This is a genomic window from Mycobacterium sp. 155 (assembly GCF_000373905.1).
Taxonomy (GTDB): domain Bacteria; phylum Actinomycetota; class Actinomycetes; order Mycobacteriales; family Mycobacteriaceae; genus Mycobacterium.
The window spans coordinates 1265641-1323311 of record NZ_KB892705.1; the positions used below are offsets into that span (position 1 = coordinate 1265641).

Below are 57671 nucleotides of genomic sequence, written 5' to 3' on the forward strand. Positions count from 1 at the left end.
GGACTACGGTTTCCACGCGCCGACCATGAGCTTCCCGGTGGCCGGCACGCTGATGGTGGAGCCCACCGAAAGCGAGAGCCTGGCCGAGGTGGACGCGTTCTGTGACGCGATGATCGCCATCCGCGCGGAGATCGACCGGGTCGGGTCGGGTGAGTGGTCGGTGGACGACAACCCGCTGCGGGGCGCACCGCACACGGCCGAATGTCTGATGGTGGCTGACTGGAAGCACCCCTACACCCGGGAACAGGCCGCCTATCCGCTGGGAAAGGGTTTTCGGCCGAAGGTCTGGCCTCCGGTGCGCCGGATCGACGGCGCTTACGGCGACCGCAATCTCATGTGCTCGTGCCCGCCGATCGAGGCACTCGCCTAGCGGCTACCGCGCCGTAGTGCGCTGCCAGTCGACGGTGTTGCCGCGGCCGACGTAGCTGAGTTGGATGCTGGTGTCGGTGATCTCCAGCGGCAAGTAGACCAGGTCGAGATTGCCGGTGTCGGCAATCCAGTGCAGCCACAGCACACAGGAATTCGGTGCCGAGGACGGCTTGCTGCTCTTGGCCGGCGTGGTGTCCCATGGCGTGAACTGCCAGGTGCCGAACTCCTTCTGACTGCCGGAATCCGATTCCAACGACCCGTGCTGGGACAGCGTAGTGACGGTCGGGTCACCCACCTCCTGCCAGGAACCGATGAACTGCTCGACCTTGAATTCCGAACCAGGACACTGCTCATCGGGAGACACCTCGGGCCGCACGGTGGTGGTGGCGACAGCTGTCGCGTCAGGTTCGGACTGCACCACCACCGTGCGGGGCGCCGTCGGCACCACCTCGGTGGTCGCGGAGACTGCCGGTTCCGACTGCGGTGACGTCGACGAGGCGCATGCGGCGATGCCGGCGGCGAGGCCTGGAACAGCGCACAACACAGCAAGTTTCGAATAGATGCTCATACCCCCGGTCAATCGTCGCTAGCGAGAGTCGCGATGCACTTTTTCGCGGGTCAGCTCAGCATGGTGGCCACAGCGGCGACCAGTTCAGGGGAAGCCGAATCGGTCAGATGTTGATATTTGCCACCGGTGGTCCGGGCGACAGCTTCCCAGGTGGCTCGGTCGGTGTCGCCACCGAAGTCGATCACGTTGACTGCAACCGGGTGGGCCGGGTCGAATGCGCCGCGGATGTAGTCCTGCAGGCCCTGCCCGCCGAGACTCTGGTCGGTGTGCGGGCCCGTGGTGATCACCAGGATCGAATTATCCTTGCCATCAAGGAAGTTCGATGTCGCATTGGTGTAGATCAGGCGCAGCGTCGTGAACGAGACCGCACCGCCACCCGATGCCGTCTGCTCGTCGAGAGTCGAGCTGAGTGCCTGCGAGCGCGGCTCGCCACCAACCTGATCGGACAACGGGCCCCTCGACACCGCGGACCGCCCCTCGGCGCCGTCGAACGTCCACAGCCCGACTTCGGAGGTCGACGGAAGTGCATTGAGCCGGGAGTCAAGGGCCGCAGCCACATTCGCCAGCCGGGATTTACCGCCCTCCTGGGTGGGCATCGACTGGTCCAGCATGATCGTCACCGCCTGGCTCTTCGACGGCGTGGCCATCGAGTTGGCGAGTGTGACGCGCATCGTGTCGTCTCCGACCGACAGCGGTGCGTTCACCGGTGCGAACTGGGTCACGTCACTCGACGGTGCCGTGGCGCCTTCGGCGCGGAAACCGGCTTTGGCGAACTCGTCGAGCTGTTCGGGTTTACGCATGAAACGGGCGAATTCGCTGGCGGCGGTGACTTGTTCCTGCGACAACCAGTCGCCGTCCAGCAGCACGGTGGGGTAGTCGGCCAGCGCGGTAGGGCCGGGAGGTAGCCAACCGGCGAGATCGCTCTTGGCGTCGCTAAGCGATGCGGCACGCTGGAACAGTTGTTGCTCGGTGGTGGCCACCGCGTGCACCGGCGCACTGGCCGGGTCCGAAGCATTGAGCAGCGCGTCGAATGCCGTTCCCAACTCGCCGTTGTCGAGTTTCGGTTGTCCGCCGATGAGTGTGTTTACGGCGTCGAGACCGGCGCTCGCAGGTGACCCCGACGGTGCCGCCGCGGCGGCCACCGCCTCACCGGCCAGGTATGCGGTGTCACCGTTATTGCGCGTGGGCAGGGCCAGTTTCAGCGGGCCCCAGCCGTTCAGTTTCAGGTCGGCCAGGGCGGTCGGATTGCTCTGCAGGTCCGGCAGCGTCGACCAGTTCTGCTGTGCCAGTGCATCTTTGAGCTGTGGCGGCACTGCGAGCAGTACGGGTGAGGTGACCAGGGAGCGGCTGTCACTGACGGTTTTGGCGCCCGCGGTGGCCTCCAGTCGCGCTTCGGACACACCGCTCGCCGGGATCCACAGCGCCGGCCGATCACCGAGATCGCCGGGCCACGCATTGGCGAAACCGTTGAGCACCTGGTCGGATTCGGCAGATTTCACCTGCACCTTGACACAGTGATCACCGATCGGGTTCGCCGAGTCGTTGTACTTGCCGGCCAGTGTCTGGACGGTCGGCGAGATGGTGGGATCGGCGATGACAGCCACCGCGAGGTCGCCGTCTACGCAGCGCGCCGCGGCGGCTTCCTTGCGGCTGGACAGCGCATCGCCGAAGAAGCGCCACAGGATGACCACGGCGACCACCGCGACGATACCGACGAGCGCCACGATCACCCCGACACTGACACCGCGCCTTCCGGTTGTGACGGCGCGGTGGCTGCCTGTCCATTCCCCACCGTCCCAGTCGCCACCGTGTTGGCGGCCACCTGGCTGACGCGGGCCGACCGCGCTGAACTGTGCTGTCGGCGCGCCACGATCGACGTAGTCCTCGTCGTAGTCCTCGTAGCCAGTGTCGTCGTGCTCGGAATCCTCGTCCGGATCCTCGTAGTCGTCCGACTCGTGACCAGGATCGTCGTGATCATCCGGGTCGTGGCCGGCCGAGTCATACCGACCCGACTGGTGCTCGGGTTCGTCGGCCGAGTCGTCGGGGCCGGGAATGCTGTGTCTGCCCATTCCTAACCCCTGTACTCGTCGCGTCGACCCAACGTCCGGTTCCGCCGCCGAAGTCTAGTCACTGCGCAGCGGTACTAGCTTTGAGCTCGCGGCGGCGGCGGTGCAGGATCGGTTCGGTGTAACCGTTGGGTTGCGCCGCGCCCGACAGGATCAGCTCCTGGGCGGCCTGGAATGCGATGCTGGCGTCCGGATCCGTCGCCATCGGCAGGTAGTCGGGATCGCCCGCGTTCTGCTCGTCGACCACTGCTGCCATCCGGCGCAGGCTGGTTTTGACGTCGTCGGGGGTGATCACGCCATGGCGCAGCCAATTGGCCAGCAGCTGGCTGGAAATCCGCAGGGTGGCCCGGTCCTCCATGAGGGCGACGTTGTGGATGTCAGGCACCTTCGAGCAACCGACACCGGCGTCGATCCAGCGGACCACATAGCCGAGGATCGACTGACAGTTGTTGTCGACCTCCTCGTGGATCTCCGTGGACGACCAGGTCAGCGATGAGTCGGCCAGCGGTATGGTCAGCAGGTCATCGATCGATGCGCGCTCGCGGCCGGCCAGTGCCTTCTGCACCTCGAACACATCGACGGCGTGGTAGTGCATAGCGTGCAGCGTCGCGGCGGTCGGCGACGGCACCCACGCGGTGGTCGCGCCGGCCTGCGGCTGGCCTATCTTCTGCTCGACCATGTCGGCCATCAGCTCGGTCATGGCCCACATGCCCTTGCCGATCTGCGCTTTGCCCGACAATCCGGCGGCAAGGCCCACGTCGACGTTGTTGTCTTCGTAGGCCTTGATCCACGGCTGCGACTTCATCGCACCCTTGCGGATCATCGGGCCGGCCTCCATCGAGGTGTGGATCTCGTCGCCGGTGCGATCGAGGAAGCCGGTGTTGATGAACACCACCCGGTCGGCAGCCGCCTTGATACACGCCTTGAGATTCACCGTGGTGCGGCGCTCCTCGTCCATGATGCCGACTTTGAGCGTGGCCTCGGGCAGACCCAGCACGTCTTCGACCCGGCTGAACAGCTCGCACGTGAACGCGACCTCGTCGGGGCCGTGCATCTTGGGCTTCACGATGTAGACCGAGCCGGTGCGGCTGTTCTGCAGCGGTCCATTGACAACTGGGCCGTCACCGTCCGCCTTCAATCCGTGCATGGCGATCAGGCCGGTGAACAGCGCGTCCTGGATACCCTCGAACACTTCGGCGCCTTCGGCGCCGTCATTGTCGAAGACGATGGCGTCGTTGGTCATCAGGTGCCCGACGTTGCGGACGAACAGCAGGCTGCGACCGGGCAGGGTCAACTCGCCCTCGCCGTCCGGGGTGGTGAACGTGCGGTCCTCGTTGAGGATCCGCGTGAACGTCTTGCGGCCCTCCGGAGTCGATTTAGTGACCTCTTCGGTCAGGTCGCCCTTGTTCAGGCCAAGCCAGTTGCGATAACCGAGCACCTTGTCGTCGGCGTCGACGGCGGCCACGGAGTCCTCGAAGTCCATGATCGTGGTGATCGCGGATTCCAGCACGACGTCCTTGATGCCGGCGGCGTCAGCGGCGCCCACGGGGGAGTCGGGGTCGATGAGGATCTCGATGTGCAGCCCGTGGTGCTTCAGCAGTACAGACCACTGGTGCTCGCCGAGCTTGCCCGTGTAGCCGACGAACTCCTCGGGTGTTGCGAGCCCGGCCGACAGGCCGTCGCCGTATTCGACCAGCAGCTGGCCCTCGTCGATCTTGAGCCCGGTGGCGTCGCTCCACGAGCCGGCGGCCAGCGGCACCACTTCATCGAGGAACGTGCGCGCGTAGGCGATCACCTTGTCGCCGCGGATCCGGTTGTAACCGGATCCCTTCTCGGCGCCATCGGTCTCAGGGATGACGTCGGTGCCGTAGAGCGCGTCATACAGCGAGCCCCAGCGGGCGTTGGCGGCGTTGAGCGCAAACCGCGCATTGAGGATCGGCACCACCAGCTGCGGGCCCGCGGTGGTGGTGATTTCGTCGTCCACTCCGGTGGTGGTGATGCTGAAATCAGCAGGCTCCGATTGCAGATAGCCGATATCGATAAGGAACTGCTTGTAGGCCTGTACCTCGAAGGGCTCGATGACGTGGGCGCGGTGGTACTTGTCGATCTGCGCCTGCAGACCGTCACGACGGGCCAGCAGCTGTTCGTTCTTCGGAGTGAGGTCGGCGACCACCTTGTCCACACCTGACCAGAAGGCGTCCGGATCAACACCGGTGCCGGGCAACGCCTCATTGGTGATGAAGTCGTGTAGCACCTTGGCGACCCGTAGGTTGCCCACCTTCACGCGATCGGTCATCAGTTCTCAGTCCTTGTCCCGGGATAGCGGCAATCTATCCATCGTAACGGTCAGTATCTGCGGTGATGACGGGCGCGGCGCCGCCCGGGGGCTCATCGCGCGCCGGTCTCCCTTGGTTTGGGACGGCTACTGGGCGACGGGCTGAATGGACGACATGACGCAGGCAGGGCTGGGCGCCTCGCCTTGCCAGTAATGGACTACCAGGGTGTTTGCCGGCAACGACACGGCCAGATCGTTCAGGGAGCGGGGCGCGAAGGCCTGGCTTTTTGCGTGGCCGTACCAGTTCGGGTCATCGGGTGCGATCGGGACCTTCGCCTGATCAAGGGTGTCGTCCCACTGTTTGATGACGGCCGGTGGGTTGTCCCCGAAGCCCTCCGATCTCTGGTAGGCATCCAGCGGACCGGTCAGCGTTATCGGTGCGCCACCGCCGACCGGGGAGCCGGTGATGGTGCCATCCGTGCTGTCCGCTGTCACCGAGACCAGCCTGACGGTGGCAGGCGCGCATCCCGGAGCGGAGTGAGCCGGGGCGATGCCGACAGTGCCGGCCGTACCCAGCAACAGCGCCGTCACTGCGGTCACGGTCGTTGTGCGCATCGGTGCCCTCCCTGACTCGAGGTGAGCGGCGAATCTGCGCTCAAGCATGCTTAGTTATCGCAGCTGACGCCGCGACGTTTCGGTAGTCGACGGCGGACTCGGTGTGCAGCGCGTCCATCAGCAGGTCACAGTGGTCGATCAGCCTGGCCCGCAACGGTGCGGCTCGCTCGGCGATATCCTGCTGGGCGCGGACGTATTCAGCACGGCCGGCTGGGGTTTCGATGGCGATCGGTGCAAAACCGAAGTCGCGCAGGTCGTAGGGGCTGGCCCGCATATCCACCGCCCGCGCGTCGGCAGCGAGTTCGAGCGCATCCATCACCAGCTCGGCGGCCAGCAGCGGGCCCAGCTTGTAGGCCCACTTGTAGCAGTCCATGGCCGCGTGAATACAGCCGGGCTGCTCGGTGCTGATCTGCGTTTCGCGGGTCAGCCGCTGGTCGTTGCGGGCGACGGCCGGTTCGGTGAAGAACCGGAAAGCGTCGAAGTGGCTGCAGCGCAGCGGCATCGAGTCGACCACCGCGTCGGTTCCGGCAGCACCGAGCCGCAGCGGCACCTGGCCGTGCCGCTTCTCGTGTGCGCGGTACACCATCGCCCACTCGTGCAGGCCGAAACAGTTCAGCCGCGCCGGCCGGCTCGTGGTCGCGCGTAGCAGCCGCGCGACGAACCGCACGGTCTCGGCGCGGGACTGCAGATGCTCGCGGGTGACACCGACACCGCCGGGAAGGCTGCCGTATCCGCTGGCCCCGAGATAACGCCGGGCTGTCAGCCCGTCCAGCACCACGCCGAATCCCGGATGCCAGCGGCGCAGCTGGCGCGGCCGCAGGCTGTAGTAGGTGAACAGGAAGTCCCACACCGGATGGGCCTGGCCCTGTTCCCGGCGGCGCAGGTGCGGGGTCAGGAAACCGTCGACCCGGTCGCGGTGACGACGTTCCCGGTCGGTCCAGTCCTGCTCGTCGAGCACCGATTCAGACACGGTGGGTTCCGTCGCGCACGGTACCGACGAGATCCTCTACGAGGTCTTCCAGCGCGACCATCGCCGTGACGGCGCCGCCGGCCGCATCATCGGTGACGAGGGCCAGGTGGCTGTTGCTGCGCCGCAGCCGCGACAGCGCGTCGGGCAGCGGTAGGGAGGCGGGCACTTGTGGCAGTGGCCGCACCATGGATACGTCGAGCACGGCGTCGGGGTCGTTGACCTCCGGAAGAACATCCTTGATGTGCAGGTAGCCGATGAATTCCCCGAACGAATCGGCCACCGGGAAACGGGAGTAGCCGGTCTCGGTGAGTGCCTGCTCGACGGCGCCGACCGTCGGTCCCGAGCCTGGGGCGGCGACGCGAATGGCATGCATCTCCTGCAGCGGCATCGCGACGTCGGACACTTTCCGGGTCCGGGTCTGCAGCGCCCGGGTCAGGCGGAGGTGCTCCTCGGCATCCAGCAGGCCCTCCGACAGGGATTCAGCAATCATCTCCGACAGTTCGGAGGTAGAGACTGCGGATTCCAGCTCGTCGCGAGTCTCGACCCGGAACAGCTGAAGTGTGGCGTTGGCGCACCAGTTGTAGAACGCGATGAACGGCCGGGCTGCGCGGATGTAGACCAGATAGGTCGGGATCAGCAGCATGGCCGCTGATTCAGGGCCGGCGATCGCGATGTTCTTCGGCACCATCTCGCCCAGCAGCACATGCAGCGTCACGACGATCGCCAGCGACACCACGAACGAGACCGTGTGCAGCACAGTGTCGGACACCCCGACCAGCTCGAATGGTTTGGACAGCAGATGGGCGACCGCGGGTTCGCCCACGCGGCCCAGCAGGATCGAACACACCGTGATGCCCAGCTGTGAGCCCGCCAGCATCAGCGACAGGTTCTCGCCCGCCCGGATCACGGTCACCGCACTGCGTTTGCCCTGCTCGGCCAGCGCCTGCAACCGGTCCCGGCGGGCCGAGATGAGGGAGAATTCCGAAGCCACGAAGAACGCGTTGGCGGCCAGCAGCAACATCGTGAGCAGCACGCCGAAGACATCACCCACGATTTTCGTCCCCCTGTTCAGAGCGCCGGCCCAGTGCGGTCAGCTCGAGCAGGTCGATGCGACGGCCGTCCATGCGGACCACTGTCGCCAGCCAACGCGCCGGCTCGTCGGTCGGGTGGTCCGGGTCGAACGCGGCCAGCTCGACGGCTTCGCCGGTCTCCGGAATGTGGCCGAGCTCCTGCAGCAAGAGACCGCCGATTGTCTCGTACTCACCCTCGGGGGCACGGAACCCAGTCTCAGCCGCGACCTCGTCGATGCGTAGCAGACCCGAGACCTGCCAGCCGCGGCCCGCCGGCACTACATCCGGCGTCGCGTCGTCGTGCTCGTCACGCACATCGCCGACGATCTCTTCGATCAGGTCCTCGACGGTCACCATGCCCGCGGTGCCGCCGTACTCGTCGACGACCAGCGCGGTCTGAAGTCCGTTGGCGCGTATCTGGGCCATCACCGCGTCGCCGTCGAGCGTCGAGGGAACCCTTGCGACGGGCAGGGCCAGCGCGGCCAGCCGGATCCGGGCGCGTTCGTCCCGCGGGACAGTGAAGATCTGTTTGATGTGCACGACGCCGATGGTCTCGTCGAGGTCGCCTTCGACGATCGGAAAGCGTGAGTAGCCGGTGCGTATAGCGAGCTCCAGCAGGTCGGCGACCGTTTCGTGGGCCTCCAGTGCTTCGATCTTGGACCGCGGCGTCATGAGTTCCTCGGCGGTGCGCTCGCCGAACCGCAACGACCGATCCACCAGCAGCGCTGTGGTCGGGTCGAGGGAGCCGCTGCGGGCCGAATTGCGCACCAGCGACATCAGTTCCTGGGCGGAACGCGCCGATCGGAGTTCCTCCGCGGGTTCGATGCCCAGCCGGCGCAGGATCCAGTTCGCGGTGCCGTTGGTCACGCGGATGACAGGAGTGAACACCGTCGAGAACAGCACCTGGAACGGCGCCGCGGCGCGGGCCGTCGGAACAGGGCGGGCCACCGCGAGATTCTTCGGAACCAGCTCGCCGAACACCATCGACAGCGAGGTCGCGATCAGTATGGCGAAGAACAGCGACAGGCCACCGGCGATGTTGGCAGGGATTCCCAGCGCGTCCAGCCCGGGCCGGACCAGCCGTCCGACGACGGGTTCCGCGAGATAACCGGTAGCCAGCGTGGTGATCGAGATGCCGACCTGGGCGCCGGAAAGCTGGAAAGACAGGGTCCGGTGGGCGCGCCGAACCAGCTGGTCGCGGCGGTCACCGCTGCGGGCGTTGGCCTCGACGGTGCTGCGTTCCAGGGCGGTCAGCGCGAACTCGGCGGCGACGAACACGGCAGTGCCCACGGTCAGCAGCACGATCGCCAGGATCGAGAGCAGCGAATAGACCAGCTCGGGGCTCATCGGGTGCTCGCCAGGGGAGCGCCGGGCAATGAGCCCGGCCGACTAGTAGAGGGGTCGCCTGTGTCGGCGTCCGACGATGTCTGCTGTTCCGCGGAGAAGGCCGGTTCAGAACCGGAGGCCTCAGCGGGCGCCTGCGGCACGTGAACCCTTTCGGTCGGTTGGCGCAGCGAGATCTGGCCAGCAGTGAATGCGATAGGCGTCCATCTTATCGCGGCTGCCGATGGTCGGCTGCGTCACCAGCCACTGGGTAGCGGGTGGCCTTCGGCGAATCCGGCCGCCGACTGCACCCCCAGCACCACCTTCTCGTGTAGTTCGGGCAGGGTCGCGGCACCGACATAGGTGCAGGTGCTACGCACCCCGGAGGTGATGTGGTCGAGCAGGTCTTCAACACCACCCCGCGCCGCGTCCAACGACATCCGCGAGGTCGAGATGCCCTCCTCGAAGAGTGCCTTGCGGGCCTGGTCGAACGGGCTGTCGGCGGCGGTGCGTGCCGCCACCGCACGTTTGGAGGCCATGCCGTAGCTCTCCTTGTACGGCCGGTCGTCGCGGTCGCGCAGCAGATCACCGGGCGATTCGTAGGTGCCGGCGAACCACGAACCGATCATCACGTTCGACGCGCCGGCGGCCAGCGCAAGCGCCACGTCGCGTGGGTGGCGCACCCCGCCATCGGCCCACACGTACCCGCCGAGTTGTCTTGCCGCAGTAGCACATTCGACAACCGCGGAGAACTGAGGCCGGCCCACCCCGGTCATCATCCGGGTGGTGCACATGGCGCCGGGGCCGACCCCGACCTTGACGATCGTGGCGCCGGCCTCGATCAGGTCGCGGGTGCCCTCGGCGGAGACCACGTTGCCCGCCGCCAGTGGTACGCCGAGATCCAGCGACGCCACCGCCTTGATGGCGTCGAGCATCTTGAGCTGGTGCCCGTGTGCGGTGTCGATGACCAGCAGATCGGCGCCCGCCTCGACCAACGCGCGGGCCTTGCCGGCGACATCACCGTTGATGCCGACGGCCGCGGCCACCCGCAGCCGACCGGCGTCGTCGACCGCGGGTGTGTAGATGCCGGCCCGGATCGCGCCGGTGCGGGTCAGCACCCCGGCCAGGGTGCCGTCGGTCGCGGTGAGCACCGCGACATCGACCGGGGCGTGCTCGAGGAGGTCGAACACCTGCCGCGGATCGGTGCCGACCGGTGCGGTGACGAAGTCGGACAGCCCGACGTCGCGGACCCGGGCGAACCGGTCGACCCCGATACAGCTGGCCTCGGTGACCAAGCCGATCGGCCGGCCCGCCCCGGTTGTATTGCTCCTCGCGTCCGCCCCGGTTGTATTGCTCCTCGCGTCCGCGGCGACCACCACCGCCGCGCCATGAGCCCGCTTGTGGAGCAGCGCCATGGCGTCGGAGACGGAATCGTCCGGACCGAGCACAACCGGGGTGTCGGCGACCAGATCCCGGCTCTTGACGAACTCGACGGTGTCGGCCACCGCGGTGATCGGCAGGTCCTGCGGTAGCACCACGATGCCGCCTCTGCGCGCGATCGTCTCGGCCATCCGGCGACCGGCCACCGCCGTCATGTTCGCCACCACCACCGGAATGGTGGTGCCGGACCCGTCGACCGTGGACAGATCGACATCGAAGCGGGACGCCACGTCCGACCGTCCCGGCACGATGAACACATCGTTATAGGTCAGGTCGTACGGCGGGGTGTGTCCGCCAAGAAACCTCACGGCATCGAATCTACTCAGGCCTGGACTTCGCTGCGGTCCCCGCTCCACAGGGTGTGGAACTTCTGGTCCGGCTCGGCATCGGTGCGCCCGTAGGTGTGCGCGCCGAAGAAGTCCCGCAGGCCCTGGGTCAGCGCCGCAGGCAGCCGTTCGGTGCGCAGCGCATCGTAGTAGGACAGTGCCGACGAGAAGCCCGGGATCGGGATGCCGAGGGCGGTCGCCGTGATCACGACGCGGCGCCAGCTGTCGATCGCGGCCTCGACCGCGTCGCGGAAGTACGGGGCGGCCAACAGCGTGGCCAGCTCGGAGTCGGCGTCGTATGCCTCTTTGATGCGGTTGAGGAACTTGGCCCGAATGATGCAGCCGCCGCGCCAGATGGTGGCCAGGTCACCGGGGGTGACGTTCCAGTCGTACTCGGTGCTACCGGCCTGGATCTGGTTGAACCCCTGGGCGTAGGCGACGATCTTCGAGGCGTACAGGGCCTGGCGGACGTCCTCGATGAATTGCTTGCTGTCCGTTGGCCGGTCGCCGAGCTCTCCGGCGGCGAGCCCGACCGTGGCTTTGCGCTGCGACACCGAGCCGGACAGTGCCCGGGCGAACACGGCTTCGGCGATGCCGGTGACCGGTACACCGAGGTCGAGCGCGGACTTGACGGTCCAGCGTCCGGTACCCTTCTGCTCGGCCTCGTCGACGACGACGTCGACGAGCGGCTTGCCGGTCTTGGCGTCGACCTGGCGCAGTACCTCGGCGGTGATCTCGACCAGGTAGCTGTCCAGCTCGCCCTTGTTCCATTCGGCGAACACGTCGGCGATCTGGGCGGCAGTCAGGCCGAGCCCGTCGCGCAGCAGCTGGTAGGCCTCGCCGATGAGCTGCATGTCGGAGTACTCGATGCCGTTGTGCACCATCTTCACGAAATGCCCGGCACCGTCGGGACCGATGTGGGTGCAGCAGGGCACGCCGTCAACGTGGGCCGAGATCTCTTCCAGCAGCGGCCCGAGCGATTTGTACGACTCGGCGGGACCGCCCGGCATGATCGACGGGCCATTGAGCGCGCCCTCCTCGCCACCGGAGATGCCTGCACCCACGAAGTGCAGCCCACGCTCGCGGATCGCCTTCTCACGGCGGATCGTGTCGGTGTAGAGCGCATTGCCGCCGTCGATGATGATGTCGCCGGGCTCCATGGCGTCGGCGAGCTCGTTGATCACCGCATCGGTCGGGTCGCCGGCCTTGACCATGATCAGCACGCGCCGCGGCTTCTCCAATGCGTCGAGGAATTCGGCGATGGTCTCGCTGCGGACGAACTTGCCCTCGGATCCATGTTCGGCCAGCAGGGCGTCGGTCTTGGCCACCGAGCGGTTGTGCAGGGCGACGGTGTAGCCGTGCCGCGCGAAGTTGCGGGCGATGTTCGAGCCCATCACTGCCAGGCCTGTCACCCCGATTTGTGCCGTACCGGTCGTACCCGTGTTCGTCATGCAGCAGCCTTTCGTTGTTTTGTTGTTGCAAAACGTAATTCTGTCTGCGGTGCGATCCCGGATAGCAGTCTTAACCGGTGAACAGCCGGCGCAGTTCGGTCAACCAGGGTACAGCCACCGCGACGGTGGGTATGACGAGGACGGCGACCGCAGTCAGGTATGCGGTCACGGCGAGTGGCACGCTGTTGGGTTTTCCGCCGAGCCGACGCACGCGGATCACCGTCGTCGGTCCGCCCGCAGCCAGCGCCCCCGAAGGGGTGCTGCCCGAGGCGCACACTACCAGGGCGCGCGCCAGCGGCGTGGGCCCGGCTGCGCGCACCGCAGCATCGTCGGCTAGGAGTTCGATCAGCAGCCGGACCGCGTCGAGTGCGCTGCCACTACGGACGAACCGGGGGAATGCGGCGTGCACCGCGGTGAACATCTCCAGCACCAGATCGTGGCGGGCCCGTAAGTGTGCTCGCTCATGGGTGATGATGGCGGCGATCTCACTGTCGCACAGCGTGGTCAAAGTGCCCTCGCTGACCACCACGCGACTGCGCACGCCTGGCAGACAGTAGGCCAGCGGCTGGGGGACATCGAGGATGCGAAGGCCGGCGCGCTCGAGCGGGAGCGACGCACCGGCAGAGGTGCAGAGATGCGGTGGTAGCCCGTCGCGCGATTTGCCGAGCAGGTCGACCATCATGCGGTGGTACGCGCGCCTGCGTCGGGTGGCGATGGCAACCCGCAGCACGGCGAGGCACAGTCGGGCGCCGATGAACAGGGTGACGGTGAACACCACGACGTAGGTCAGCCAGAGCGGCCAGCCCAGTGCGTCAATCTCCCCGGTCACGGTGGCCGTCGGACGTCCGTCGGGGCCGGGCACGAACAGCCTGCTGGCGATGGCGATTCCGGCCGAGAATGCCGACAGCACGGCAGCCAGCGCGATGGACTGCCACAACACGATCGCCGCGCGTGGTGCGCGCAGTGGCCAGGACGCTCGCGCCAGCATCGCGGGCACTGGTCCAACCAGAGCCAGCGCGACGAGGGTGAAGGCCAGCGCGGACACGCCGTAAGTCTCCCTCAGGAGATGCCGGAATTGCCAGCAGGTGGAGGGATTCGGTCCTCGCTCTCCAGCTCGGCGAGGGCGCGGCGTAGGGCTTCGGCTTCGTCTGCGCCGACACGTTCGACGAAATTAACGAGTGCGGCTTGACGGCTACCGGAGTCCGCGGCCTGATCAAGGGCATCGACCATGAGACCGGCGACCAGCTCATCGCGGCCGTGGGTGGGCGCATAGCGATGCGCCCGATCGTCACGATGCTGCACAACGAGGTTCTTCTTGGCGAGTCGTTGCAGTACGGTCATGATCGTGGTGTAGGCCAAGTCGCGGCGGGCGGCCAGCGCCTCGTGGACTTGGCGAACCGTTTGGGGTTCGGGTGCAGACCACAGGTGGTCCATAACCTCGCGCTCCAGCTCCCCGAGGCGCGTCAGTTTGGCCATGTTCCGTTCACTCTCCTGAGCAGTAAAACCAGGGTACTACGGGGTTACTACCGCGTGTCGTATCGATTCTTCGGTGGCCTGCGTATGGCGGTTTTCGGGCGGTTAGCCCAAGGTCAGCGCACGTTCTGTGAGGCCTGTGAAACCAGTCACAGGTACTGGCCCATGGTCACCAAATAGATATAGTAAGGCTAACCTAACTCATTTGGGAGCCTTGGGAGGTGTCATGACGGTCGTGGTCGAAGACCCGCTGATCGCGGGTATGGCCATCAGGCGGACGCTGCCGCTGCATCAATCCAGTCGACGCTTGCGTGAGCTGTATCCGGAGTGTCCGCGGGTTTACGGCGTGGCCGTGATGCGGGACTTGTCGCGGCGGCGGTGGTGGCCTCTGGCCGAGGCTCTCACGGCCGATCGGCTGCAGCGCATGTTCGACGCGGCCATTGCCGAAACGGACAACCGTGCGGCTGTGACGCAACAATTGGCGGCAACGTTGGCACACGTGGTCGTCGGCCGGGTGGTACCGCTTCTGGTGTTGGAGGGCCGGGCCTGGGACACGGGGCTGGAGAACCTCTGGGTGCACGTCGACTCGGAGGGGGCCATCGACTGGGTCGGAGTGGTCGACCCGATCCTTCGGGCGCTGCCCGACGACGCCTACTTCAGCGGCCGGCAGGCCCGTATTGCCGACTCGGCACGCGACGGCATCGTGGCGCTGCCCAACGAGGCCGCGCTGACCACCTGGGTGGCGCATCGCAGTCACCGCGCACTGGAACCGCTGTTCGATCGACTGATCGAGATCAGTGGCGCTGCCATATCGGGTGTGGCCATGTGGCACATGGTCGGAGCTGCGGTCGTCGGCGCCGCTACGCAGGTGCCGCTGCTGGCGGGATCCAGTGAGCTCGTCAGCATGCGGAGGGGTCAAGCAGTGCTGGATGCGCTGGCAGGGTTCGGGTTGCCGGTTCGTGGCGCCGGGCGGGCGGGGAAGGTCTTGCTTAATTAGGGCAGGCTTGCCTATTATTTAGTGACAAGCTAACGGACCGTGCCGGAGTCCTGAGGGCTGCAGAGACCCCCGGTCCGCTCGAAGGGCGGGTCCCGCGTGTAGCGCGGGACCCGCCCGCTCCTTTGCGGCGGTTCACCGTGTAGACACGAGGACTGTGACCACAAGCGTGCCCGAGGATCTGGTTAGAGGATTCGACAACGAGATCGGACTGAAGTTCGTCGACCTCAGTCCTGACGGCGGTCAGGCACAGCTGAACATCACCGAGAAGCTGTTGCAGCCGTGGGGAATCACGCACGGCGGCGTCTATTGCACGATCATCGAGAGCCTTGCCAGCGTGTCTGCCCACATCTGGCTGTCCGAACACGGCGGCGGGACGGTGGTGGGCGTCAACAACAACACCGACTTCTTGCGCGCGATCGGATCCGGCACCGTCACGGCGGTTTCCACGCCGATCCACAGAGGCCGCCGCCAACAGCTCTGGCTGGTCACCATCACCGACGAGAACCACAAGCCGGTCGCGCGCGGCCAGGTACGGCTGCAGAACCTTCCGCCCGAGTAGTCCGCGCACGGTGTACAGAGACAGCCAGGCCACCTGGCGAGGTGACCGGCTGTCTACCGGCTCGATGCTAGGAGGCTGCCTTCTCGGTCTCTTTGGCCGACGCGGCGATTTCCTCGAGTTCCTCGATCCTGGTTCTGGCGTAGGCCTGCTGCTCGGTGATGGTGAGCTGCCCGCGCTGGCGGCTCAGGAACGTCACCGCCCAGGACATCAGGGTCGCGACCTTCGTCTTGAAGCCCACGAGGTAGATCAGGTGTAGACCTAGCCAGGCCAGCCAGGCGAAGAACCCGCTGAACTCGAGCTTGCCGATCTTGGCGACGGCGTTCCACTTCGAGACCGTGGCCATCGAGCCCTTGTCGAAGTATTTGAACGGCGTCCGGATCTTCGGGCTGGTGCCGTCGACCTCGCGCTTGATCAACTTGGCTGCGTAACGCCCACCCTGGATCGCGCCCTGTGCCATACCCGGTACGCCGTCCACCGCCGCCATGTCGCCGACGACGAAAACATTGGGGTACCCCGGGATGGTCAGATCGGGCAACACCTTGACCCGTCCGGCCCGGTCCAGCTCCACGCCGCACTGGGCGGCCAGATCCTCACCGAGCGGGCTGGCTGAAACCCCGGCCGACCACACCTTGCAGGCCGAGTCGATTCGGCGGAGGCTGCCGTCTTTGTCCTTGATGGTGATGCCGTTTCGATCGACATCGGTGACCATGGCGTTGAGCTGGATCTCGACGCCCATCTTCTCCAAACGGGCTTTGGCCCGCTGGCCGAGCTTCTCACCCATGGGCGGCAGCACGGCGGGCGCAGCGTCGAGCAGGATGACGTGCGCCTCGGTGGGGTCGATGAGACGGAAACTGCCCTTGAGTGTCTGGTCGGCGAGTTCCTGGATCTGGCCGGCCATCTCGACACCGGTGGGGCCGGCGCCGACGACGATGAACGTGAGCAATTTCTTGCGCCGCTCGGGGTCGCTCGACCGCTCGGCCTGCTCGAACGCGCCGAGGATGCGCCCACGCAACTCAAGGGCGTCATCGATGGACTTCATCCCGGGTGCGAACTCGGCGAAATGGTCGTTGCCGAAGTAGGACTGTCCGGCGCCCGCGGCGATGATCAGGCTGTCGTACGGCGTTGTATAGGTGTGCCCGAGCAGCATCGAGTCGACGGTCTGCTTCTCCAGGTCGATATGGGTCACGTCACCCAGCAGAACCTGCACGTTGTGCTGCTTGCGCAGGATCAGGCGGGTGGGCGGGGCGATCTCACCTTCCGAGATGATGCCGGTGGCCACCTGGTACAGCAGCGGCTGGAACAGGTGGTGAGTCGTGCGCGCGATCAATTTGATGTCGACGTCGGCATGCCTGAGGGCCTGCGCGGCGTTCAAACCACCAAAACCCGACCCGATGATAACGACCTTATGCCGATCCGATGCCGTAGCTACGGGATCGCTCATTCACTGCTCCTCGCCGACGTTTGGCTTTCAATAGAATCAATCAATACAACCGACAGGGTAGTCCGCAGCCTTCCCATCAGCTCGGTGAGATAGCTCATGGCACCGACTGTTTACCCTGATGTCGACGGTTCGAATGCTTCGCCGACGCTGGTATTTCAGGCGAAGCCCGCAAGGGCGCCCCGACCGACGTGCATCGTCTGGCCGGTGATGTGGCGGGCGGCCGGTGTGGTCAGGAACACCGCGAGCCGCGCGATCTCGTCGGCCACCGATTGCGGGGTGCTGCTCAAGCCGTCGTAGCCGGGATTCGAGCCGCGGCCCGGAGCGACGGCGTTGATCGTGATCCCGCGGGCGCCGAAATGACCCGCCTGACCGGCGGTCCAGTCGGCCAGCGCGGACCTGATAGCGGCCTCCGCGCTGCCCTCGCGAGGGGTCTCGGCGACGATGTTGACGATGGTGCCGCCCGAACGCAGGTGATCGCCGATGATTTGGATCGTCAGCGCCGCCGACACCACCGTGGCATCGAGCGCTTCGCGCCACGCGGCAGCGTGGTCAGCCAAGGTGAAGGTGCGCGGATCCTTGGCGTCCCAACGGGGTGCCGGGACATTGACCAGGGTGTCGATGTGGTGCGGGAACTGCGGTCCGGCTTCTTCGAGGCTGGCCGGGTCGGTGGCGTCGAAGACGATCGACTCGACTTCGAGTTCCTTGGCGGCGACCTCCAGGTCGTCACGGCGACTGCCGGCGATTATCACGTTGTGGCCGGCGTCCTTGAACCCCGTCGCGATTACGCGACCAAGCTCGGTATCGCCACCGGTGACCAGCACCTCCGCCATGATGTACCTCCATGTACCTGGGGATCGCCGCCCGGGCGGGGACGATCACCCGTCGATGTTACTGGAGGGTAGCAATCTGGCGAAACCTGACGCGCGTCTATCCGGCGGTGGGTTCCCCTATGGTTTGTGCCATGACGCGGACCATTGCGGGTTCGGCCCGGTCGTGAACACAAGTCCCGGCCTGCCGCGGTGGATCTATCTGCCGGCCGCGCTCGGAGCCGCCTTCGTGGTACTGCCACTGCTGGCGGTGCTCGTGAAGGTGGACTGGACCCGGTTCTGGACGCTGATCGCCAGCGATTCGTCCACGGCAGCGTTGCTGCTCAGCCTCAAGACCGCGACCGCCAGCACGCTGCTGTGTGTGCTGTTCGGCGTCCCACTCGGGCTGGTACTGGCGCGCAGCGAGGGCCGGGTCGTGCGGCTGACCCGTCCACTGATCCTGCTGCCGTTGGTGTTGCCGCCGGTGGTCGGCGGAATCGCGCTGCTGTATGCGTTCGGTCGGCTCGGCATCATCGGCCGCTACCTGGAGGCTGGCGGCGTGCATATCGCCTTCACCACGACGGCTGTGGTGCTGGCGCAGACCTTTGTCTCGCTGCCGTTCCTGGTGATCTCGTTGGAAGGAGCGGCGCGTACCGCGGGAGCCGAGTTCGAGGTGGTGGCCGCGACCCTCGGGGCGCGGCCCAGCACGGTCTGGTGGCGGGTGACGCTGCCTCTGCTGGCACCTGGCCTGTTGTCGGGTGCGGTGCTCGCGTTTGCCCGGGCGTTGGGGGAGTTCGGTGCCACTCTGACGTTCGCAGGTTCGCGTCAGGGGGTGACCAGGACCTTGCCATTGGAGATCTACCTGCAGCGGGAGAGCGATGCCGATGCTGCCGTGGCGTTGTCCGTGGTGTTGGTCGTGGTGGCCGCGGTCGTGGTGGTCGGGCTGGGTGGCCGCAGGTTGCGCTCGGGGGCATGGGCATGACGGGGCTGGCCGCACGTGCGGTGGTCGCCCGCCGGGGGCTCGACCTCGAGATGACGGTGCCACCCGGTGAGGTACTGGCGGTGCTCGGCCCCAATGGCGCGGGTAAGTCGACGACGTTGCACGTCATCGCCGGTCTGGTCGAGCCCGACGCGGGTTGCGTCCAGATCGGCGATCGGGTGGTCACCGACACCGACACCGGTATCCACGTGCCGACCCATGCGCGTCGGGTCGGGTTGATGCTGCAGAACCCGCTGTTGTTCCCACATCTGAGCGTCGGTGCGAACGTGGCGTTCGGTCCGCGCAGTCGGCATCGGATGGGCAGGGCAGCCGCGCGTGCTTGCGCTCTGCGTTGGTTGACCGAGGTCGACGCCGGTGATCTGGCCGACCGCACACCACGTCAATTGTCCGGCGGCCAGGCGCAGCGGGTGGCGTTGGCCCGCGCATTGGCCGCTGAGCCCGATGTATTGCTGCTGGACGAGCCGATGGCAGGGCTCGATGTAGCGGTGGCTGGTGCGATGCGCAAGGTGTTGCGTCGGGTTCTGACCGTGGACGGACGGTGTGCGGTGCTGATCACCCACGACCTGCTCGACGTGTTGACGCTCGCCGACCGGGTGGTGGTGATCGAGGCCGGCCATATCGTCGAGAGTGGTTCTGCGGCAGCGGTGTTGGCGGTGCCGAAAAGCCGTTTTGCGGCACATTTCGCCGGCGTCAACCTCGTCGCAGGCGTCGCGGCCGGTGCAGGTGACCTGACGACGGCATGGGGTGCGAGCTGGCACGGCACACCGACCGGGGATGTGGTGCCGGGTCGCCCGGCGGTCGCGGTGTTTGCGCCGTCGGCGGTGGCGGTGTACCGCGACGAGCCGCACGGCAGCCCCCGTAATACCGTCGCGGTCACCGTCGCCGAGCTGGACAGCCGTGGGCCAGGGATCCGGGTGCGCGCTGATGAGCAGCCTGACGGGGCACCCGGGCTGGCCGCCGACGTCACTGCGGAATCGGCCGCCGAGCTCCGGCTGACGCCGGGGGAGCGGGTCTACTTCACAGTCAAGGCGCAGGAGATTGCGGTCCATTCCGCGCCGTAACGGTACTTGCTGCACAGGCGATAACCGGTGAGATCGAGGCCTGCTCAGGCCCCGCCGCGGGTCCGGCGTGGCGCCTGCGGCCTTGCCATGTCAGCAATGCGGTAACTATGTGCTGACAAGCGTATTAATGATGTGTAGCAATCGTCGGATTAAACACTTTGAGAGCAACGCACACTTGCGTCACGGCGGTAACACGGTAGTTTCTTCCCCATGGACGAGTCGGACGCGATGTCTCCTCGACGCAGGGGTCTGTCGAAAAAGCTGGCACTGGCCGCGGTGACCGGTGCGACCGCGGTGGCTGTGGCGCTGCCAGCAGTGGCGCAAGCCGATCCTGAGCCGCCGCCTCCGCCCCCCGGCAACACGTCCCAGCCCGCGGCTCCCGCCGACCCCAACGCGCCGCCTGCCGCGCCTGCTGCGCCTGCGGACCCTGGTGCACCCGCCGCCCCGGCCGCTGCGCCTCCGGCACCCGGCGCGCCGGAACCGGCACCCGCCGATCCGAACGCGCCTCCTGCGCCGGCGGCACCCGCGCCGGAGCCAGGCCGCGTGGACAACGCGGCGGGCGGTTTCAGCTATGTCGTTCCGCAGGGCTGGAAGGTCTCCGACGCCACCCAGTTGTCCTACGGGCAAGCCCTGCTGACGAAGATTCCGCCGGAGGGCACGCCGGAGCCGCCCAACGACACCAGCGTGCTGCTCGGCCGGCTCGACCTCAAACTGTTCGCCGGTGCCGAAGCCGATAACGACAAGGCCGCGGTCCGGTTGGCGTCGGACATGGGTGAGTTCTTCATGCCGTTCCCGGGGACACGTGTCAACCAGGAGACCGTTCCGCTCGATGCGAACGGATTGGCTGGCGCCGCTTCGTATTACGAGGTGAAATTCACCGACGCCAACAAGCCCAACGGCCAGATCTGGGCCGGGGTGGTCGGCAATCCCACACCCGCGGGCGCGCCGCGTGGCCAGCGCACCCCGGAACGGTGGTTCGTAGTCTGGCTCGGGTCGGCCGATCACCCGGTAGACAAGGACGCCGCGGTGGCCCTGGCCAATTCGATCCGGCCGTGGACGCCGCCCGCCGCGCCGCCGCCGGACCCGAATGCCCCGGCCGCGCCGCCTGCTGACCCGAACGCCCCGGCTGCGCCGCCTGCTGACCCGAACGCCCCGGCTGCGCCGCCTGCTGACCCGGCCGCGCCGCCGCCACCGAACGCTCCGCCGGCGCATCCTGCGGTCGGTGTACCGGTTCCGGTCACCAACGCCCCGCCGGAGATGATGCCGCCGTCCTGACGGGCGGTCTGGGGCCTACGGACCGACATACGGCACGTTGCCGGCCAGGTTGTTGATGTTCATGAGGTAGCAGTTGGTGCCGCCGAAGCCCATCGCTCCTGCTGTCACACACCGCTGGAACGTGCCGTCCTGCCCGACTGGCCCGTCACAGGTCGTACCGCCGCCCCACGGCGTCCATCCGCCCTGGCAGCCGGCAGCGGCCGGGGACGCCGTCGTCAGTGCGATACCGCTTGTCGCCAGTACGGTGACTGCCAGCCCAATGAGAGCCTTCATCGTCCTCTCCTCGTGGAGCCCGCGGGTTGCGTTTGCTGGCGCCGCAGTGTGACAGGTGGTGCGAATGTGATGAAAGTGGCTGGTGTGAGATAGCTGGTAAAGCAGCCGAACATCCAGTACCGCGAGGGTGGGTGGTTGATCCGAATCGCTTACCCGGAATATCTGTGCTGTACATTGCGACCTCCGTGCCCCTGAGGCGTCGCATCCGCGTGGCGCCGCACCTGATCCACGGCGAGTTGCCAGATAAAACAAAGGATAGCTGCGCAACGACACGCCGACAATGTGATAACGATTTGCTCGACCGCATATCGATGCCGGGGCAAATAGTCCTGGTAGACCGGCCATCGTCGGCCGATCGTGCTCAATTCGTCAGATGAATTGTTATTTTCGGTTGGTACACCTGAGAGAGGCCCCGCGGGCCCCGCTGGGCTGAGCCAGCGACAGGCAGGAGAAACTGCAATGGATGTAATGGCGGCGACTGAGTTCCTCGCCCGCTCCACGACGCTGACCAGTGTTGGCTGGATCGGCTATGTAATCATCGGCGCGCTTGCCGGTTGGATCGCAGGCAAGATCGTCAAGGGTGGCGGCTCAGGCATTCTGATGAACGTCGTCATCGGGATCATTGGAGCGTTGATCGGCGGCTTCTTGCTGAGCTTCTTCCTCAACACCGCCGCGGGTGGTTGGTGGTTCACCCTGTTCACGGCAATCCTCGGGTCGGTGATCCTGCTCTGGATCGTCGGGTTGGTCCGCAAACGCAGCTGACAGCTCTCCCGATGACCAGTGGGAGCATGGCCGCGTGGCAGGTCGCCAATCCCGGCCCGGTGAGCACGAACCCGCTGCAGCGGGTGACGGTTCCGATTCCGGAGCCGTCACCCGGTGAGCTATTGGTGGCGGTGCGCGCCTGTGGCGTGTGCCGCACCGATCTGCATGTCGCCGAGGGTGACCTGCCTGTGCACCGGCCGCGGGTGATCCCCGGGCACGAGATCGTCGCTGAGGTGGTCGAGGTCGGCCCGGACACCGACGGTGGTTTTGTCCCGGGCGATCTTGTGGGCGTCGCCTGGTTGCGGCATACCTGCGGACAGTGTGCTTACTGCCGTCGCGGCAGAGAGAATCTGTGCCCGCAGTCGCGGTACACAGGATGGGACGCCGACGGCGGATACGCCGAATTCGCCACCGCGCCGGCATCTTTTGTTCACCGGCTGCCCGAGGGCTACTCCGATGCCGAACTGGCACCGCTGCTGTGCGCCGGCATCATCGGATACCGCGCGCTGCGGAGAACGGACCTGCCGCCGGGTGGCCGGCTGGGCATCTACGGTTTCGGCGGCAGTGCACACTTGACCGCCCAGGTGGCAATGGCTGAGGGTGCCACGGTCCATGTGATGACGCGCGGCGAGGAGGCACGTGAGCTGGCGCTGGCGCTGGGTGTGGCGTCGGTGCAGGGCAGCGCCGACCCGCCGCCCGAGCCACTCGACGCCGCGATCCTGTTCGCGCCGGTGGGGGAGTTGGTCCTGCCGGCGATGGAGGGATTGGACCGCGGCGGGATCCTGTCGATCGCCGGCATCCACCTCACGGACATCCCGGTGCTGAACTACCAGCGGCACCTGTTCCAAGAGCGCGAGATCCGGTCGGTGACCGCCAACACCCGCGACGACGCCCGAGAATTTCTGGCCTTCGTCGGCGCCCACCGAGTCGAGGTCACCACGCCCCGATATCCGATGAACCGTGCCGCCGACGCGCTTGCCGATCTGGCCGCCGGGCGGATCGCCGGGGCGGCGGTGCTGCTGCCCTGACGAATCTAGGCCGACAGATGCCAGACCAGCGCCGCGGCCAGCGCACCGAGCCCGTTCAACGACCAGTGCAGAGCGATCGGCGCCAGCAGGCTGCCGCTGCGTCGACGCAACCAGGTGAACACGAACCCGGCAAACCCGGTTGCCACCACCGCCATGACGACTCCGGCCACCATGCCGAAGATTCCGCCGCCCAACAAGCGGGTGAATCCCACATTGCCGCTGGTCAACCCCAGCGAGCTGGCGATGTGCCAGAGACCGAACAGCAGCGAACCACCCGCGGCGACACCGCGGAAACCCCAGGCCCGGTCGAGCGCGCCGTGCAGGACGCCGCGGAAGGCCAACTCCTCGGGAATCACCGTTTGCAACGGGATGATCACCATCGAGGCGATCAATGCGCCCGAAATGGTCGCGTAGTGGTTGTTCATGAACATCGGCCGCGTCCATGGCAGTAGCGCGCCGACGGCGATAACCGTCAACACCACGGCGACCGCCGCCAACGCGTAACCGGCACCCGAACGCCAGTGCTCGCGGCTAAGACCCAGCTCGGCCCAACCCAGACCGCGTGCCCGCACAAGGACTAGCAATCCGAGTGCCGCCGCGGGCACGGTCGCGACACTGGCCCACGGTGTGGTGAAGTGCGCAATCACATTCGTCAGCGTCAGCACCACGATCACGACCCCGATATCGGCGTAGATACGGAAGTGGTGCAACGCCGACAGCTGGCCCACCAGGGGATGCTCTGCTACCGCGGCGTGGTCAGACATAACTTGCCCAGTATACCGGCGTGGCGCAATAGCCCAGGTCACATCCGTTGCCAGGTCCACTCCGAGATCGCCGGATCGTCCTCACCGTGTTCACGCGTGTAGCTGCGCGCAGCCAACCGGGCATCGACCATCTCCTGCCGCAGGCCCGCGGCGCGAGCCGACAAACCCTCGACCCGGTCGATGACGTCCATAACCAGGTGGAACCTATCCAGGTCGTTGAGCATGACCATGTCGAACGGCGTCGTGGTAGTGCCCCGCTCCTTGAATCCACGCACATGGAGCTGGTCATGGTTGGCGTGTCGGTAGGCCAACCGGTGGATCAGCCACGGGTAGCCGTGGTAGGCGAAGATAACGGGCCTGTCGGTGGTGAAGACCGAATCGAATTCGCGCTCGGACATTCCGTGCGGATGCTCAGATTCAGGTTGCAGCCGCATGATGTCGACGACGTTGACCACGCGGACCTTCAGTTCGGGCAGGCGGCGGCGCAGGATGTCGGCCGCGGCCAGGATTTCGAGCGTCGGGATGTCACCGGCACAGGCCAGCACCACATCGGGTTCTTCGGAACCAGTACTGGCCCATTCCCAGATCCCCAATCCCCGGGTGCAGTGTGCGATGGCCTCGTCCATCGTCAGATAGTTCAGCGCCGGTTGCTTCCCGGCGACGACGACGTTGACGTAATCACGGCTGCGCAGGCAGTGGTCGGCGACCGAGAGCAGGGTGTTGGCATCCGGCGGCAGGTACACCCGCACTACCTCGGGCCGTTTGTTGGCCACATGATCGATGAATCCGGGGTCCTGGTGCGACGCGCCGTTGTGGTCCTGGCGCCAGACATGCGAGGTCAGCAAGTAATTCAGCGACGCGATCGGCCGCCGCCACGGCAGGTGCGAACTGCTGAACAGCCATTTGGCGTGCTGGTTGAGCATCGAGTCGACGATGTGCACGAACGCCTCGTAGCAGTTGAAGAGGCCGTGGCGGCCGGTCAGCAGGTAGCCCTCCAGCCAGCCCTGACACAGGTGTTCGGAGAGCACCTCCATAACCCGGCCGTCGGGCGCCAGATGGTCGTCGCCGGGTTCGATCTCGGCCAGCCAGGCCCGGTCAGTCGATTCGAACACCGATGCCAACCGGTTGGACGCGGTTTCGTCGGGGCCCATCAACCGGAACCGGTCGGGGTTGCGGGTGATCACGTCGCGCAGGAAGCCGCCGAGTACGCGGGTCGCCTCCGCGGTCTCGGTTCCAGGTCGGTCCACAGCGACGGCATAGTCGGTGAAGTCGGGCAGGTCGAGGTCACGCAACAGCAGCCCGCCGTTGGCATGCGGGTTCGCACTCATCCGCCGATTGCCGGTGGGTGCGGCGGCCCGCAGCTCCTCTCGCAATGCGCCGGTCTCGTCGAACAGCTCCTCGGGACGGTAGCTGCGCAGCCACTCGTCAAGTTGTGCGAGGTGCGCGGGGTTGGTGCGGGTTTCCGACAGGGGCACCTGGTGCGAGCGCCAGGTGCCCTCTACCTGCTTGCCGTCGACCTCCCTCGGGCCGGTCCAGCCTTTCGGCGTGCGCAGGACGATCATCGGCCACAACGGCCGGCCGGGTTCGCCGTCGAGCCGCGCCGCGCGCTGGATCGCGGCGATCTGGTCGAACGCGTCATCGAACGCCGCAGCCAACTGCTGATGGACATCTGCCGGGTCGTCGCCGGCGACCGTGATCGGCCGATAGCCGTACCCATACAGCAACGAGTCGAGTTCCTCGGCGGGAATGCGCGCAAGCACAGTGGGATTCGCGATCTTGTAACCGTTGAGATGCAGGATCGGCAGCACCGCGCCGTCGGTGACCGGGTTGAGGAATTTGTTCGAATGCCAACTCGCCGCCAGCGGTCCGGTCTCGGCTTCACCGTCGCCGATCACGCAAGCCACCACCAGGTCAGGGTTGTCGAAAGCCGCGCCGTACGCGTGCACCAGCGCATAGCCCAGCTCGCCACCCTCGTGGATGGAACCCGGTGTCTCGGCCGCGACATGACTGGGAATGCCGCCGGGAAAAGAAAACTGCCGGAACAGCTTCTGCAGTCCGTCGGTGTCCTCGCCGATTCCGGTGTAGACCTCGCTGTAGGTACGTTCCAGGTAGGCGTTGGCCACCAGTCCCGGGCCGCCGTGTCCTGGCCCGGTGATGTAGATCACATCGGAATCGCGCTCGCGGATGATGCGGTTGAGGTGGGCATAGATGAGGTTCAGTCCCGGGGTGGTGCCCCAGTGGCCGAGCAGGCGGGGTTTGACGTGCTCGGCGACCAGCGGTTCCCGTAGCAGCGGATTGTCCAGCAGGTAGATCTGCCCGACCGACAGGTAATTGGCGGCGCGCCAGTAAGAATCGATAAGCGTCAGTTCGTCATCGGACAGCGTCGAGGTGAGTGCCTGTGCAGTCATCTGTCCCATCATGGTGGTGCCCGGTAAACAACGGGTAAGAATTATTGACGCCGACGGCAGCGATATCGCGAAAAAATAGTGCTCACCGGCCGAACGGAGACAGTCAGATGAACACCACCACCACCGGGGCGCCCGCCACCATGCGGGCCAGTGTGATGACCGGCGTAGGCACACTGAACATCGAAGACCGGCCCGTGCCGGCACCCGCGCCGCATGAGGTGCTGGTCGAGGTCGCTGCTGTCGGCGTGTGCGGCTCTGACGTGCACTACTACCGGCACGGGCGCATCGGAGACTTCGTCGTCGAGGAACCGATGATCCTCGGGCATGAACTGTCCGGGAGGATCATCGTCGTGGGCGATGGCGTCGACCCCGACCGGGTCGGTCAGCGGGTCGCTGTCGAGCCGCAGCACCCGTGCCGGCGCTGCAAGCAGTGCCTGGCCGGTCGGTACAACCTGTGCCCGGAGATGAAGTTCTACGCCACCCCGCCCGTCGACGGTGCGTTCTGCCGATATGTCACCATCGACGACGACATGGCGCACGCTGTACCGGATTCCGTGTCCGACGAGGCCGCGGCGCTGCTCGAGCCGCTCTCGGTCGCCATCGCCACGATGCGCAAGGCGCGCGTGGTTCCTGGTTCGTCGGTCCTGATCGCCGGGGCCGGGCCAATCGGCGTGATCTGTGCGCAGACCGCGCGCGCGTTCGGCGCGGCCCGCATTGTGGTCACCGATCCGGTGGCCGCACGGCGCGAGCGGGCGCTGCAGTTCGGCGCCACCGAGGTGCTCGATCCTATGGTCGTCGATGTCACCGCGATCGATCCTGTCGACGCGTTTGTCGATGCCAGCGGTGCACCGGTGGCCGTCGTGAGCGGCATCAAGGCCGTGGGCCCAGCCGGTCACGTCGTGCTGGTCGGCATGGGCGCTGACGAGTACGCGCTGCCGGTCAGCCACATCCAGAACCTGGAGATCAACGTCACCGGCGTGTTCCGCTACACCGACACCTGGCCCGCCGCAATACATCTGGCGGCCAGCGGTGCCGTCGACCTCGATGCGATGGTCACCGGCCGCTACGACCTCGAACACGTCGGCGAGGCCCTCGACGGTGACAGCGACCCCGCCAGCCTCAAGTCCATTGTCCGCCCGCAGTGAGTGACCGGCCGCGCCGCCCTGGTGACCGGTGGTAGGGCCGGCCCCCAAATGCCTACCTGGGAGCCAGCTTTCGCTGGGCGAGGGCCAACACTTCCTCGGTGGTCGGCGGGCTCGCGGGATGATGCGACAAGGACCACGGCGTCTTGATCTTGTGGAACGCTTCGCCTTCTGCCGCGACATAGAAAGTGCCGGCCCGCAGCCTGCTGATATCGGGCACCTCGCCGCCCTTGACCCGGGCGAACTCGACGGCGGTTGCGATCTGGGCCGGTGAGTTGAGGAAGCCGTAGACCTGTGTGGCGGCGTTGCTGGGAATCCCGGTGTTGATGCCCTTGGGCATCTGGGTGGCGTAGAGCAGCCCCAGTCCGTACTTGCGGGCCTGTGAGGACAGGGCCAGCGTGCTGCGAAGGCTGACGGTGGAGCGTCCCGAGGGCGCGAAGTTCTGCGCCTCGTCCATCACCAGCAGGCCCCCCAGCGGGCGGTCACCGGCGGGATGCCGCTTGATCCACGAGAACAGGGCCATCTGTAGCTGATTGACGAATGCCTGCTTCTGTTGGTCGCTGATCAGGCCGATCATGCTGATCACCGATACCCGCGCCCGATAGCCGTGCGACGGGGTCAACAACACTCCAGGGTCGGCGGATTCGCCCGCACCGCCGAACATATTGTCGTTGATCATCGCGACGCGCAGATTCGTCGCCAACTCCGCGGCCCGTTCCCGGGCGCCGGTCAGTGTGCTGGCTTCGTCAGGGAGGTCAGCCAGGACCCCGATGAACTCTTTCAAATCGCTGCCGGAGCGGCGTCCGTACCACTGCAGTGCCTCCTTGAGCACCGCTTGAGCGTGGGCGATCTTCGACTTGCTCCCGGTGATCAGTGCTCTGGGTTCCAGGGCGGCGACAGCGGATTCGACTGCTTCGTTGAACTCGTCGGGAGTGTCGACGACGCTGCCGAAATCGGGCAGTGGCTGAAAAGCCAACGGACGCCCGCTCATCCGGTTCGGTGTCCACACCACCACCTCGGTGTTGTCGAGATAGTCGTGGGCCCGCGGGGTGTCCTGCGGGTTCCAGCCCGGCGGGGTTTCCGGCCACGCCACCCCGAGCCGGGACAGGTCGTTGTTCACGTCGAGGACGATCGACGACACACCGCGCAGCGCGCATTCCTCCACGATGCGCCGCAGCAGCACCGTTTTGCCCGATCCGGAACCCGCGAAGATCGCGACATGTTTGCGCAGTGCGACAAGGTCGACAGTACGAATGACCCCGCCGATGTCGTCGACGCCGAGCGGGATGGCGGTGAGAGCGATAGGTGCCTCGAAAACCGGTGCGGTTGTGGGCTCGTCGACCGCCACGTGTTCGCCCGACTCGGGTATCGGTGGTGGTGTGTCGCCGGCCTCGTCGCCGAGCGCCTCCCGCAGCAACGCGACACCGTGCGCGGGCCTGCGGGACGCAAGCCAGGCGGGCAGATGCGGGGGATTCTCATTGATCAGGTCGCGCAGTGCGGCCATGGTGCGCACGTCGTCGTCGGACATGCGCAGGGTGCGTCCGCCCGCCGCCTCGAGTTCGGCGATCATCTCCACCATCTTCTTGCCGCTCGGCCACGCCGTATTGCGCAGGAAAAACAGCTGGCGACGCTTCGCGTCGGCGCCGAATCCTGTTGCACTCCAAGCATTTCGAATGCGACTCTGAGCTGCGACGGCGTTTGGAGCCGCGATCGCGCGAAACGCCCAGTGCCGTTCATCGTCGGTGGTGGAGTCCAGGCTCTGCCGCAGCCTGGCGTGCAGCACGGCCTTGGCGCCGGGCCCGGGGTCGACCCGGAACTCTTGCTCGCCGCCGTCGCGTTCGACGATCCAGGCGCTCAGCGCTGCCCCGAGCAGCTCGGGCACCGTGGTGTCTTCGCCCTCGGGGTCGAAGGCAGCGACGGTGACCGCCCGCCGGCGGTAATCGGCGAACCGTGCGTCCAGCGTCGCGGTTTCGTCGTCGGTCAGCACGGGCTCCGGCGGCGCTTCGTGATGCGATGACACCTGCGGGTCGGCGGTCAGGGCACGTAGCTCCTCGACGGCCCCACCGGCCAGGCACCCCCGGATGTGCGCATCGGCCCGCTTGAGTAATTGCCGCGGAGTGTAGGCAGGGGCGTCGGCGAAGGCCTCGGGCAGAATCGGCCAGCTCGGGTAGGGCGGGGCAAACCCGACAGTGGCGTAGTCGGAGGCGAACCGCCGTTCCAGGATGGCCCGACCGACCTCCGGGGTGGGCAGGCCTTGCAGCGGCGAGGTTTCCCGGAACCGGTCCTGCACCGTCGAGGTGGCGTGGCGGCGAATGCTCTCCCAGGCGGTCGGCAGGCAGGCCACGACGCCGACAGTGCGGCGCATCGTCTGCCTGATCGACATCAACCCGTGGGCGACGTGCTCGATGTCGCGGTTGTCGGTACGTTCGTTTGCCGATTCCGTACGTTCCGTGGATTGCGCCAGCAAGGTGTCGATCTGGTCGACCGCCAGTACCGAGGGGCCCGCCAATGCCACCACCCTGGAGATGTCGCGCACGACTTCCTGGGGGGTGCCCGCCGGAGCCGGCAGCCCCCACGTGGCTCGCTCACCGGCAGGGCTGTCGGTCCCGTTGAGATAGGCGTCGCCGATGTCCTGGAGGCCGAAGTCGTTCGAGCCGGACAGCACCAGGGCACGGACCATGTGCCGGCACTGCCTCATGGTTTCCCGGTCTACCTTGCTCAACGCGGTGATGAACCCGTCGAGCGTTTCGGGTGACACGTCGTCCTCACCGGCGATTGCGCGGCGGTCTGCCCGTGACACGTGCGCCAGCGACGCTAACGCCCACAGCAGATCCTTGAGCTGAGTCTCGCGGGTGCCGGGGCGTCCGAGGCTCTCCAGCATGCCTGCTCGGGCCGACTGCCAGAAGCTGGTGGCATCGAGAAGTTCGACGATGAAGAAGAAGCCGCCGCCGGTCTGCACCCGTTCCCGCACCTGACCGAGCATGTGCGTCTTACCCGAGCCGGCCGGACCGCGCAGTGCCACCCCGAGCGGGCTGACGTCGGGGTGGCGGACGGCGTCGGTGAACGCCGCCATCACCTCGCCGAGCGGGCCCTCGTTCAAGCCGGACACGTGCAGCGCGCCCTGGGGTCGCCATAGGTCGTCGGTGGTCGGTGCCCAGGTCAGACGCAGCGCACCGAGCGCTTCGCGGTGTACCGGATCCATCACTGCTCGATCGCGATGAGGTGCTTGTCCTGATCACCGATCGCCACCGCGGCCGATCTGTCATCGCCGGTGAGTACCTTCTGGTTCTCCTCGGGGATCAGGTGGACGCCGGGCAGGCGATACATGTGCCGCAGTGCGGCGTCCAGCTCCATCGGGGCGAGCTGGGGGATCTCGGCACGTAGGCGTACCAGCGCAACCCACCCCCCGGGTCGCTGTGCCAGGCGGGCGTACGCTTCGCGCACCAACTGTTCGGCATCGGCGACCGGTGACGATGCGGGGGCATCTTGCGGCCCGGTGGCCGGCGGTGCGGCGAAGACTTCCGACAGCGGCACGTCGGACCCCGAGAGGTAACGGGCCAGGCCGCGCAGCACGGTGTAGAGCGCCTTACCCTGGCCGGAGGACGACGCCGGAGCGTCACTGCCGATGATGCGGCGACACGTGGCCCAGCCGTCGTCGGTCAGTTCGTGCACCCAGCTCCGCCCAGACCGGCTGGATTCCACCAGACCCTTCTCGTTGAGCTTCACCCTGCTGTCCTTGTCAAGCCTGGGGCCCAGCTTCTCGAGCTCAGGGTTGGGCACCGCCCGGCATTCGGCCATGAGCACCAGCAGCACCGCCTGCTGGACCCCGGTCAGCTCATCCCGATTGGTCTTCACTGCGTATTCCCTTCAGCTCGTCTGACCGCCAGCATCCGTTCGATCATGCCAACCACCCGTGACACATCCGCGGCTACCTCGTCGTTGGTGAACCGCAACACCGTGAAGCCGTCCAGTACCAAGGTGTTGTCGCGCCACCGGTCGGCGGCGTACTTCAGTGCGCCACGATGGTCCGGTCCGTCGATCTCGACAACGCACCGTGCCTGTGGCCACAGTAGGTCGACGCGGATGGGCCGAGCCAGCGAATGCGGCTGATAGACCTGGTTCCAGGTGCGTTCGGCCGCCCAGCCGCACCGCGCCAAGGCCTTTTCGAGGGCCTGCTCGGCGGCGCTGGCGGGGTGTGGGAGCCCGAGCAACGGCGGAAACTCGACGCGGTCGTCGGCATCGGCGGTCACTGGGCGGCACCCGCCGGGCAGCGTGACGGTGGGGAAGCGGTCCACCGATGCCATGGCGCCGGCGAGAAGCCACACTCCAAAGCCCCCGTGAGTGGTAAGCCACTTCAGTGCTGTCGCACAGGACGCCTCATCGACGTCCTCGTCGGCCGACGCGTCGATCAGTACGGCGACATCGTCCGTGCCATATGCGGCGCACAGTGCGCGTCGCAGTCCCCGCGCCTGTAGTTCCGGGTCGTGGCGCTCGCGCATGGGCCGGCCCAGCAGCGCAGCCTCGGCCAGGTCGGCGAGGAAAGGACCGAAATGTTCGCTGGCGGCGGCGTGCCTGCGCGCCAGCGCGCGGACCACCCGACAGTCGAGGTCACTGGTGTGCAACATGTCAGCATCGGGAAGCCAGGACGGAAATAGCTGGCACGCAACGGTTTCCAGATGGTCGAGGAGACTGTCGACGACGACGCGGGCAGCGCCGGGGCGCAGCCGGCAGTGGATCACCACCGGTGCTCCGGCCGGGAGTGGATCGAGCGCAACCGCGAGTTCCTCTGCGGTTGGCCCGGCCAATCGCACGACTTGACCACGAGGTATCGCAGCCCAGGGAATCGGGGCGGCAGGCCTCACGCGGTCGGAGCGCTCAGCGGCCGCTGTGGATCCGCCAGGTGTTGCGGATCGACTTGGGTTCCCGACCGGATCAAGGTCTTGATGTCGTCGAGCACGTCCCACACGTTCACGTTCATGCCGGCCAGGACGCGGTTGTCGGTGGAGAGCCAGAAGGCGACGAACTCAAGCTTGGCGACGTTCCCGCGGAACACCACCTGCTCGTACGCGGGGGCGTATCCGACGTACTCCATGCCAAGGTTGTACTGGTCAGTGAAGAAGTACGGCAGTTCGGTGTATTCGGTGGGTTTGCCGAGCATGCCGGCCACGGCGGTAGCAGGTTGCTTGAGTGCGTTGGCCCAATGTTCGGTCCGGATCCGCGCGTCGAACACCGGGTTTTGAGCGGCGGCGATATCGCCGACGGCGTAGATGTCAGGATCGCTGCTGCGCAGGGTCGCATCGACCTGCACGCCGCCGTCGGCGATGGTCAGGCCTGCTTCTTCGGCCAACGTGATGTTGGGCGCCGCGCCGACCGCGACCAGCACCGCGTCGGCCGGCACGGTCGACCCGTCGCCCAGTTTCAGGCCGGTCGCGCGGCCGTCGGCGACCGTGATCTCCTGCACCGTTTCGTTCAGCCGCAGGTCGACACCGTGGTCGCGGTGCAGCTGGGCGAACACCTCGCCGACCTCGGCGCCGAGCGAGCCCAGCAGCGGCAGCTCCGCGGACTCGACGACGGTGACGTTCACGCCGCGTTCGCGGGCGCCCGCGGCGACCTCGAGGCCGATCCATCCCGCGCCGACGATCGCGAGCGAAGCCCCCTCGGTCAGCGTGTCGCGTAGGGCCGCAGCGTCGTCGACGGTGCGCAGATAGTGCACGCCAGCCGTGTCGCCGCCGGGGATCGGCGGGCGTCGCGCGGCCGATCCGGTGGCGAGCAGGAGCTTGTCGTAGCCGACGGTGCTGTCGTCGGGCAGGGTGACGGTGTGGTCGCCGGGGTTGACGGCGGTCACCGTCGTGCCCACCCGCAGGTCGATGTGGTGGTCGCGGTACCAGTCGGCGGGGTCGACGGTGAAATCTGCGAGGGCCTTTTTGCCGGCCAGATACTCCTTGGACAGCGGTGGGCGTTCGTAGGGTAGATGATCCTCGGCGGCGAAAAGTATGACCTTTCCGCCAAAGTCATTGTCCCGCAGCGCTTCAGCGGCTTTAGCGCCAGCCAAGCCACCGCCGACGATCACGAAAGTGGATGACTGGGACGTGGATTGGGTCATGCCAACTCAGCGTACTCGCGCCGAGGGCAACCGCTTGAGCGTTCGGGCATTGCACACTGCATGACCCTCGAGGTCGGGTAGGAACCGGCGTACAGCTCATCACGACATACGCCGCGTCGTACCGCTGCAGTAGCTCATAGACCGCCAGCACGCCGGTCCAATGGTCGTATGACCAGCCCGACGTGCCGATCCGGATCATTCCTTCTCGTTAAGGGATGTCCGTGTACTGCGGAGTGAACGTTTCGCCCGAGAACGTGAATCCTTTGCCGGTCAGTTCGCGCACGCACGATATGCCGGAGGATTCCTGCACATTGCACCGAAATCCCGCTACCGCAAGCACTTTGCCGAAGGGCAGTGTCTTTGCGTCGTCCACGGAGAACTCGGGTTCGGTCAGCGCGATGAATCCGGCGTCGTGGTCGCGGTCGACGGCGATCGCGTTGGGTGTAGTGGTGCCGCCGCTGCCGTCGGGCACCGCGGTGGGGGCGCCGCTGACGGCGATGGTCGACAACCCGTTCGCGGACTGGCAGCCCGCCTTGTCACGGGGCAGGATTGCGCATCGCCAGCGTCCGCTCGGGGTGCTGAAGTAGTACCCGGTGCGACCGTCCACCTCGGTGGCGTAGGCGGAGCCGTCGACGAGGTTCGCGGTGCTGTACTGCGGCACGGCTGTCGACGTGGTCGTAGGGATCTGCGGGGGTGCGTCACCGGTGTTGACAACCGTGCCGGAGGAACATCCGACCAATGCTGCAGCTGCCGCGGTCAGGACTGCACAACGCCTCACGACGCGCAACCATAGCCCGCGGACTGAAGGTTTCTCATCCCGTCACGCGCATGTCGCCGGCGAAACGGTGGCGGCGGCCAAGCGGCCGGCCGGATCACTGCCCGTCGGTCAGCTCGGCACGCAGGCCGGTATCCAGCGATACCCGGATCAGTGCCGCGGCGAGTTTCGCAGTATCGTGCGGCACCAGCCGACCCAGTTCCTCCGACGTGTCGGGTAGTCCGAGGTTGGCTGCGGCCGCGCGCGCCCGGTCGTCGAAGTACGGCCGGGCCCACGGCCAGGTGTCCTGTACCTCCCGCAGGAAGATGTCGGCGCCGGTGTCTCCGATTCCTTTGAACCGCATCAGCAATCGCTTGGCCTCGGTGGTGTCCTGCCCGCTCTGCTCGGCGAGGCGGCGCAGATCGCCGCCATAGTCGTCAGACACCGCCGTCGCGATCGCCGACATGCGCGTCGCGGAGCTTTCGTCGTAGCGCGCGTAGTGGGCCCGTCCGAAGGCGTCGATCATCGTCTGCCGGTCGCAGTCAAGAACGGCCTGCGGTGTGCGCAGCCCACAGCGGAACAGTTCGCGGGCCGCCTGCGTCGCGATCCCGGCGTCGATCGGTTTACTCGCGAGCATGCACATCGTCAGCAGCTCGAACAGTGGCATCGGCTTGTCCCGCAGGTGAATCCCGGCTTGTTCGGCGTATGTCGTCCCGGCGGTGTCCAGCAGACGCCGGACCAGATCGTCGTTGGCCATACTGGTCGCGTACCCGCCGGTGCGCTTCGGAAACCGGGTATTACTTGGGCATTACGCCGCAGCCGCCGCGAACTGCTCGGCCGGCTCGAGCGCCTGCGCGATGATGTCGGCCACGTCGGTCATCGGCTTGACCTCCAGTGCCTCGAGCACCTCGGCGGGCACCTCATCGAGATCGGGCTCGTTGCGTTGCGGGATGAAGACCGTCTTCAGCCCCGCCCGTTGTGCCGCAAGCAGTTTCTGCTTGACGCCGCCGATGGGCAACACGCGGCCGTTCAGAGTGACCTCACCGGTCATGCCGACATCGCCGCGGACCTGCCGCCCGGTTGCCATCGACACCAGAGCAGTCACCATCGTGACACCCGCCGACGGGCCGTCCTTGGGCACCGCCCCGGCGGGTACGTGGACGTGAATCTGCCGGTTGAGCGCCTTGGGGTCGACGCCCAACTGCTCGGCGTGCGCACGCACGTAGGACAGTGCGATCTGCGCTGATTCCTTCATCACGTCACCCAGCTGACCGGTCAGCTTCAGCCCTGGCTCGCCATCGTTGGCGTTCGCCTCGATGTAGAGCACGTCGCCACCCAGACCTGTGACGGCCAGACCGGTCGCCACCCCCGGCACCGCGGTGCGCTCGGTGGATTCCGGCGTGAACCGCGGACGGCCCAGGTACTCGACCAGATCCGGCTCGTCGATCACGATCGGGGCCTCGGCCGAGTCCCTGCGGGAAAGCACCGTCGTGACCTTGCGCAGTGCCTTGGCCAGCAGCCGCTCGAATTGCCGCACACCCGGCTCTCGGGTGTAGTCCGCGGCGATCTTGCGCAAAGCTGCGTCAGTGACCGTAACCTCATCGGCCGTCAGTGCCGCGCGCTCGGCCTGCCGGGGCAACAGATAGTCCCGTGCGATGGCGACCTTGTCGTCCTCGGTGTAGCCGTCGAGCTGGATCAGCTCCATCCGGTCCAGCAGCGCCGACGGGATGTTTTCGATGACGTTGGCGGTCGCCAGGAAGACGACGTCGGACAGGTCCAGATCCAGCTCCAGGTAGTGGTCGCGGAACGTGTGGTTCTGCGCGGGGTCAAGCACCTCCAGCAGCGCGGCCGACGGGTCGCCGCGGTAGTCGGAGCCCACCTTGTCGATCTCGTCCAGCAGCACAACAGGATTCATCGAGCCGGCCTCGCCGATGGCCCGCACGATACGGCCCGGCAGCGCGCCGACATAGGTACGCCGGTGTCCACGGATCTCGGCTTCGTCGCGCACGCCGCCCAGGGCGACGCGCACGAACTTGCGGCCCAATGCGCGAGCGACGGACTCACCCAGGGACGTCTTGCCGACGCCCGGAGGACCGGCCAGCACCATTACGGCACCGGACCCCCGTCCGCCGACGACGGCCATGCCGCGCTGGGTGCGTCGCGCTCGCACGGCCAGGTATTCGATGATGCGGTCCTTAACGTCGTCCAGCCCGTGGTGGTCGGCGTCGAGAATCTCTCGGGCACCCTTGAGGTCCGTCGAATCCTCGGTCTTGACGTTCCACGGCAGCTCCAGCACAGTGTCCAGCCAGGTGCGAATCCAGCCGCCCTCTGGGCTCTGCTCGCTGGACCGTTCCAGCTTGCCGACCTCGCGCAGCGCGGCTTCGCGCACCTTCTCCGGCAGATCGGCGGCTTCGACGCGCGCCCGGTAGTCGTCGACGGAACCGGCGTCGTGTTCATCCGATTCACCCAGCTCCTTGCGGATGGCGGCCAGCTGCTGGCGCAGCAGGAATTCCTTCTGCTGCTTGTCCATCCCGGCCCGGACATCCTCGGCGATCTTGTCGTTGAGTTCGACCTCGGCAAGGTGTTCGCCGGTCCAGTCGATCAGTACACGCAGCCGTTCGGCCACGTCGGCGGTCTCCAACAGCTGACGCTTCTGGACGTCGGTCAGGTACGACGCGTAGCCGGCGGTGTCCGCCAGGGCGGATGGGTCGGTGATCTTGTTGACCACGTCGACAATCTGCCACGCCTCGCGGCGCTGCAGCATAGCCAGCAGCAGCTTCTTGTATTCGGCGGCCAGCGCCTTGGTCTCGTCGGTGGCCTCGGGCTCAGGCGCCTCATCCACCTCGACCCACAGGGTGGTACCGGGTCCGGTGGTGCCGGGCCCGATGTGAGCGCGCCGCTCGCCACGGACGACGGCGCCGGCACCGCCACCGGGCATGCGGCCAACCTGCACGATCGACGCGATCACGCCATGGGTGGGGTAGCGGTCATCCAGGCGTGGCGCGATCAGCAGTTTGCCGGACTCTCCGGTCGGAGCTGCAGCTTGTGCTGCTTCGATAGCCGCGCGCGCAGCGTCGTCGAGCTCGATCGGCACCACCATGCCAGGCAGCAGGATCGGTTCTTCGACGAACAACACCGGCACAGAAATTGGTTCGGACATCAAACCTCCAAAGTTCAGTCTGATGCACTCAACCCTGTCAGGCGCTGGTTTGTTCCCGGAGATGAATTCGGCCCTGCCGGAGCCTGCCTTTGCGGCCGCAGGAGTGGGTCAGGTGTAGGCGACGTGGACGCGCTGGATGTGGCCTTCGAACGGGAACGGTGCGCGTTCGCGGTAGTCGAGCGATACCGGCGAACCCAGGCAGGTGCCGATGTCGAGGCAGTCGTTGGCCGTGAACAGCAGCGGTGCACTGATCGGTACCTGACCGCTCGCAATCATTTCACCGTTGCGCGCGATGCTGATGTTCAGTGGGCCGGCTGGGCGCGGTTCGGCATATTGCGTCGTGACGGTGAGAGTGGCACGTCCCGGTGGCACCTTTTCGGCTGAGCGGATCTTGGTGCGCGACAGGATGAACAGGTTGTACTCGTAGCAGAGGTAGCCGTCGTCGAGATAGAGAGTCAGCCCGCCTGCCGCGGCGCCGAGGGCGTAGAGCACTCCGTTGGCGGCGGCGGGGATGTCGACATCGATGGTGACGACGTTGTTCTTGTTGCCCAGTGCCGGTGCGCAGAACTCCGGCATGCGTACCGTGTCGCCGGAGAACTCCCACTGCTGATACGGGGGAGCGATGCGCAGCTCGGGGTGATAGACGGGTACCCACAAGCCGCCACCGATGGGCAACACCGCATTACGGGCGGCTTCGACGATGAACATCTCCCGCAGCTGGGCGAGTTTCTCGGGTATCTGGTCGGCGAGATCATTGGCCTGTGACCAGTCCTCGTCGAGGTGGTATAGCTCCCACTGGTCGTTGTCGGGGGTCCAGGTGGCGATGCCTTCAGGCATTCCGGGTAGCCACGGGAGCCGCGGGCCGCGGGCGCAGGCCATCCAGCCGTCGTGGTAGATGGCGCGGCTGCCCATGATTTCGAAGTACTGGGTCTTCTTGCCGCCGGGCGCGTTTCGGTCGCCGAGCGTCCGGGCGAAACTTGCTCCTGCGAGCGGCATCTGCGGCTCGCCGTTGACCACCTGCGGAGTCTCGATACCGACGATGTCGTAGATGGTTGGCACTACGTCGTTGCAGTGCAAGAACACGTCGCGAGGCGTGGGCTCGGCGGTGATCTTTCGCGGCCAGCGCACTGCCATGGGATTGCGTGTACCGCCCAGATGTGATGCGAGCAGCTTCATGCCTTTGTACGGCGTGCTACCGGCCCACGCCCACGCGGCGTGGTACTGGTTGTCGACGAGTGGGGAGCCGAGGCAGTCAAGGCCGCCGAGTTCATCGAGGGCATCGATGTGCTGGCGTACGGTAGTGGGAATGCCGTTCTGCGCCAACAGTTCTGCGATCGTGCCATTCTGGCCTTCGCCAGAGGAGCCGTTGTCGCCCCAGATGTAGAAGAACAACGTGTTCTCGGCGTAGCCCAGTGATTCGAGCTCGTCGGTGATGCGGCCGACCTGGACGTCGACATGTTCGGCATAGCCGGCCGCGACTTCCATCAGGCGACGCTGGAATGGCTTCTCGTCGTCGGGGATATCGTCCCAACCGGCGAGGGATTCGTCCCTGGGCGTCAACTCGCAGTCCTGCGGAATCCAGCCCTTGTCCTTCGCACGTTCGAATACCCGCTGCCGGTATGCGTCCCAGCCGTCGTCGAACTTGCCGGCGTATTTGTCCGCCCATTCCTTCATGATGTGGTGCGGGCCGTGGAGACACCCGCTGGCCCAATACATGAAGAATGGCTTGTCGGCGTTGAACGCCTTGTGTCGGCGCAGCCAGGAGATGGCATCGTCGGCCAGATCCTCGGACAGGTGGTAGCCCTGTTCCGGAGTTCTGGGTGGCGGGACCACAGTGGTGTTCCGCACCAGGTTCGGCTCATACTGCGAAGCCTCACCGGCCAGAAAACCGTAGAAGTATTCGAAGCCCAGACCAGTGGGCCAGTTGTCGAACGGCCCGGCGGCGGTGGTTTCCTCGGCCGGGGTGTTGTGCCACTTGCCGAAGGCCGATGTCGCGTAGCCGTATTGCTTGAGCACCTCGGCAACTGTGGCGCTCGATCGCGGGATCTTGCCGGCATACCCGTCCCAGTCGTTGGCAAGTTCGGCGATCTGACCGTTGCCGATCGCGTGGTGATTGCGGCCGGTGAGCAAGGAGGCCCGGGTCGGCGAGCACATCGCCGTGGTGTGAAACCTGTTGTAAGACACACCTTCAGCACAGATACGGTCGAGCGTGGCAGTGGTCACCTCACCACCGAATGTCGACGGTAAGCCGGGTCCGGCGTCGTCGATGAGGACGATGACGATGTTGGGCGAGTCATCGTGCAGGCGCTGCGGTACCGTCCGCGGGCTGTACGTCGACTCCTGCAACGTCCGGCCGGCGATGCTGCCCGACGGCACTGGGGCGAAAGGCAATACGCCACCGCCCGGCAGGACGGGCGCCACCAACCGATCACTCTGCACGTTCGACACCGTGTTCCTTTCTTCGGTTTGGCACGTCACCCAGGCCCGGCCATCCACTGTGCAGCAAACCCCTACCTGCCGTCTTGACATTCCGGGACGAATCTTTGACATTGTGGGACATGGCAGTGATTCGAGGGACTGCGCTCACGGATTTTCACCAGCTTGTTGCCGAACTCGGCGGAGACAGTCGCGCATTGGTGGCTGCCGCCCACATCCCCTACGACGACATCGGTCGTCACGACCGGTTCATTTCCCTTCCGAATGGGGCCCGGATGCTCGAAGATGCCGCCGTTGCACTCGAGATCCCCGACTTCGGCCAGCGGCTGGCTCTGCGCCAGGGCATCGAGATCCTCGGTCCGGTGGGGCTGGCGGGGCGCAACGCCGCCACGGTGGCCGACGCCTTTCTGATTTTCGACAAGTTCATGGCCGCCTACAGTCCGTCGATCAGCGCACGGGTGACCGCACACCTCGACCCAGAACTGCGCCGTTTCGAGTTCGAATATCTCCTCGATCCAGCGCCGCCGCAGGCCCAGGCCATCGAGCTGTCGTTGGGCGTCACCCTGCGGGTGCTGCGTCTGTTCCTCGGCGCTGGCTACCGGCCGGTCGCCGTGCACCTGCCCCATGCTGGGCTGACTCCGCCCGATGAGTATGAACGCTACTTCGGCTGTCCGCCAACATTTTCCGAATCGATTGCCGGCTTCACGCTGCGCACGATCGATCTGCAACGGCCGCTGCCCACCGACCAACTTGCCCATCAGACGGCGGTCGACTACCTCGGCCGCGTCATCGGTGAGTTCAGTCCTGCAACTGGACCGTTGGTGCGCACCCTGGTGCGTCAACTACTGCCGACCGGTGCTGTCGGGCTGACCGACATCGCCCGTCACATCGGTGTGCACCCCAAGACCCTGCAACGCCGGTTGGCGGCCGAGAACGTCACGTTCGGCGGACTGGTCGACCAAGCCCGCCGCGAAGCGGCGCAACGTCTATTGCTCGATACTGACCTGAGCCTCGATCAACTCTGCCGGCAACTCGGTTACGCCGAGCAAAGTGTGCTCACCCGCGCCTGCAAGCGGTGGTTCGGTATGACGCCGACGTCTTACCGCAACACCCGTATCGATCCGGTGCCGCGGATCTGACGAGTAGAGATCACGCTGCAACAGATCGCCGGTACGGCGATATCGATAGGGTTGAAGCGCAAGGTGACTCATGATGATCGCCCTCGACATCGGTGACCTTGTGCTCTTCTCGAGTGTTGTCAGCAGGGGGCACGATGACGGCAGTATCACACCCCGACATCGAGGAGCGCATGATGCTCGATTGCAATTTGGATCAAAAGAACTCGATCGTCCTCGTGCGTCCCGACGCGGCGCTCGACAAGGACGATTTCGTCAAATTGGCACAGGTGGTCGATCCGCAGATCGAGGCCCACGGCGATCTGGCCGGCCTGATCATCGATGCGCCGCGCTTCCCGGGGTGGGACAGCCTGGGCGCGATGGTGACCCATATCCGTTTTGTACGTGATCATCACAAGCATGTGAAGAAGATCGCGGTTGTCACCGATTCGCACCTCGGTGATCTCGCCGAACATCTGGCCGCGCATTTCATCTCAGCCGAGATCCGACAGTTCCCCGGCGGGCATCTCGAACAAGCCCGAGCGTGGATCAGCGGCGGCTCGTAGCACCCTGGTAGTCCCGCCGCGGCGGCCTATCGGGGAGATTGCGTGGGTTGTCAAGGGTGCGGACATTTTTCGTAAGCGGTGATGAGTTCTTGCTCGGCGGGTGGGGAGTGGTAGACGAGGGTGTCGCGGTCGGTGCAGCCGCCGACGGTGATGGCGACGGGTGCGGTGGCGCGTCCGTCGCCGGTGATGTGACCTTGGATTTGGTCGCTACTGGTGTAGAGCACCGGTGCGGGGAGTTCGCGCAGGAGCGGTAGGTGCTGTCGCGCGAGTGTGATGGCCTCGGTGGGATCGTGGGAACGGGTTTGCGCGGCGATCCACACCGGTGCAGCGACACGGCCGTTGATGGTCAGTTGGTTGGTGTGGGGGATAGTTTGGTCGGCGTTGACCCGTCGCCACAGGTCGAGTTCGGCGGCGCTGGGATAGCGCCGCGAGGTCTTGATATCGGCGGGATGCTGGCTGCCGGTGCTGATGGTCCAGGTGAGTCCGGCCAGTTGAGGGAACTGCTTGGCCAGGGTCGCGGCGGCGCTGGCGGCGTCCGTGTAGTCAGCGTCGTCGGGCAGTTGGATCTTGGCGATGTTGGATTGCCCTGCATCACGGATGGGGATTGGTTGCCAGGGTGGGCAATGGTGGCACGTAGTTGGACGGTGGCGGCAGGGAATTGGTGGCGCAGAGCGACCCAGTCGCGTGCCTGGGCGATGATCTGCTGGTCGTTCACGATAGGCAGTTCGCCGCCGTCGATCGCGAAGAGGTTCCAGCCGTCGATGACGTCAAGCTCTGACCGGTAGCCCGTGTAGTCGACCAGGTGCAGGTCTTGCAGGTAGCGATCGGCCACGGCGGCCAGTTGGGCCACGGTGATGCCCTGGGCGGGTTCCGCGGTGATGGTGAATGACACCCATCCTTGAGCTGGACGGTCGGTTACTCGGCTGTTCACTGTGCGAACTCCGGGCATGCGGGCGAGGATGTTCGCCAGACGGGTGACATGAGGTCGCCGGTCAGGAGGTGCGGCCTGACAGGCGTTCACGAGCGCCGCCAGCACCATGGCCGTGGCGGCCAGGCGCGTCGCGGTGCGGTATCCCCAGCGCCATCGAGGGTGGTGGAAGTGGGGGCGCTGGGTGGTCACGCCGGCGGGATTCTGGAGACGAACCGCACAAACGGTAGGTGCCTTCCGACGGTCTGGAAGTCAGCCGCAGAACCATCGACGGAGAAGCCCAGCACGCGTGGGATCAAATGGCTTGCGGCGAATCGGTGCCGCATCGCATGTCGGGTGATCTTCACTGTGGCTGTCCCTCCGCATTCCATCCCGCTGCCGGGGGTCGGACTATATACGCCTACGATTATCAGACAGTGCAATGATCGTATTATGCAACAATGTAGAGAATGCCGGTCGAGGTGATCGGTGATCGATTGGTGCCGGCCCGCAGCTCTGGACCGACACCCACCCGTGCGTGGACCGATGAGCGCTTGGTCCACGCCGGTGCCTGAATGTGTCGCGCTGCGACGCACGGGGTTTGGCGCACTTTTGGGCGCTCTCACGTTCCTCGTCTTCGGCTGCAGCACTGCGGAATCGCCTCACGTCGGCACTGCGGTGTCCCAATCATCGTCGGGAGTGTCGATCAATCCCTATCGCGCCGCTGATCTCGTGTTGCTGATCGCTGAGGCCGGGCTGTCGGTGCCCGATCAGCGTGACGTCACCGCACACGATTGCCCGCTGATCGGATGTGTCGACAAGATCGATTCCGACACGGTGTCCGTGAGTACGTTCCCGACTACCGGTGCAGCCGAAACATATGCAGGATCAACGAATCACCGGTTCCTCATCGCCAACGTCGTGATGGAATTCGGGCCGAGTATGGACCCTGACACTCAGCATGCCTACGAAGCGGTCGTCACCCGCGCCGTCCAATAGCTCACATGCCGAGGTGGGCGGGTGGCTCGCCACCTGCTGCAATAAAGGCCGTCAGCGCCGATACCAGCCCGCGCCGTTGCGGCTCGGGCATCGCTTGCACCACACGGGCGATCTCCGCACGCCGCCGTGCGGTCGCCGTATCGACCACCTCGTGCCCGCGAGGAGTCAACTCCACCACGAGTTCCCGGCGCGAGTTCGGATGCTGGCGCCGGTCGATCAGCCCCGAAGCGACCAAACGGTCAACCATGCGCCCAATCGTCGAGGGGCGCACATCGAGCAATCTGGCCAGCTCGGTCAGGTTCGAGGCGCCGCGCGACGACAGAATCACCAATGCCCGGAACTGCGGAATGGTGATCGATTCATCGACCTCGGCGATTGACCGTGCGGAGATGGCCACCAGCAGTCGCGATGCGGTTACCAGGGCGTCGGTGATCGCATCCACCGAATCCTGGACCGACGCTCTGCTCCGGACTGTCACCCGCATCCTCTCGATCGCGTCTGCCCACAGAAATATCCGGAATACAACCCGGCAGAAATTAACTATTGCACAATGCCACTGTCTCACGGGGCGGTGGCACCCCGTCGGCCTCGCAACGTCTCGTCCCTGTCGGGCTTTTACATGGTGTAGTCCGGCAGTTGAAGGTCGTCGTGCAGCTGGTGCCGGATCATCCAATCACCGATATGGCGTTGCGCGAGCAGTCTGCACCGGGGTTGTGGGTACGCAAGCGGGTTTTGGTAGCGGGCGAAGGCGCCGCGGAAATCGGGTCATGCCGCGGATCGTCTGGATCGTGTTGGTGCCGAAGGGAAAGTCGATCTTACGGCGGAGGCAGCCGATGTAGATCTCGGCGGCGTTCTCACCGCCTGTATGGCGGAGCCCAAACATTTTGCAGGATATCCGATTTGGTGAGGACTGCATCCTTGTTGCGCACCGATGACGAGTCTAGATTCGGGTAATCTCACGGCTAGTCTCCTTCGGCGATCGTGTCCTCATCGCTTGTGATCCAGTTGCGGGCTAGCGTGGTTTGCGCAAGCGGGAACGCGCGCAGTTCGCCGGGCATCAAGAAGCCGAAGATCTTCATGGTGTGCTTGATCCACTCCACATCGGTGACGACTGCCAGTCGTTCCCACCGAAACCAGTGTGCAAGACCGATTTTCGTGTCTTCCCACGCGGCGTCCGGGTCAACGCCGGCGAAGTCGGGGGCAATCTCGTAGAAAATCCTCACCTTGTCGTGGCGCGTCAGCCGTTGCTCCACATCGGGTATCAGAACGGCTTCGTAGTCGGCCTGTGTGATATGCCCGTGCCACACGAAGGCGGCGACGTTGTCGGGAAATCCGGTCAATGCCTCGATCATGACGTCCTCTCAGTTGATGCGGTCGGTGCGATTCCGGCCAGCGGCGATAGCACCGGCTCCCTGCGGTGGCGGGTCTGCCGGGGATGGCGCTCAAGCCAGTGGTAGACGGCGCGTTTGACGCGGTCATTGACGAAAAACCACAGCAGCGCGTAGCCCCACACGACGCCGGCCCAGCCCCAGCCCAGCGGTGTCATCAATACTCCGTAGACGGCGATCAGTGTCGCGAGGGCCTGCGTTCCGAGGACCGCAGCGAGCAAGACAGGAGCGGGCGCCGGACGCGACCAGAAGGCGCCTCGGGTGCGGGTGACGAAGATGGTCAGATGCCCTGCGACAGAAAGTTTCAGGTAGATCAGGCTGCGAATCATGTCGTGGTCCAACCCGAAGATCTTGTCCGCGACGACGAACAAAATGAATGTTTGCGCGACGCCAATGACGCCGAGCGTGGTGGCGATGGTGAGTACCGCTCGCATATCCCATGCGGCAGGTTTGGGTGAGCCGCGAACGTGGTCGTAGGCGATGGCCAAGATTGCGCCGTCGTTGAGCAGCGCCAGCAGCACGATCATTACGGCGGTGACGGGGAAGAAGTTCAAGATCACGATCGCCAGGGTGATCAGCAGCAGCACCCGGATGGTTTCGGCGATGCGATAGATGGCGTAGCTGTTCATCCGGGCGAAGATCTCGCGAGCTTGACGGATAGCGGCCACGATCACCGAGAGGCCCGGGGCCAGCAGGACGACATCGGCGGCCGCACGGGCAGCATCGGTGGCCCCGGCCACGGCGATGCCAGCGTCGGCCTGTTTGAGCGCGGGTGCGTCGTTGACCCCGTCGCCCGTCATGCCCACGATGTGCCCACGGGCTTGTAATAGCCGCACGATACGGTACTTGTGTTCCGGAAACACCTGGGCGAACCCATCGGCGGTCGCCACTCGATGACCCAGTTCGTCCTCGCCGCCGGCGGTGTCTAGTGTGGCGGCATCGAGGATCTGCGGACCCAGCCCGACCCGGCGGGCGATTTCGCGGCCGATGGCGACTTGATCGCCGGTGACCATCTTGACCTCGACGCCGAGTTGTTGTGCGGCGGTGATGGTTTGGGCGGAGTCCTCGCGGGGCGGGTCGGCCAGCCCCAGCACGCCGATCAGGCGCCAGGATCCGTCGACGTCGGTACGCGCCACACCCAAGGATCGGTAGCCGTGGCTGGCGAACCGTTCGACCACCCCGGGAACCTCGCCGCTGGCGCCATCATGTTCACACAGCGCGGCGATGACCTGCGGGGCTCCCTTACTGACCTGAAACCCCTGCATGTCGGGGTCGCGCACCGTAGCTTCGGTGCGTTTGCTGACTGGGTCGAATGGGGTGAACTGCTCCACCTCCACCGCCGGTAGGTCGCCGGCGGCGGCCAGCACTGCAAGGTCAATGAGGTCGTTGTCCTCGGCGCGTGAGGCCAATGCGGCTACCGTGAGCAGGTCGTGATCGGAGACGCCAGATGCGGTCCACGTGGTGGCCACGGCGAGTCGGTTCTGCGTCAAGGTGCCGGTCTTATCCACGCACAGTAGGTCCATGCCGCCGAGTTCCTCGACTGCGGGTAGGTGGCTGACCACCGCTTGCTGGTGGGCGAGCTGGCGGGCGCCTACAGCCATCGTCACCGACAACACCGCGGGCAACGCCACCGGGATCGAGGCGATGGTGACCACCAGCGCGAATTCCAGGGTCTGCAGGACCGGGTTGCCGCGCACCAGCGACACCCCCACAGTCAGTGCGACCAGCGCGACGGCAATGACAATCAGGTAGTTGCCGATCCGCAGCACCGCGCGCTGGAAATGGCTCACGCTGCCCGCGGTCTCGACCAGCGCGGTGGTCTTCCCCATATACGACGATGTCCCGGTTTCGCAGACCACCGCATCGGCCTCCCCGCGGACCAGCACCGCACCCGACAACAAGCTCTGTCCCTGCCCGCGGGTGACAGCCAGAGACTCCCCGGTCAACGCGGACTGGTCCACCTCCAGGGTGACGTCGTCGAGCACTCGCAGATCGGCGGGGATCACGTCCCCGATGCGCACCCGCACCACATCGCCGGGCACCAGCTCGCGCACCGCCACCGTCGCCCACGCACCGTCGCGCAGCACCCGCGCCGAGGAGGCCAGGCGCCGTCTGAGGGCGGCGATCGCATTGGCGGCCTGGTGCTCCTCGGCGAAGGCCACTAGCCCGTTCATCGCCAGCAGCACCGCGATGATCGCCGCGTCGGTCCAATGTCGAGCCAGCACTGACAACACCAGCGCGGCTTCGATCATCCAGGGGATCGGCGCCCAGAAATAGCCCAGGAAAACCAGTACCGGGTTGCGGCGCCGCTCGGCGATCTCGTTGGCTCCGTGGCGCTGCAGCCGCGCGTGTGCCTGGGCCGTTGTCAACCCCTGCGTCGAGCTGTCCAGATCAGCGAACAGTTGTGGAAGGGGAGTCGTCATCAGGTCGCCTTCACCGGTCGCCATGTCGATGTCCTCCACGAGCCACAATGAATAACAACTGTCCGCGCCTCACCACGAACGCCGTTCGGCATGAAAGTACGCAACTCCAGCGTCCGACCGAGACAGCTCGTCCGGCAGGGCCGAAAGTACTGCGATGCCACAACAAGAGTCACCTGCCCGGCTTCGTCAGCGCATGGTGTCGAGGATGGCCGTCGTAGTCCCGATGTCGGGTTCGCTGCTGCAGCACTACAGTGCGTGGCATCTACCCGGCACCGTCGGTCTGGGAGCTCGTCGCCCTGTAGACCGTCATGATGGTCGGGCCCGTGATGACGTTCACGCCGTTGATGGCGGACGCGCTCGGTGTCCTGCCCGACAGGTTCTATTCGCGCGACAGTGTCATAAGCTCTCGGCCAAGTGACGGCCCGCCACGGGCGCGGCGGGCCTGTCCCGCATATGGACAGGGAGCCTGCCGTTCGGGGGGTAACGGCAGGCTCCCTGGGTGGGTGGATCTTTTCTAGGTCGCGGACTGCGCGCCCAGTACCCGCTGAATGTCCGGCTTCATCTCCTGCAGCTGCTGCCCCCAGTAGCCCCAGCTGTGCGTGCCGTTCGGCGGGAAGTTGAACACCCCGTTGTTGCCGCCTGCCGCGATGTAGTTGTTACGGAACGTGACGTTGGTGCGCAGGGTCAGCCCTTCGAGGAACTGTGCGGCCAGCAGGTTGCCGCCGTTGTCCCCGGAATCGAGATCCGAAGGGGTGCCGGTGCCGCAGTAGACCCAAACGCGCGTGTTGTTGGCGACCAGTTGGTTGATGTTGACCATCGGGTCGTTGCGCTTCCAGGCCGGATCGGTGGCCGGGCCCCACATGCTTTCGGCGTTGTAACCGCCCGCGTCGTTCATCGCCAGGCCGATCAGCATCGGCCACCAGCCCTCGGAGGGGTTCAGGAAGCCGGACAGGCTTCCCGCGTAGATGAACTGTTGCGGATGGTAAATCGCGTAAGTCAGTGCCGCACTACCGGCCATCGAGATACCGACGACGGCGTTACCGGTCTGCGACACACCACGATTGGCGGCCAGCCAGGCCGGTAGCTCGTTGGTCAGGAACGTTTCCCACTTGTAGGTGTAGTCCTGCCCGTTACCCTTCGACGGCTGGTACCAGTCGGTGTAGAAGCTGGACTGCCCACCGACCGGCATGATCGTGGACAGGCCGGACTCGTAGTACCACTCGAACGCCGCGGTATTGATGTCCCAGCCGTTGAAGTCGTCCTGAGCCCGCAGACCGTCGAGCAGATACACGGCGTGCGGTCCGCCGCCTTGGAATTGCACACGGATGTTGCGGTTCATCGACGGAGAGAACACATCGAGGTACTCGACGGGCAGCCCTGGCCGTGAGAAGGCTCCAGCGGTCGCCGACCCCCCGGCGATACCGACTAATCCGGGCAGCGTCAGCATCGCGATGACACCAACCATCAGTCGGCGCAACGCGATCCATGCTGTCGTGCCACGCATGTCTCTGAGGAACTTCATAACGGCAACCAACCCACCTTTCTTCGCATGCCACAAGCAATTGCCGTCGCTTTTGCGTGCAAAGTGAATCACGGGCCACATCAGTCACACGCGTAACAACGCCGCGCCGCGCATCGCGGTTGGCTAACGATTGGAACTCGGCACCGAGATCGTCAGCGCGCCGCTGCAGCAAGTGCATGCTTGACGCGGGCCCGGCGTTCCTCGATTACGCGGTCGATGTCGTGCAACAGCCGGTGGTTGCGCAGCACCAGTTCCTCCAAGAAGTCCCGCTCGATCTGGAGGACCGTTACTTCCCCGACCGCATGGGCCGACGCCAGTACTGCCTCCCGCGTCAGTGTCGTCTGGCCGAAGAAATCGCCTTGGCGCAGGACCCGCACCGGAATCAGGGTGCCCTCATCGCCGATTGCCGTCACCTGGATCTGTCCTTGCACGATGAAACTCATTTGCTCGGGCACCTCGCCCACGGTCTCGACGGCTTCGTCCGCGGCGAATCGCGTCAGACTGGCGTGACCGAGAACGTCTTGCTGTTCGGTGTGGTTGAGCCGGAAGGTGGGGGCGACTTGCCGCACTGCCTTGGCCATCCGCTCCGGAGTGCCGAAGTGGTCATCGACATCGTCCAGGTGGAGTTCCGCGCGCCGCGCCGCGTACCAGATCCAGCGCAGGAAGGTGGCCCGGGCGGCGGTGTCTTCGGCAGGACCGCGTAGCGGGATGGTGGTCTTGTACTGGTTCCCGCCGAGCGGCACGGCCCGGGGTACCGCACCGCTGCGGCACTGCGGCAACTGCAGGGCCGTGTGCGTGAGCAGCTCGCACACCCGGTCGGGCGGATCCGATGCGCGGAATACGCTGACGATGCTCAGTGAATGGGACAGTTCAGGCCGGCTCAGGTTGGTGAACGAAGCCTCGGCAAGCACGGAGTTGGGCATGATCTGCATCCCGCTGCCGGTATCGATGTGCGTTGCCCGCCAGTTGACTTCGACGACGCGGCCGCGGGCCGACGGGGTATCGAGCCAGTCGCCGAGCTGGAACGGCTGCTCGAACAGCAAGAGCAGACCGGAGATGATCTGGCCCACGGAATTCTGCAGCGCCAGACCGAGCACGATCGAGGTGACGCCCAGCGCGGTGAACAAACCACCGACATTGGCCCCCCAGATGTATGCGAAGATCATCCCGATGCCGATCGCGATCAGCGCAAACCGTGCGACATCGAGGAAGATCGATGGAATTCGCTTGCGCCAGCTGCCTTTCGGGGCGCCCTGGAACAGGGTCGCGTTGAGCCCGGAGAGCAGCAGGATCATCACCACGACGCCGAACACCGTGGCGACGATGCGTACGGTGGTGGTCTCGCCTGAGATATCGCCGCCCTTTACCAGCAGGACCAGTAGCGCGCCCAGCGGCAGAATGTAGTTGCGTAGCAGGCTGATCGGCCGGGCCAGATAGCTGTCACGGCGGGTCAGCGTGTTGTGTAACTCGGTCAGTAATACCAGCCCGACGGGCAGCCCGATCGCAACTCCCAGTGCCCAGTAGAACCAATCGGTCTCCAACACGCTTCTCATTGCTGACGCTCCGCGAGTCGCCAGATCGGTTCCTCGGTGTCGGCGATGGTGATCGATCCGTCCGGGGCGTACTTCCGGACATCCAGGGTCGCGTCGCGCACGCGGTCGGACACATAGATTCCGGGTCGCGGTGAGTCGCTCCCGACCTGGTAGACCAGGTCCACCACAGCGCCCCACATGTCGTAAGCGAGGCTGGACCGGCCGATCAGGCCGCTGCTGACGGTACCGGTGTCGATGCCTGCCCGCAGCCTGAGGTCGTAGCCGGATTCGGTGCGGAACCGGTCCACGATGCGCTGCATCTCCACTGCGAAATCCACTGTGCGGCGGACGTTGTCGAGCCTGGGGACAGTCAGCCCGCAGCTGGCTAGGTATCCGTTGTGCAGGGTGCGCACCTGCTCGACGCCGAGTTTGTCCGCGGCGGCGTCGAATTGCCGCACCAGCTTGTTGACGATGTTCAGCAGTTCATCAGAACTCAGGTTGGCGGACAACACGTCGAGGCCGATGAGGTCGGCGAAGATGACGGAAACATTCTGGTGGTCCTGGGCGATGGTCTCCTCGCCTTCGCGGTACCGCTGGACCACCGGTTCGGGCATCATCGTCCGCAGTAGCCGGTCGTTCTCGTTGCATTGCTTCTCGAGCAGATCCTCATTGACCCGCAGATTACGACTCATTTCGTTGAAAGCGACTGTTAAATCACCGAATTCGTCGTGGGACAGCACTGGTAGCGATGCTCCGTAGTCTCCTGAGCTGATCTGCCGGGCACCGGCCTCCAGCCTCCGGATGGGCCGCACGAAGAACCGTGCGAGCACGATGGCGGCGATGCATACGACGAAGATCATCGCCACGGTCGAGAGTACGAGGGTCCGGGTGAATGCCGTCACCGGGGCGAACGCCTCGGTGGTATCGATCTTGGCGATCATCACCCAATTCAGACCGGGCAGGTTCACCGGCGCGTATGACTGCAGTGTCTCCTGCCCGAGGTAGTCGATCTCGATGAGGGTGCCGGTCTCGCCGCGTTGAGCTCGTCGCGCTGCTTCGCTGACTATCGGTTGGACCAGGGTGGTGCCGCCCTGGCGAATCGCCAACTCCGCGAGGTCGGGCGGCGTGCCGGCATTGACGACGTCCTGCTTGTACTGATCCTGGTTCTCGACGAAGAGCCGAGAGGTTGATCGCATGCGCCCATCCGGACCGACCAGGAACGTCTCACCGGTCGCGCCCATGCCGGCCGGTCCCCATTTCCGGTCGATCGTCATCACCCGGTTTACACCGGTGATCGGAAACTGCAGGGCCAGAGCACCTTCCACGCGGCCCTCGTTACCGACCGGCGAGATCATCCATGCGGTCGGAGCCGCGGACGGCTGGTAGTCCCCGAAATCGGTGACCTCGACGTGGTCGATGGAGTTCGACGCGATGACCCGCCGGTAGGCATCGGTGAGCGCACCACCCCGGTATGGGCCGGTGTAGACGTTGGTGCCGAGGTCGACGCCCTTGTAGGCGCTGTACACCACGTTGCCTCGGGTGTCGAGCAGTAGGGCGTCGTCGAATTTGAACTGGTCAATAATGGTGCGGAAATAGTCGTTGAACCGCGCGCAGGCCGCTGACCAGGCGCTGCCATCGTGAGCGTCGGAGAACTTCAGCGACTCATCCCAGCTACTGAACGGTGCCATGTAGTTGGCTTGCAGATACTTCTGCGGATTCGACGTGGGCATCACTGCGGCCACATTGATTTCGTTGCCGGTCTGGGCTTTCTCAGCCTTGGCGAACTGGTTCTGATAGTAGTCGATGATCGCTTGCTGCTGGGCGGGCGTGATCACGGCGTCGTTGAGCTGGTCGAATCCGGCCGTGAACGCCCGTGTGGCGTCGATGACGTTGGTGCCCCTGGTGTACACCAGCAGTGAATCCCGCAGGTAGCTGAACTCCGCCTGCAGTTGACGCGCTTGAGCCGAACGTATCTCGGTCAGCCGATCGAACACCGAGTCGCGTAATGAGCTCCGGCCCGACTGATATCCGATGGCTCCGACTACGGCGGCCGACAGCACGCTGGTCACCAACAACATGGCCAGCAGTTTGGACTGAATGCTGATCCGGGACAGGATGCGGCGGCGCTGGTGCCTCTGTCTGCGCGCGGGCGTCTCCGGATCAGGGGGTTCGGCTGCGGTCGTCATCGAAAGGGAACACTAGCTGTGCGCTTCGGCGAGCTCAGCGCTTTCCCGCCAAGTCCGCGCCGGTCGGAGGATATCTGTGCGACATTCGACATATGGTCACCGAAGACGACTCGGATGATCTGCGTCGCTTCACCGAGGTGCAGGAGCGCGTCTACCCGACCGTGCTCGCCGAGTTGGCCGACGGCCGCAAGCGCAGTCACTGGATCTGGTTCATCTTCCCGCAGTTACGTGGGCTCGGCCGCAGCTCGACGGCGCACCACTATGGCATCGCGTCGCAGCGGGAGGCACTGGACTATCTGAACCACCCGACGTTGGGGCCGCGGTTGCGGGAATGCGCGCGGTTGGCGGCCGCGGTTGACGGACGCACCGCCGAACAGATCTTCGGCTGGCCAGACTGCCTCAAGGTCCAGTCCTGCATGACGCTCTTCGCGGCAGTTGCCACAGACCCCGACGAGCTGGCGGACTTCCGGGCCGTACTGGACAAGTTCTACAACGGACTCGGTGATCCGGTGACGCTTGAGATGCTCAGTGTGGCTCGATGATCAGCCACCCGTGCGGGCCCACCTCGGTGGTCACGATATCGGTGTGCGACGGGGCGCCGGAGCCTGCGATCACCGTCCCGGACGGCACTCCCAGATCCGGCAGCGACACTGTCAGCGCGACGTCGTCGACGTTGAGGGCGACGATCAGTGTTCCCTCGGGAGCGGTGCTTCGGTAGATGTACTGCGTGTTGGTCAGTTTCAGCGCGGCCGTTGTCGCGGTGTGCAGCCACGGGTGGCGCCGACGTAACCCGATCAGATGGCGGTGGAATCGCAGGGCGTCGGAATCCTCAGGGGGAGAATCGAATTCCGGCCGGACCGCATCGTCCCCACCGCGGCGCTCCTCTTTGACACCGCGGTAGGCCGACTCGTCACCCGCGTAGATGCTCGGGGTTCCGCCCGTGGTGAGCAGGACGACCAGCGCATGTTCGAGATGGTCCGGGTTGGTCAACTGGCTGGCGATCCGGGTGACGTCGTGATTGCCTATGAACGTCATCGGGACGAACGTGTCGAGAAAACCATTGTGGCGCTGCAGTCCCCAGTCCAGCTCATGGAAGTTCCCGTCGTTGAGGCTGCTCCAGATGGCCTTCCAGAGTTCGTACTGGGTGACGGAATCGAAGGTGGAGGCGCTGACCGTGGCCGAGTAGTCGCCGTGGATCACCTCACCGACGAACCACGCGTCCGCGTAGTCCTGACGCACTCGCGGCAATACCCGCGCCCAGAACCGGTTGGGCACTGCATACGCGGCGTCCAACCGCCAGCCGTCCGCACCCCGGCCCAACCAGTGCCGCAGCACCCCTGCCGTGTATTCCACCACCTCGGGGTTGGCGTGGTTGAGCGCGATCAGATCGCCGTGTCCCTCGAAGGTGTCGAACTGCGATTCCGGCCCGCGGCGACGGAACCACGCCGATGCCGGGTGGTCCGGCCCGCCGTCGAGCGCTTCGCGGTACCGCGCGAAGTCGGTGCCGACGTGATTGAAGACGCCGTCGAGCAGCACGCGCAGCCCGCGCCGGTGCGCCTGCGCCACCAGCTCGTCGAAATCGGCGTCGTCGCCGAGTCTCGGATCGATGCGGAAGTGATCGGTGGTGTCGTAACCGTGGGTGCGCGAGGCGAAAATCGGCCCCAGCGCGATGCCCGAGGCGCCGAGTTCGACGGCGTGGTCGAGCCATTCGACGACGCGGCGCAGGCGGTGCTCGTCGGGGGCTGGCGGCGGCTCGGCGGGAAACGCGCCGACGAAGCCCAGCGGGTAGATCTGCCACCAGATGGCGTGCGCCACCCACCCGGGCTCAGGCACGAAACTTCGCTGCGTACAGATCCTTCATCTCTTCGGCTAGTTCGGGGGCCGGGCCGTCCACCTCGACACCCGGCGCCACTGTGGTGATCGGCAGCGGCGCCACCGGCGCCGGTGGGGCATCCCATTCGGTGAGCCATTCGGTCAGCTGCGCCGTGGAGCTGGCATACACGATGCGGCCCAGCCCGACCCAGGCATGGGCCGCCGAGCACATCGGGCAGTGTTCGCCGGAGGTGTACACCGTGGTGCGAGCCCGTCGTTGCGGGCTCAGGTGTGCGGCTGCCCATCGAGCGATGGCGAACTCGGGATGCTGGGTCTCGTCGCCGTCCTTGACCCGATTGCGGTCGGCGAACACCGTGGTGCCGGTGTAGTCGACCAGGATCGATCCGAACGGTTGATCGCCAGCGTCGAGAGCTTCACGGGCGAGCGCAATGCATTTGCGCAGGTGCTTGAGGTCGGTGTCGCTGATGGCCACGGTCGCGAGTTTACGATGGGCGGCGGTGAGTCCGGGGCACAACGACGGTCAACCACATACCGACTTTTGCCTGGGTGCTGCCGACGACGTGGGCACGGAGCCGAGCGGCATCAGTGTGAATGCGGGACGACGTCGACGCGGTCGATCGCGATGTCGGCCACGCTGCCGGTGATCGTGGTGAGCTCGCCCACCAGGATACGGGCCGCCCCGTTGTCGGTAGCCAGCGTCGACGCGAGATCGTGGATCCGGCGCAGGGCGGCCGACAGTTCGCCGGTGTCCAGGCTCCACGGCACCGCGGGACTGGGTGGTGCCCCGCGCAACGCCTCGATGTAATCGTCGACCGCGGCGATGAACTCGGAGTCCAGCGCGGACGATGGGTGGGTGGGCAGGCTGTTCTCCAGTGTGCTGCACGCGCTCGTCACGGCGTTCAACGCGGTGCGGTAGGACCGCAGCCATCGGCGCAGCGCGGGGGAGTCCAGCCGCGCCGCACCCCATGCCGCCTCGAACGCCGCGCGGGCCCGGAACGCCCGCTGCCAGGCCGCCGACAGTGCTTCGGCCGGGTGGCCCACCTCGTGCACGAACGCCGTGACCACCATCGCCGCGTAATCGATCTCGGTCATCAGCAACTCGCCGGCGCGCTGGCGCAACCGGATCAGGGCGTGGTCGGGCAGCAGCACGTGGGCCATCACCGCAAGCCCGCCTCCGATAAGCACCCCGAACAACCGGTCGAGAATTCCCGGCCAGTCCGAGAACCCGCCGACACCCACCGTGAACACCAGGACGGCTCCGATGGCGACGACCACCGCGAGATAGCCGTACCTGATCACTCTGTAGGCGATTCCGACGACCACCGTGGCGCAGATCGCCGAGGCCAGCGCATCGGGCTGCCAGAACACCGTCAGCACCGACGCAGCCAGGATCCCCGCGACGAGCCCGGTCATCCGCCCAGCGCAGCGCGTGTAGGTATGCGCGGTCTCCGGCCGCAGCACGACCACCACCGCCAAAGCCATCCAGCAGCCGTGCCCCAGCGTGCCGTACCGGGTGGCCGCTACAGCGATCGCGGTGGTCACCGACAACCTGATGGCGTGTCGCAGGATCGGGGACGTCCAGGTCAGGTGTGACCGGACGACCGCAGGGGCCGAGGCCAGCGACCCGATCAAGTCCGGCCGGTGCAGCTGCCCGAACCGCAGCACCGCCGCTTCTCGCAATTGTTCGGAGAAACGATGTGCGCGTGTGGCTTCCGGCCCGGACACGGCAGCCGCGGTGGCGTCGACACGGACCAGCGCATGCTCGGCGTCGCGGCGTGCGGTGTGGCCGTGGGCTGCGATGGCATCGAGCAGCACCGCTGCCGCGGCCAGCAGCTGCGGCACGCCGTCATCGCGGTCACCGCCCGCCGTCGAACGGAACGAGGCCAGACTTGCGGCAAGCCGTTCGGGCAGCCGGTAGCCGCCGTGGTAAGCCCGGGGGCGCTGGCTCACCTGAGAATTGGCGAACACTTCGCGCAGCCAGGTCATCGGCGCGTCCTCGACATCGGCAGCGCAGTCCGCGGCCACGCTGCGGGCGTCGGCGGCCAGCGACCGGTAGGCGCGGGTCAATCCCTCCCGTTGGGCCCGCCACCGACGCGGTGGCCGTACCGCGATGAGCCCTGCCTGCAGGAGACCGGTGGCCAGGACCAGGATGGGAGTGAGCAGGATGTCTGCCCACGTCGGTGCACTCGCCGGCGCGATCACCAGCAGTGCACTGGCGGCGGAAGCGACCAGGCCGGCATTGGCACCCAGCGACCACTGCATCCCGGCGGCAAAACACCACAGTCCGACCACGACGATGAACAGCGCACTGTGCGCGCCACTCAACACCGCGAGCAGTACCACGGCGGCCAACTCGACCGATCCGGTCACCACGAGGGGCACCCGCCCGCCAGGGCTGCGCTGCAGCGCGATTGCGCCGGCAATCACCCCGGCGCCGAGCGTCCACATGGCTGCGGTGGTCGAGATAGCGTAGAGCGCCAGCGTGGTGAGCACGAGAGTGCCGATCAGGCTGCGCGCCACCGCGCCCGCGTCGGGAGTGCTCAGCCGCAGCGCGTCGGCTGGTTGTCCACCGGTCTGCACCCGCCCATTCTCGCGCCTGTGCGCCCGGGTAGGTGGCCAACCGCGGTCAAGTGGCGCGAATCGCCTGGGGTGGCGCTGGCCGCAGTTCAGGAAGTGCTTCCGGTCCCGTTGTCCGACGAGGATGCCATGATCTCGCCGCAGAGCCGGGGTGAGGTCTTGCTGCGTGCCGGGCAGCCGTTGAACGGAGTCGGGCACCCGTTGGCCTCGTGTGCGGCGATGATCGCGCGGATGGTGCGCCGGCACCGGCCGCAGTCGATGCCTGCGCCGCAGGCATCCGCGATCTGCTTGGACGTGGTGGCTCCGGCCGCCACAACTTCATTGACCACGTGGCTGGTGACTCCGGTACACATACAGACGAACATCAGCTCACCGGCTCATTCCTGGCCGTCAACGGTCATGATGTGGGCCAATTTGCCGACGAACAGGCTCGGATAGGCGCCGAAGCCGGCTCGCGTCATCCATTCGGCGGCCGCATCGGGATGGTCGATCCACTGGCGGGCGCTGATCTCGTCTTCGATCTCCTGCAGGATCATGACTTCTTGCCCGTCGTCGAGCGCCTGGTACACCCACACCTTGCGCACGCCGCTGTTCTCGAACCGGCCCAGCCCGTCGTGCACCTTGCGCATCAGTGTTGGCACGTCGTCGACCACCGAGACCACCCCGACCACCACCCCGGCCGCGTATTCGTCCGCGGTTGGCCCGGCC

At 66.0% G+C, this 57671-nt stretch carries 50 protein-coding genes and 2 pseudogenes (2 of these 52 only partly in view); 13 read left to right on the forward strand and 39 right to left on the reverse strand.

All coding sequences use genetic code 11. The annotated features are described in order from the left end of the window. Positions 1-370, forward strand: partial view of an aminomethyl-transferring glycine dehydrogenase gene (gene gcvP, locus B133_RS0105865; protein ID WP_018599790.1) — the final stretch only. Its footprint begins 2534 nt before the window's first position; the window shows 370 of its 2904 coding nt (coding positions 2535-2904); its start codon lies off the left edge, out of view; it ends in the stop codon at positions 368-370. Between the two features lie 3 nt (positions 371-373). Here the strand turns inward: gcvP and B133_RS0105870 are convergent, their stop codons facing one another. From B133_RS0105870 to B133_RS0105920, 11 genes are all read right to left on the reverse strand, one after another. Next, the gene (locus B133_RS0105870) at positions 374-937 is read right to left on the reverse strand and encodes a hypothetical protein (protein WP_018599791.1); all 564 of its coding nucleotides are present in this window, start codon (positions 935-937) and stop codon (positions 374-376) included. A gap of 50 nt (positions 938-987) precedes the next feature. Continuing rightward, a complete protein-coding gene (locus B133_RS0105875) occupies positions 988-3006 on the reverse strand; it encodes a substrate-binding domain-containing protein (protein WP_018599792.1) in 2019 nt (672 codons plus the stop codon). 58 nt (positions 3007-3064) lie between these two features. Then, on the reverse strand, positions 3065-5299 hold the full coding sequence (locus B133_RS0105880) for a malate synthase G (protein WP_018599793.1): 2235 nt from the start codon (positions 5297-5299) through the stop codon (positions 3065-3067). A gap of 126 nt (positions 5300-5425) precedes the next feature. Further along, positions 5426-5893, reverse strand: coding sequence for a hypothetical protein (locus B133_RS0105885; protein WP_026256024.1), 468 nt, complete (start codon positions 5891-5893; stop codon positions 5426-5428). Positions 5894-5933: 40 nt separating this feature from the next. Next, positions 5934-6863 (reverse strand): hypothetical protein, encoded by a 930-nt coding sequence (locus B133_RS0105890; RefSeq protein ID WP_018599795.1) that lies wholly within the window; start codon positions 6861-6863, stop codon positions 5934-5936. Beyond that, positions 6856-7914, reverse strand: coding sequence for a hemolysin family protein (locus B133_RS0105895; RefSeq protein ID WP_018599796.1), 1059 nt, complete (start codon positions 7912-7914; stop codon positions 6856-6858). The genes B133_RS0105890 and B133_RS0105895 overlap by 8 nt, the downstream gene beginning before the upstream one ends. Next, positions 7907-9280, reverse strand: coding sequence for a hemolysin family protein (locus B133_RS0105900; RefSeq protein WP_018599797.1), 1374 nt, complete (start codon positions 9278-9280; stop codon positions 7907-7909). The genes B133_RS0105895 and B133_RS0105900 overlap by 8 nt, the downstream gene beginning before the upstream one ends. Positions 9281-9513: 233 nt before the next feature. Beyond that, positions 9514-11004, reverse strand: coding sequence for a GuaB1 family IMP dehydrogenase-related protein (locus tag B133_RS0105905; protein ID WP_018599798.1), 1491 nt, complete (start codon positions 11002-11004; stop codon positions 9514-9516). A gap of 14 nt (positions 11005-11018) precedes the next feature. Next, complete coding sequence (gene gndA / locus B133_RS0105910; RefSeq protein WP_018599799.1) at positions 11019-12473, reverse strand: NADP-dependent phosphogluconate dehydrogenase; 1455 nt, start codon at positions 12471-12473, stop codon at positions 11019-11021. Between the two features lie 70 nt (positions 12474-12543). Further along, positions 12544-13518: a M56 family metallopeptidase gene (locus B133_RS0105915; protein WP_018599800.1), complete on the reverse strand. Its 975-nt coding sequence runs from the start codon at positions 13516-13518 to the stop codon at positions 12544-12546. Between the two features lie 14 nt (positions 13519-13532). Further along, entirely contained in the window at positions 13533-13949 is a 417-nt protein-coding gene (locus tag B133_RS0105920; RefSeq protein WP_018599801.1) for a BlaI/MecI/CopY family transcriptional regulator, read from the reverse strand. Between the two features lie 223 nt (positions 13950-14172). Here B133_RS0105920 and B133_RS0105925 point away from each other — a divergent pair, with 223 nt between their 5' ends. Then, entirely contained in the window at positions 14173-14943 is a 771-nt protein-coding gene (locus tag B133_RS0105925) for a hypothetical protein (RefSeq protein WP_026256025.1), read from the forward strand. Positions 14944-15097: 154 nt separating this feature from the next. Further along, positions 15098-15502 carry a PaaI family thioesterase gene (locus B133_RS0105930; protein ID WP_026256026.1) on the forward strand — a complete coding sequence of 135 codons (405 nt, stop codon included), beginning with the start codon at positions 15098-15100 and terminating at the stop codon, positions 15500-15502. 67 nt (positions 15503-15569) lie between these two features. Here the strand turns inward: B133_RS0105930 and B133_RS0105935 are convergent, their stop codons facing one another. Together B133_RS0105935 and B133_RS0105940 are read right to left on the reverse strand one after the other, a co-directional pair. Further along, positions 15570-16943 (reverse strand): NAD(P)/FAD-dependent oxidoreductase, encoded by a 1374-nt coding sequence (locus B133_RS0105935; RefSeq protein ID WP_018599804.1) that lies wholly within the window; start codon positions 16941-16943, stop codon positions 15570-15572. A gap of 155 nt (positions 16944-17098) precedes the next feature. Further along, positions 17099-17773 carry an SDR family oxidoreductase gene (locus B133_RS0105940; protein ID WP_018599805.1) on the reverse strand — a complete coding sequence of 225 codons (675 nt, stop codon included), beginning with the start codon at positions 17771-17773 and terminating at the stop codon, positions 17099-17101. Positions 17774-17936: 163 nt separating this feature from the next. On the opposite strand from B133_RS0105940, the gene B133_RS0105945 reads away from it, so the two are divergent. The 3 genes from B133_RS0105945 (at position 17937) to B133_RS0105955 (ending at position 21085) form a co-directional block, all read left to right on the forward strand. Further along, positions 17937-18731 (forward strand): ABC transporter permease, encoded by a 795-nt coding sequence (locus B133_RS0105945; protein ID WP_018599806.1) that lies wholly within the window; start codon positions 17937-17939, stop codon positions 18729-18731. Next, entirely contained in the window at positions 18728-19810 is a 1083-nt protein-coding gene (locus B133_RS0105950; RefSeq protein ID WP_026256027.1) for a sulfate/molybdate ABC transporter ATP-binding protein, read from the forward strand. Before B133_RS0105945 ends, B133_RS0105950 begins: the two co-directional genes overlap by 4 nt. 210 nt (positions 19811-20020) lie before the next feature. Beyond that, complete coding sequence (locus B133_RS0105955) at positions 20021-21085, forward strand: APA family fibronectin-binding glycoprotein (protein ID WP_018599808.1); 1065 nt, start codon at positions 20021-20023, stop codon at positions 21083-21085. A gap of 15 nt (positions 21086-21100) precedes the next feature. On the opposite strand, the gene B133_RS0105960 is transcribed toward B133_RS0105955, so the two are convergent. Further along, entirely contained in the window at positions 21101-21358 is a 258-nt protein-coding gene (locus tag B133_RS0105960; RefSeq protein WP_018599809.1) for a hypothetical protein, read from the reverse strand. Positions 21359-21817: 459 nt separating this feature from the next. Between B133_RS0105960 and B133_RS0105965 the strand changes: the two genes are divergently transcribed. Further along, positions 21818-22120 (forward strand): GlsB/YeaQ/YmgE family stress response membrane protein, encoded by a 303-nt coding sequence (locus tag B133_RS0105965; RefSeq protein ID WP_026256028.1) that lies wholly within the window; start codon positions 21818-21820, stop codon positions 22118-22120. 11 nt (positions 22121-22131) lie between these two features. Further along, a complete protein-coding gene (locus B133_RS0105970) occupies positions 22132-23148 on the forward strand; it encodes a zinc-binding alcohol dehydrogenase family protein (RefSeq protein WP_085974173.1) in 1017 nt (338 codons plus the stop codon). Between the two features lie 5 nt (positions 23149-23153). Here the strand turns inward: B133_RS0105970 and B133_RS0105975 are convergent, their stop codons facing one another. Together B133_RS0105975 and B133_RS0105980 are read right to left on the reverse strand one after the other, a co-directional pair. Next, complete coding sequence (locus B133_RS0105975) at positions 23154-23912, reverse strand: CPBP family intramembrane glutamic endopeptidase (protein WP_018599812.1); 759 nt, start codon at positions 23910-23912, stop codon at positions 23154-23156. Positions 23913-23950: 38 nt separating this feature from the next. Further along, positions 23951-26320, reverse strand: a complete 2370-nt coding sequence (locus tag B133_RS0105980) for a phosphoketolase (RefSeq protein WP_026256029.1) — start codon at positions 26318-26320, stop codon at positions 23951-23953. 107 nt (positions 26321-26427) lie between these two features. On the opposite strand from B133_RS0105980, the gene B133_RS0105985 reads away from it, so the two are divergent. Beyond that, positions 26428-27465 carry an NAD(P)-dependent alcohol dehydrogenase gene (locus B133_RS0105985; RefSeq protein ID WP_018599814.1) on the forward strand — a complete coding sequence of 346 codons (1038 nt, stop codon included), beginning with the start codon at positions 26428-26430 and terminating at the stop codon, positions 27463-27465. 52 nt (positions 27466-27517) lie between these two features. Here B133_RS0105985 and B133_RS0105990 read toward each other — a convergent pair whose 3' ends face one another. From B133_RS0105990 to B133_RS0106025, 8 genes are all read right to left on the reverse strand, one after another. Further along, the gene (locus B133_RS0105990) at positions 27518-30664 is read right to left on the reverse strand and encodes a helicase HerA domain-containing protein (protein WP_026256030.1); all 3147 of its coding nucleotides are present in this window, start codon (positions 30662-30664) and stop codon (positions 27518-27520) included. Beyond that, on the reverse strand, positions 30664-31317 hold the full coding sequence (locus B133_RS0105995) for a hypothetical protein (RefSeq protein WP_018599816.1): 654 nt from the start codon (positions 31315-31317) through the stop codon (positions 30664-30666). The genes B133_RS0105990 and B133_RS0105995 overlap by 1 nt, the downstream gene beginning before the upstream one ends. Next, entirely contained in the window at positions 31314-32273 is a 960-nt protein-coding gene (locus B133_RS0106000) for an endonuclease domain-containing protein (protein ID WP_018599817.1), read from the reverse strand. The genes B133_RS0105995 and B133_RS0106000 overlap by 4 nt, the downstream gene beginning before the upstream one ends. A gap of 47 nt (positions 32274-32320) precedes the next feature. Next, a complete protein-coding gene (locus tag B133_RS0106005; RefSeq protein WP_018599818.1) occupies positions 32321-33565 on the reverse strand; it encodes an NAD(P)/FAD-dependent oxidoreductase in 1245 nt (414 codons plus the stop codon). A gap of 208 nt (positions 33566-33773) precedes the next feature. After that, on the reverse strand, positions 33774-34343 hold the full coding sequence (locus B133_RS0106010) for a hypothetical protein (protein WP_026256031.1): 570 nt from the start codon (positions 34341-34343) through the stop codon (positions 33774-33776). Positions 34344-34437: 94 nt separating this feature from the next. Next, a complete protein-coding gene (locus B133_RS0106015) occupies positions 34438-35076 on the reverse strand; it encodes a hypothetical protein (RefSeq protein WP_018599820.1) in 639 nt (212 codons plus the stop codon). Positions 35077-35127: 51 nt separating this feature from the next. Continuing rightward, on the reverse strand, positions 35128-37479 hold the full coding sequence (gene lon / locus B133_RS0106020; protein WP_026256032.1) for an endopeptidase La: 2352 nt from the start codon (positions 37477-37479) through the stop codon (positions 35128-35130). A gap of 108 nt (positions 37480-37587) precedes the next feature. Continuing rightward, positions 37588-39927 carry an arylsulfatase gene (locus B133_RS0106025; protein ID WP_018599822.1) on the reverse strand — a complete coding sequence of 780 codons (2340 nt, stop codon included), beginning with the start codon at positions 39925-39927 and terminating at the stop codon, positions 37588-37590. Between the two features lie 110 nt (positions 39928-40037). Here B133_RS0106025 and B133_RS0106030 point away from each other — a divergent pair, with 110 nt between their 5' ends. Further along, positions 40038-41054, forward strand: coding sequence for an AraC family transcriptional regulator (locus B133_RS0106030; RefSeq protein WP_018599823.1), 1017 nt, complete (start codon positions 40038-40040; stop codon positions 41052-41054). 193 nt (positions 41055-41247) lie between these two features. On the opposite strand, the pseudogene B133_RS25275 reads toward B133_RS0106030, so the two are convergent. Then, positions 41248-41385, reverse strand: a pseudogene (locus B133_RS25275) (hypothetical protein); the annotation flags it as partial. On the opposite strand from B133_RS25275, the gene B133_RS0106035 reads away from it, so the two are divergent. Further along, positions 41321-41596, forward strand: a complete 276-nt coding sequence (locus B133_RS0106035; protein WP_369751483.1) for an STAS/SEC14 domain-containing protein — start codon at positions 41321-41323, stop codon at positions 41594-41596. The pseudogene B133_RS25275 and the gene B133_RS0106035 overlap by 65 nt on opposite strands. Positions 41597-41646: 50 nt before the next feature. Here the strand turns inward: B133_RS0106035 and B133_RS0106040 are convergent, their stop codons facing one another. Further along, the gene (locus tag B133_RS0106040) at positions 41647-41916 is read right to left on the reverse strand and encodes a hypothetical protein (RefSeq protein ID WP_018599825.1); all 270 of its coding nucleotides are present in this window, start codon (positions 41914-41916) and stop codon (positions 41647-41649) included. Positions 41917-41942: 26 nt separating this feature from the next. Next, a complete protein-coding gene (locus B133_RS24295; protein WP_157625791.1) occupies positions 41943-42716 on the reverse strand; it encodes a hypothetical protein in 774 nt (257 codons plus the stop codon). Positions 42717-43202: 486 nt separating this feature from the next. Between B133_RS24295 and B133_RS23275 the strand changes: the two genes are divergently transcribed. Then, positions 43203-43502, forward strand: a complete 300-nt coding sequence (locus B133_RS23275) for a hypothetical protein (protein WP_026256035.1) — start codon at positions 43203-43205, stop codon at positions 43500-43502. A gap of 1 nt (position 43503) precedes the next feature. Here the strand turns inward: B133_RS23275 and B133_RS0106065 are convergent, their stop codons facing one another. The 7 genes and pseudogenes from B133_RS0106065 to B133_RS0106090 all read right to left on the reverse strand — a co-directional run bounded on the left by B133_RS0106065 (position 43504) and on the right by B133_RS0106090 (position 52553). After that, entirely contained in the window at positions 43504-43980 is a 477-nt protein-coding gene (locus B133_RS0106065; protein WP_026256036.1) for a MarR family winged helix-turn-helix transcriptional regulator, read from the reverse strand. Positions 43981-44175: 195 nt separating this feature from the next. Continuing rightward, positions 44176-44431, reverse strand: a pseudogene (locus B133_RS25280) (winged helix-turn-helix domain-containing protein); the annotation flags it as partial. A gap of 33 nt (positions 44432-44464) precedes the next feature. Then, positions 44465-44854, reverse strand: a complete 390-nt coding sequence (locus B133_RS0106070) for an STAS/SEC14 domain-containing protein (RefSeq protein ID WP_018599830.1) — start codon at positions 44852-44854, stop codon at positions 44465-44467. Beyond that, the gene (locus B133_RS0106075; RefSeq protein WP_036418976.1) at positions 44851-47337 is read right to left on the reverse strand and encodes a plasma-membrane proton-efflux P-type ATPase; all 2487 of its coding nucleotides are present in this window, start codon (positions 47335-47337) and stop codon (positions 44851-44853) included. The genes B133_RS0106070 and B133_RS0106075 overlap by 4 nt, the downstream gene beginning before the upstream one ends. A gap of 490 nt (positions 47338-47827) precedes the next feature. Next, positions 47828-48778, reverse strand: coding sequence for an esterase family protein (locus B133_RS0106080; protein WP_369751484.1), 951 nt, complete (start codon positions 48776-48778; stop codon positions 47828-47830). 209 nt (positions 48779-48987) lie between these two features. Continuing rightward, positions 48988-50388, reverse strand: coding sequence for a mechanosensitive ion channel domain-containing protein (locus B133_RS0106085; RefSeq protein ID WP_018599833.1), 1401 nt, complete (start codon positions 50386-50388; stop codon positions 48988-48990). Next, positions 50385-52553, reverse strand: coding sequence for an adenylate/guanylate cyclase domain-containing protein (locus B133_RS0106090; RefSeq protein WP_018599834.1), 2169 nt, complete (start codon positions 52551-52553; stop codon positions 50385-50387). The genes B133_RS0106085 and B133_RS0106090 overlap by 4 nt, the downstream gene beginning before the upstream one ends. A 92-nt stretch (positions 52554-52645) precedes the next feature. Here B133_RS0106090 and B133_RS0106095 point away from each other — a divergent pair, with 92 nt between their 5' ends. Then, on the forward strand, positions 52646-53095 hold the full coding sequence (locus B133_RS0106095; RefSeq protein ID WP_018599835.1) for a DUF1810 domain-containing protein: 450 nt from the start codon (positions 52646-52648) through the stop codon (positions 53093-53095). Here B133_RS0106095 and B133_RS0106100 read toward each other — a convergent pair. The 5 genes from B133_RS0106100 to B133_RS0106120 all read right to left on the reverse strand — a co-directional run. Next, positions 53079-54386 (reverse strand): alpha-amylase family protein, encoded by a 1308-nt coding sequence (locus B133_RS0106100; RefSeq protein ID WP_018599836.1) that lies wholly within the window; start codon positions 54384-54386, stop codon positions 53079-53081. The two genes, B133_RS0106095 and B133_RS0106100, sit on opposite strands and share 17 nt — an antisense overlap. Further along, on the reverse strand, positions 54379-54858 hold the full coding sequence (locus B133_RS0106105) for a nucleoside deaminase (protein WP_018599837.1): 480 nt from the start codon (positions 54856-54858) through the stop codon (positions 54379-54381). Before B133_RS0106105 ends, B133_RS0106100 begins: the two co-directional genes overlap by 8 nt. A 110-nt stretch (positions 54859-54968) precedes the next feature. Then, complete coding sequence (locus B133_RS0106110) at positions 54969-56966, reverse strand: FUSC family protein (protein WP_018599838.1); 1998 nt, start codon at positions 56964-56966, stop codon at positions 54969-54971. A gap of 86 nt (positions 56967-57052) precedes the next feature. After that, positions 57053-57316, reverse strand: a complete 264-nt coding sequence (locus tag B133_RS0106115; RefSeq protein WP_232423260.1) for a bacterioferritin-associated ferredoxin — start codon at positions 57314-57316, stop codon at positions 57053-57055. Between the two features lie 24 nt (positions 57317-57340). Further along, positions 57341-57671, reverse strand: the 3' portion of a protein-coding gene (locus B133_RS0106120) for a hypothetical protein (protein ID WP_026256038.1). The gene runs 302 nt beyond the window's last position; the window shows 331 of its 633 coding nt (coding positions 303-633); its start codon lies off the right edge, out of view; it ends in the stop codon at positions 57341-57343.

Excerpts from the sequence above, each read along its gene's own strand:
- B133_RS0105870 (WP_018599791.1), bottom strand. The coding sequence starts at position 937 with ATGAGCATCTATTCGAAACTTGCTGTGTTGTGCGCTGTTCCAGGCCTC.
- B133_RS0105875 (WP_018599792.1), bottom strand. The coding sequence starts at position 3,006 with ATGGGCAGACACAGCATTCCCGGCCCCGACGACTCGGCCGACGAACCC.
- B133_RS0105880 (WP_018599793.1), bottom strand. The coding sequence starts at position 5,299 with ATGACCGATCGCGTGAAGGTGGGCAACCTACGGGTCGCCAAGGTGCTA.
- B133_RS0105885 (WP_026256024.1), bottom strand. The coding sequence starts at position 5,893 with ATGCGCACAACGACCGTGACCGCAGTGACGGCGCTGTTGCTGGGTACG.
- B133_RS0105900 (WP_018599797.1), bottom strand. The coding sequence starts at position 9,280 with ATGAGCCCCGAGCTGGTCTATTCGCTGCTCTCGATCCTGGCGATCGTG.
- gndA (WP_018599799.1), bottom strand. The coding sequence starts at position 12,473 with ATGACGAACACGGGTACGACCGGTACGGCACAAATCGGGGTGACAGGC.
- B133_RS0105920 (WP_018599801.1), bottom strand. The coding sequence starts at position 13,949 with ATGGCCAAACTGACGCGCCTCGGGGAGCTGGAGCGCGAGGTTATGGAC.
- B133_RS0105925 (WP_026256025.1), top strand. The coding sequence starts at position 14,173 with ATGACGGTCGTGGTCGAAGACCCGCTGATCGCGGGTATGGCCATCAGG.
- B133_RS0105935 (WP_018599804.1), bottom strand. The coding sequence starts at position 16,943 with ATGAGCGATCCCGTAGCTACGGCATCGGATCGGCATAAGGTCGTTATC.
- B133_RS0105940 (WP_018599805.1), bottom strand. The coding sequence starts at position 17,773 with ATGGCGGAGGTGCTGGTCACCGGTGGCGATACCGAGCTTGGTCGCGTA.
- B133_RS0105950 (WP_026256027.1), top strand. The coding sequence starts at position 18,728 with ATGACGGGGCTGGCCGCACGTGCGGTGGTCGCCCGCCGGGGGCTCGAC.
- B133_RS0105955 (WP_018599808.1), top strand. The coding sequence starts at position 20,021 with ATGGACGAGTCGGACGCGATGTCTCCTCGACGCAGGGGTCTGTCGAAA.
- B133_RS0105960 (WP_018599809.1), bottom strand. The coding sequence starts at position 21,358 with ATGAAGGCTCTCATTGGGCTGGCAGTCACCGTACTGGCGACAAGCGGT.
- B133_RS0105965 (WP_026256028.1), top strand. The coding sequence starts at position 21,818 with ATGGATGTAATGGCGGCGACTGAGTTCCTCGCCCGCTCCACGACGCTG.
- B133_RS0105970 (WP_085974173.1), top strand. The coding sequence starts at position 22,132 with ATGACCAGTGGGAGCATGGCCGCGTGGCAGGTCGCCAATCCCGGCCCG.
- B133_RS0105975 (WP_018599812.1), bottom strand. The coding sequence starts at position 23,912 with ATGTCTGACCACGCCGCGGTAGCAGAGCATCCCCTGGTGGGCCAGCTG.
- B133_RS0105980 (WP_026256029.1), bottom strand. The coding sequence starts at position 26,320 with ATGACTGCACAGGCACTCACCTCGACGCTGTCCGATGACGAACTGACG.
- B133_RS0105985 (WP_018599814.1), top strand. The coding sequence starts at position 26,428 with ATGAACACCACCACCACCGGGGCGCCCGCCACCATGCGGGCCAGTGTG.
- B133_RS0105990 (WP_026256030.1), bottom strand. The coding sequence starts at position 30,664 with ATGGATCCGGTACACCGCGAAGCGCTCGGTGCGCTGCGTCTGACCTGG.
- B133_RS0106005 (WP_018599818.1), bottom strand. The coding sequence starts at position 33,565 with ATGACCCAATCCACGTCCCAGTCATCCACTTTCGTGATCGTCGGCGGT.
- B133_RS0106015 (WP_018599820.1), bottom strand. The coding sequence starts at position 35,076 with ATGGCCAACGACGATCTGGTCCGGCGTCTGCTGGACACCGCCGGGACG.
- lon (WP_026256032.1), bottom strand. The coding sequence starts at position 37,479 with ATGTCCGAACCAATTTCTGTGCCGGTGTTGTTCGTCGAAGAACCGATC.
- B133_RS0106030 (WP_018599823.1), top strand. The coding sequence starts at position 40,038 with ATGGCAGTGATTCGAGGGACTGCGCTCACGGATTTTCACCAGCTTGTT.
- B133_RS0106070 (WP_018599830.1), bottom strand. The coding sequence starts at position 44,854 with ATGATCGAGGCATTGACCGGATTTCCCGACAACGTCGCCGCCTTCGTG.
- B133_RS0106075 (WP_036418976.1), bottom strand. The coding sequence starts at position 47,337 with ATGGCGACCGGTGAAGGCGACCTGATGACGACTCCCCTTCCACAACTG.
- B133_RS0106080 (WP_369751484.1), bottom strand. The coding sequence starts at position 48,778 with ATGGTTGGTGTCATCGCGATGCTGACGCTGCCCGGATTAGTCGGTATC.
- B133_RS0106085 (WP_018599833.1), bottom strand. The coding sequence starts at position 50,388 with ATGAGAAGCGTGTTGGAGACCGATTGGTTCTACTGGGCACTGGGAGTT.
- B133_RS0106090 (WP_018599834.1), bottom strand. The coding sequence starts at position 52,553 with ATGACGACCGCAGCCGAACCCCCTGATCCGGAGACGCCCGCGCGCAGA.
- B133_RS0106095 (WP_018599835.1), top strand. The coding sequence starts at position 52,646 with ATGGTCACCGAAGACGACTCGGATGATCTGCGTCGCTTCACCGAGGTG.
- B133_RS0106115 (WP_232423260.1), bottom strand. The coding sequence starts at position 57,316 with ATGTGTACCGGAGTCACCAGCCACGTGGTCAATGAAGTTGTGGCGGCC.